The following is a 54,238-nucleotide window of genomic DNA, read 5'->3' on the forward strand; positions in this document are numbered from 1 at the left end:
GCGCCGGGATGCTGCGGGTGGTCGTCGATCATCTCGTCGCCGAGGGGCACCGGGTCGCCGCGGTCACCCGCAACAAGGTGATCGGGGACGAGCTGGCGCGCAAGGTCCGCGAGTACGGCCACGGCGAGGCGTTCCTCGGCGTTGCCGTGCTGGACCTGGACGTCGACGCGATCGCCGACACCGCCGCCTGGAACGGCGCGATGCGGTCCGCTTTGGACGGTCTTGCCGCCAAGGGCGCCACGGCGGTGATCAACGGCTGCTCCGCGGTCGAGGTCGAACAGCCCGCCGGTGCCCCGCTCGTCGTCGACCCCGCGGCCGTCGCGTTGCGGCTGCTCGCCTCATGACCGGGACGGACGTCGATCTGGTGGTGGCCGGCGCGGGCGGCGGGCTCGCCGGTGCGCTGCGGGCCGCGCAGCTCGGCGCGCGGGTGCTCGTCGTCGAGGCGAACGAGCATTTCTTGCGTGGCAACAACACTTCGATGTCCACCGCGATGGTGCCGGGCGCCGGTTCACGGTGGCAGCGGGACGCCGGGATCGACGACTCGCCGGAACGGTTCCTCGCTGACATCGCGGCCAAGACCCACGGCGACTTCGCGACCCCGGTCGCCGAAGCGCTGGCCGGGGTGAGCGCGGAACTCGTCGAGTGGCTGGCCGACCACGCCGGGCTCCCGATCGAGCTGCCCACCGATTTCCACTACCCTGGCCATTCCGCGCAGCGCGTGCACTCCATCCCGGGACGGCACGGCGCGCGGCTGCTGCGTCACCTCGCCGACGCGGTGTCCGCGGAGCCGCTGGTCGACCTGATGGTGCCCGCCCGGATCACGGCTGCTCGCACCGGCGTGGTCACCGTGTCCTATCCGGACGGTGGCGAGGAGGAGATCACCACCCGCGCGTTGTTGCTGGCCACCAACGGTTACGGTGCGAACCGGGAACTGGTCGCCGAGTACCTGCCGGAGATCGCGGACGCGGAGTACCACGGCAGTGAGTACTCCACCGGCGACGCCCTGCGCATCGGTGCGACTTTCGGCGCACAGAAGTCCTATCTGGACGCATACCAGGGTCACGCCGGACTGTCGGCGGAGGCGCGCACGCTGGTCACCTGGACCGTCGTCATGCACGGCGGGTTCGTGACCACAGTGGACGGACGACGGTTCGGCGACGAATCCACCGGCTACTCCGAGTACGCCGCCACGCTCGCCGCACAGCCCGGTTCGACCGGCTGGCTGGTCTACGACGAGCGGATCCACGATGCCAGCCTCGCCTTCGGTGACTACGTCGACGTGGTCGAAAGCGGTGCTCCCCGGCGGGCGGAATCGGTGGCCGACCTGGCTGCCACCATCGGCGTTCCCGCCGACACCCTGCAGGCCGAACTCGACGAAGCCGCCGCCGTGGCCCACGGCGAACTTGCGCGGGATCGCTTCGGCCGCACCGAATTCGAGCGGCCGCTCGCAGCGCCGTTCTACGCCGTGCGGATCCTGCCCGCGCTGTTCCACACCCAGGGCGGCCTGACGGTGGACCGCCATGCCCGCGTGCTCGGCAGCGACGGCGAGCCCATCCCCGGCCTCTACGCCTCGGGCGGCGCCGCGGTCAGCATCTCCGGCCACGGCGCGGCCGGGTACCTCGCCGGCAACGGCCTCCTTCCCGCATTGGGGTTGGCGTACCTCGCGGCCGCGCACACCGCGGCCACTCTTCCGACAGTGAAAGGTAACCGATGAGCAACACCGACCTGATCATCCGCAACGTCCGGGTGGTCCGCCCCGGGGTCGACGAGACCCCGCTCGCCGACATCGCCGTCCGCGCCGGCAAGATCACCGAAGTCGGCCCCGGGCTCGACGCGGCTTCCGCGCGCGAGGTCGTCGACGGTGGCGGCAAGCTGGCCTTCCCCGGCGTGGTCGACGCGCACCAGCACTGGGGGATCTACAACCCGCTCGACGAGGACACCGAGACCGAGAGCCGGGCGTGCGCGCAGGGGGGTGTCACGACTTCGCTGACATACATGCGTACCGGGCAGTACTACCTCAACCGCGGCGGGAACTACTCCGAGGTCTTCCCCGAGGTGCTGGCCGCCGCCAAGGGCAGGTCCTATGTGGACTATGCGTTTCACCTCGCGCCCATGCAGTCCTCGCATATCGCCGAGATCCCGTCGCTCATCGCCGACCACGGCGTGACGTCGTTCAAGATCTTCATGTTCTACGGCAGCCACGGCCTGCACGGCGCGTCCAACGACCAGAACTCGTTCCTGATGATCCCTGAGGGCGAGCGTTACGACATCGCGCATTTCGAGTTCGTGATGCGCGGAGTGCAGGCGGCGCGCGAGCGGTACCCGGAGTACGCCGACTCGATCTCCCTTTCGCTGCACTGCGAGACCGCGGAGATCATGACGGCGTACACGAAGATCGTGCAGCAGGAAGGGAAACTGTCCGGTCTGGAGGCCTACAGCGCTTCTCGGCCGCCGCACTCCGAGGGCCTCGCCGTGACGATCGCCTCGTACCTGGCGCACGAGACCGGGCTGCCGAACATCAACCTGCTGCACCTGTCCTCGGCCAAGGCGCTGGAAGCCGCGGTGCTCATGGCCAAGACGTTCCCGCACGTGAACTTCCGCCGCGAGGTCACCATCGGGCACCTGCTCACCGACATCACCACCGCGGACGGCATCGGCGGCAAGGTCAACCCGCCGCTGCGCCCGCGCGAGGACGTCGAGGCGCTGTGGGGCCACCTGCTCGCCGGTGACATCGACTGGGTGGTGTCGGACCACGCGTGCTGCAAGGAGGCCACCAAGTTCGGCGACGACCCGACGGACGTGTTCGCCGCCAAGTCCGGGTTCGGCGGCACCGAATACCTGCTGCCCGGCCTGGTCGGCGAGGGCCGCAAGCGCGGGCTGTCTATGCGGCAGGTCGCGGAGCTGACCGCGTGGAACCCGGCGCGGCGCTACGGCCTGCACACCAAGGGCGACCTCGCGCCGGGCTTCGACGCGGACATCGCGCTGGTCGACCCGGACCGCTCGTGGGTGATCAAACCGGAGGACTCCGAGTCGACGCAGGAGTACAGCCCGTTCCGCGGGCTGGAGGTCGGCTCCACGGTGACCAACACGTTCTTGCGTGGCACCGAGATCTTCGCCGACGGCAAGGTGAACGGGCAGCCGGGCGGGCAGTACGTGCGGCGGCCTTCGCAGCGCTGAAAAGCTACGCGCCGCGCGGGCGTTCAGCCGGGCAGTAGTCCGGCAGCCCGCGCGGTGCGTGCCAGATGTTCGATCGTGGCCACGGGGTCCTGGCTGCCTTCGTCGATCACGATGAGCGAAGCCAGCCCGGCGCCGGCGAAACCACGCAAGCCGGTGACGCAGTCCTCGTCGTCGCCGCAGATCGTGAACCTGCGGGCGATCTCGTCGGTCACGAGGTCGTCCGCCGGACTGCCCAGCCGTTCCCGGAGGGCGCGCACGGTTTCCGCGGGCGGCCCGGGGACCGTCGTGATCGGCGTTTCCCCGTGCACGCCGAGAAAATGGCCCGTCCGCGCCGCGATGCGAGCCCGCGACGTGCCACGTCCGCGGGCAGCATCACGGTTCGCCACCGGGTTGCGGACGATCGAACGCCTGCTGGGCCGAGCGGTCACCGATGCGGTCGCTTGTGCGGATCTGATTCTCGGGCCGCGCTGGCTGGACCTGACGGATCGCTGACGGGCTCAACACCGGGGTTGGACGTATACGGGAGTGGCTCTTCAGGCGTTGGCCAACCCTGGATTTACTTCGGAATCGCGATCGATCCAACCTTTGCCCTCCGCGGCGATACCCTCCAGAATGCGCAGCGTATGGGTGAAGCCCGCGTTCTCGAGGTTCATGTCGCGGACCGAACGCTGACCAGCTCCCGCGGCGAGTCGCCACGGGAGCTTCGGTGTGTACCGGTCAGTCTTCGCGTGTCCAGGCGAGCGAGATCGCCACCTCGCTGAGCCGCCAGCCCGCCGGGGTCCGCGCCACGGTGGCCGCCAGCCGCAGGCCGCTCGCCACATGGGGTGGTTCGCCGTCGCGGTGGTAGTAGACGAGCGAGTTCGCCGAGGCCGTGGCCTGGTCGCCGTCGACGTCCACCAGCAGGTCGGTGGTGATGTGCTGGGTGTGGACCCCCTCGACGTAGGACTGTCTGGCGAACCCGACGACCTTGTCGATGCCGCGGATGTCGCCCGCGCGCGGTGAGTGCACCGTCACGTCGTCGGTGTAGATCGTGGGCGCGTCCTCGAAGCGCCTCTCGTCGAGGAAGGTCGCGAAGCGGGTGAACAAGTCGGCGATCTCGATGCGGTCGGCGAGCAGGGTTTCGGACATGGCGTACCTTTCGTTAGTCAGACTAATGTTAGTCACGCCAACGATACACAGATTCGTTGGCCGTGCCAACGATGTAGGGTGGTTGCCGTGGACGAGACACCCGTGAGCCTGACCGCGAAGCCGAGTTGGCTGCTCACTCAGCTGGCGGTGTACGCACACCGGCTGGCGACCGACGGCTTCGGCGCCGCGGGCGCGCGCGGGTACCACTACCGGATTCTGGCCGCGCTGAACGAGTTCGGGCCGGCCAGCCAGGCCGAGCTCGGCCGCCGGTCGAGGATGGACCGCAGCGACGTCGTGGCGGCGATCAACGAACTGGCCGAGCGGGATTTCCTCGAGCGGGCCCCGGATCCCGGCGACCGGCGGCGCAACATCGTGACCCTGACCAAGGCGGGCGGGCGTCAGTTGCGGCGGATCGAGCGAGCACTCGAGAAGGTGCAGGACGAGGTGCTGGAACCGCTACCGGCCACCGACCGCGAGACCCTGGTCCGGCTGCTCACCCGGCTGCTCGTGCATCATCAGCGCGGCGCCGCTTCCGCGGACTGACCGTGCTGGGCGCGTTCGCGCGCTGCGAGGATTTCGGGGACGTGGGTTTCCGCCCATTCGCGGACGGCGCGCAAGGGGATCAGCAGGGACCGGCCGAGGTCGGTGAGCCCGTATTCGACGCGGGGTGGCTGTTCCGCGTAGTCGACGCGGGCAAGCAGGCCGTCCTCCTCCATCGTGCGCAGCGTTTCGGTCAGGACTTTCGGGGTGACGCCCTGGATTTTCGCCACCAGGGCGGTGAAGCGCAGCGGGCCGTGCTCCAGCGCGTTGACCACGAACACCGTCCACCGCGCGCCGATGCGGTGCAACACCACCCGGGACGGACAGGTGGCGGACATGACGTTGTAGCCCACGGCGGTTCCTCCGGCTCCGGTTACGTTGAAGTACCTGGTTACTTTTCCATAGCGTACGTCGGCAACGACAACCGACGGAACGGAGAACACCATGGGCAACCAGCTGGCCGGGCAATCAGTACTCGTGCTGGGCGGACGGCACCTGGGTACGGCGATCGCGGCGGCCGCGACCGCCGAGGGCGCGAGGGTACACGTCGCGTCCCATCGGCCCGGCGGACTGCACATCGACCTGCGCGACGAGGCGACCATCGCCGCCGCGGCCGCTGAGCTCGGGGCGGTCGATCACCTGGTCAACACGGCGGCGGCACCCCACGCTGTGCCGGTCGGCGAGCTCGACCGGGACAAGACCGTGGACGCCTTCACGGCCAAGGTGATCGGGCCCTTACTACTCGCGAAGCATTTCACCATCCGGCGCTCACTGCTGCTGTTCTCCGGTCAGGTCGGCTGGCGCCCGGCGCGCGGGAGCGTCGTGACGGGCGTGACCAACGGGGCGGCCGCGTTCGCCGCGCGGCACCTCGCCGCCGAGTTGGCGCCGGTCCGGGTCAACGCCCTGTCGCCGGGGATCATCGATTCCGGCGCCTGGGACGCCAAGGGCGAGGCCAAACCGGAGTTCCTCGCGAAGGCCGCGGAGCGGACCCTCGTCGGCCGCACCGGCACCGTCGCCGATGTGACCGAAGCGGTGTTGTGGTTGCTGCACGCCGAATTCCTCACCGGCGAGACCATCCACCTCGAGGGCGGGCGGCGCTGACCGCGACCTGGTCCCGGCCGGCAGGGAGGCGGAATCACCCAGGCCTGCCCCGGTCCCCGCAGGTCAGGCGTTTGTGCAGGTCAACCAGGGTGGCGTAACTGTGGCGGAACCGGATCGCGGCTATCGTGAGCGGCATGGACGTGTCCTCCCGGCCACGCGCGGAACGTGCCCGGCAAGCAGCAGACGTGCTGCGTCAGCAGATCGTCCGCGGCGCGTTCGCCGACGACGTGCTGCCCGATGAGCGAACCCTCGGCGCCCGGCTCGGTGCCTCCCGCAACGCGGTGCGCGACGCGCTCGCGCTGTTGCGTTCGGAAGGACTGATCGCGCGCCGCCAGGGCGTCGGAACCACCGTGGTGAAGCCGAAATACGGGCACGGGCTGGACCGGCTCGCCGGGCTGGCCGAGACGCTGGACGGGTACGGCACGGTGACCAACGAGGTGCGCGCGGCGTGTGTGGTGCCGCGGCCACCGGAGGCGATCGCGGAGCGGTTGCGGCTCCCGCGCGACGCCGAGGCGGTGTACATCGAGCGGCTGCGGCGACTGGGCGGTGTGCCGCTTTCGCTGGACACGACGTATCTCGCCGCGGACATCGGCAGGCCGCTGCTGGCGCGTGACCTCGCCGGCCGTGACCTGTTCGCGTTGATCGAGGAAACCGCGGGTGAGCCGCTGGGCAGCGCCGAGGTCGACGTGCACGCGATCAACGCGGGCCCGGACACCGCCGCCCTGCTCGGCATTCCCGCCGGGGCGGCGGTTTTCGCGATCGACAGGCTGACCCGGCTGCCCGACGGCCGCCCGGTCGACGCGGAGTCCATCCACATCCGCGCCGACCGGCTGACCTTGCACACGACCGTGCACCGCAGGCCCGTGTCCGCATGACCGGACTGAGCGTGCCGATCCTGGTACTGCTCGGCGTGATCGGGCTCGCCGGCGGGATCGGCATCACCGCCGTCGGGCCGGGTGGCGTGCTGCCCACCATCGGGTTGTTCGCGCTGACCAGCCTGCCGCCCGCGCAGGTCGCGGGCACGGCGATCGTCACCCACATCGCGACCGGTGCGCTGGGCACGGCCGCCTACGCGCGCTCCGGTCAGCTGAGGGCGCCGGAAACCCGCCGTACCGCAACGATCCTGGCCGGTGCCGCCGTCGTCGGCGTACCGGTGGGCGTGCTGACCAACACGCTCGTCTCGAAGCGTGCGTTCGGTGTGGTGCTGGGGATGTTCGTTGCGGGGGCGGCGATTCTCGTGTGGTACCGGGAAACGCGGCCACCCGTGGGCAAGGCCGCGCACCCGCGCGCGGCCGTGGTCGCCTGCCTCGGGTTCGCGATCGCCGTGGTGGCCGGGATCGTCGGCATCGGCGGCCCGATGCTCGCCGTGCCGCTGCTGGTCGCGCTCGGCGTTCCGGTGCTGGACTCGCTGGCCTCCGCGCAGGCGCAGTCGATCGTCATCGCCACGGCCGGCAGCGCGGCGTACCTCGCTGCCGGCAGTGTCGACTGGCCGCTGGCGGCGCTCGTCGGCATCCCGGAACTGGCCGGTGTGCTCGTCGGCTGGCAGATCGCCCGCGCGTTGCCCACCCGCCGCCTGAAGCACATCCTGATCGCGACCTTGCTCGCCGTCGCCCCTTATGTCGCCTGGTCGAGCTCCGCGAAGTAGGCGTTGAGGGCACGCCAACCCTCCCAGGCCCTGGTCACACCGAACTGCGCGTTGAAACGCAGGGCGGCGCGCACGTCCTCACGGGAGGCGCCACCGCGCAGGGCGCGGCCGACGTGTGCGTGGAACGTCTCGTGCAAGGTCTGGTAGTGCACGTCGATGCTCAGGCTCGCGAAGCCCCGTTCCCGCTCGCTGATCGTGCCGGGGCCGTGCCCGCTGCGCAGCCTGGACTGCAGGTCGAAGAACTCCAGGAAGTGCTCGTCCAGCTCCCGTAGCCGGCCGCGGACGCCGGCCGGCAGCGGGCTCGGCGCGGCGCCGGGGCCGGTGGTGAGCACGTCTTCGGTCAGTGGTTCGACCTCGCCGGGGGTGATGCCGTTCTGGGCTTCGAACTCGGCGAGCCGCTCGAAACCCGTGGTGGCCGCGTGATAACCGCAGTCGTAGGAGATGAACCGCAGCAGCGCACGGATGTCCGATGTGGACACTCCGGCCGTCAGGCCGGCGCGGATGTGGGCCTCGAAGGCGAAGCCGAGGCTCGCCTGGCACACGTCGGCTGTCACGCACAGGAAGGTCTTCTCGCGGTCGGTCAGCTCGGGGATCGCGCGGACGTGCCGCGCGGTGGCGCCGACCATCTGCGCGAACACCGGGTCCACCCCGGCCAGCCGCCGCAGGTTGGCCGGGGCCGCTGTCTCCGTCGTGGTGCTCAAGGGAAACTCCTCTGGATGAACAGTGGTAGCGCTACAGCTGTAGTGCGAGTTCACGCTACAGCCGTAGCGCGATACTTGTCCAGCTACACTCGGGAGATCATGGAAAAGAAACGGCGGCCCAACGCGCGCGGGCAGGGTGAGCTGCTGCGCGAGGAGATCATCGTGGCCGCGGCCCGGATGCTCGACGAACTCGCCGACGACGAGGCCCTGTCGCTCCGCGCGGTCGCCCGCGAGGTGTCGATCGCCGCGACGTCGGTCTACCTGCACTTCCCGGACCGGGACGCGCTGGTGCTCGCCGCACTGCAGCGCTGCCACGAACAGCTCGTCGACGGCGGTGACGCGGCCGCCGAAGCCGCGGACAATCCCGCGGCGGCGCTGCGTGCGCGGATCCTGGCGCAGGCCGCGTGGGCGCAGGAACATCCCGGCCTGTACAAGGTGCTGCACGAGAGCAAGGTGCACCGGCGGCTCGGGATGCCGTTCAAGAAGGTGCTGGTCGATCGCACCACGGTGGCCGTGCAGGCGTGCATGGACGCCGGGCTCGCCCCGGCCGACGACGCCGCCACGGTCACCATCGACCTCCGCACCGCCGTCAACGGGATGCTTTCCCAGCGCATCAACGAACCCGACCTGCCGTGGCCGCCGGCCGAGGAACAGCTCGACCGGTTCCTCACCAAGCTCGTCGGGCTCCGTTAGCGCAGTTCGTGTTTGCCGAGCCAGTTCGAGAGGTCGGCGGCGATGAGGCCGGGGTGGTCCTCCGGGGTGTGGTGCCCGGCGACGAGGTCGTGTCCGGCGATCTCGATCCCGGCGATGTGCCCGGCGCACCATGCGGTCAGCTCCGGCCCCATCATCGATCCCGGGCCCGGCTTGAAGGCCAGTAGCAGCTTGGGCACGTCGGCGCTGTTCGCCAGCCAGTCGTCGTAGCGCTCGATCCGCGCCACGACGTCGGCCGGGTCCCCGCCCAATGGCATCGATCGCGCCCACTGCAGCAGCGGCACGCGGCTTTCCCTTGTCGGATAGGGCTTGCGGTAGACATCGTGGTCCCCGGCCGCGATCGGGTTCGCGACGCTGCCGGGGAGGATTTCGAGGAACATGTTCTGCTCCAGCATCATTTCCTCGCCGACGCCCGGGGCCTTGACCGAACGGAACAGCTCCCGGCCGGCTTGCGGAAACTCCTGCCAGGACATGGGTTTCACGATCGTCTCGGTGAAGGCGACGCCCCGCACCCGGCCCGGATGACGGGCGGCCCAGTCGAAGGCGAGCGCGCCTCCCCAGTCGTGTCCGATGAGGACGACGCTGTCCAGGCCGAGCGCGTCGAACCAGGCGTCGAGGTAGCGGGCCTGATCGTCGAAGGTGTAGGCGAGGTCCGGTTTGCCCGAGTCGCCCATTCCGATCAGGTCGGGCGCGAGCCGGCGGCCGGGGTCGCCCACCGCGGGCAGGATGTTCCGCCACAGATACGACGAGGTGGGGTTGCCGTGCAGGAAGACCAGCGGGGCGCCGGTGCCGATCTCCCGGTGGAACATCGTCGAGCCGAGAACTTCGGTGACAGGCATGGGTTTCCTCCGGATCCGAGGCTGGTTGCCGGTACGCGAAAGCTAGCCCCGGCGGGCCAGTGGGTACCTAGGGGAAAGTGGCGTCGGCGTGACCGAGGCCACCTGCCACCCGGTTCATCGTCCGGCCGCGCATGGTTCTGATCGCCGAACCTGGTGTTCCACCGACGGTTCGGGACCGGCCTGGTCGCGCCCGGCGCGGCGCGGCACGCCTGGTGGCTGGCGCTGAAACTCTCCGATGAACGCAAAACCCTCCTCGTCGCCGGGGTGGCGGGCGGGATGGCGGCGACCTTCAACGCACCGCTCGCCTCTATCCTGCTGGCCGTGGAGCTCCTGCTGTTCGAATGGCGGCCGCGTAGCTTCGTGCCGGTGGCCGCCGCGGTCGTGGTCGCGACGGTCCGCCGGGGCTGGTTGCTGGGCGCCGAACCGGTGTTCCCGGGCCCGCTTTCGACGGCCTGGCACGGAATTCCCGGCCTCGCCGGTGGTCTGCTGGCCATCGCGGCCACGGCGCTGGTTTACTTCGCCGAGCACTCTGTTTCGCCAGGCTGCCGCTGCACTGGATGTGGGGGCCCGCACCGGGCGGGCTGATCATCGGCGCCGCCGAGGGCTCGTCCTGCCGGGCGCCGCGCCGGGGTTCTGGGCGATCTGCGGACTGGCGGCTGTCGTCGGTGGTGTGATGCGCTCGCCGCTGACCGGGTTCGTGTTCACGCGCGAACTGACCCACGCCCGGGTCCTCCCTCCTGCCGCTGGTGGTGGCGAAGGTGGTCGATCGCGCAGACCCCGCCACTGTGCTGGGCACCGTCACGCCGGCGCGGCTGCTGCACGCCCGGCGTCGTGACCTGTACGAGGAACACACCGGGAACGCCTCCTGCCCGCCCGGAAATAGAAACGGACTTTAATCACAAAACGGTGCAATACGGTTCAGCTGTTCAGAGCAATTCCGGGTAACCGGCCCGAACGGCCCGCGAATCGGTGGTTTGCTCGTCCTCTCCAGCTCGGGAAGGGGCGGTGGACGATGAGTGACCCGTTGTCGGACGGTGGCGCGGAAGCCATCGCGGGCGTCGACCGGATGGTCGCCGACGCGAAGGCGAAAGCCCAGCGCTACCAGGCGATGCGGGCCGCGCTCGGACAGGTGTCGGTGACCGAGACGGCCAAGGACGGGCTGGTCACCGCCACCGTCGACGCGGCGGGGAACATCACCGATCTGCGCATCACCGACCGGGTGCGCGACATGTCCGGTGCGCAGGTCGCCGCTGCCGTGCTGAACACCGTCCGGCGCGCGCAGGCGAAGCTGCCGGAACGGCTCGGCGAGGTCATGGCCGCCACGATCGGCGATGACGAACAGACCCGGGAAACGATCGTCGGCAATTATCGCGCGAAATTCCCGGAACCGGAACCGGAACCGGAACCGGAACCCGGGACGTCCCAGCCCCCGACGGAGAACGTGCGGCCGATCGGCAGGCTGCCGGAGGAAGGCCCGCCTGCCCCACCGCGGCCGGCGCGCCGACCGCCGGCGGGCGAGGGCGACGATGACGATTTCGGCCAGTCGTTCATGGTGCGGGAATGACCTCCCGGGGGAAATGATGACGGACAACGGTTCCGGCGGATACCAGGTCCGCACCGACGAGCTGACCACGCACGCCAAGGCGGTCGACGGAGTCACCGAAACGCTCGCGCAGGCGCTGTCCGCGGCCGAGCAGGTCACCTTGGGGGTGCAGGCGTACGGCATGATCTGCGGGCCGCTGTTCGTGCCCATCGTGCTCGCGGTGAGCGCGCCGGGCCTGGTGACGCTCGGGCTGGCGAAGGAAACGATGGGCTCGGTGTCCGAATCGGTCACCAAGGCCGCGAACGCCTACGACTCCGTCGAGCAGGCGCATGCGAAGGCGCTGACCGACCTCGGCCGGGAACTGGCATGAGCAACCCGCTGGTGGCGCAGAAACAGGATTCCACGACCTGGCACAGCGGGATCAACGTCGTCGACGACGCGGCCGGTGTGTACGACGGGGTCCAGTCGGGTTCCTGGATCGAGGGCGGGATAGCCGCGCTCGGCACCGGGCTCGATCTGCTGACCATGGCGATGAACCCGGTCGGCACGCTGATCTCCTACGGGCTGAACTGGCTCATCGAGCACGTGAAACCGTTGCAGGACGCGCTGAACCAGCTCGCCGGGGACGCCGATCAGATCGCCGCGTACTCCGGCACGTGGAAGAACATCGCCACCGCGGTCCGGAAAGCGGCGGGCGACCTGGCGAACACCGTCGACAAGGACACCGCGAACTGGACCGGTCAGGCCGCCGACACCTACCGCGCCAACCTGAAGAACAAGATCGACCACCTCAACGCGGCCGGCACCTGCGCCGAGACCATCGGCACCGTGGTGCAGATCGTCGGCGTCATCACCGCCGCCGTCCGCGGCATGGTGCGCGACATGATCACCCAGGCCGTGGGCGACTTCATCCAGGACGCGCTCGAAGAGGTGTGCTCGCTGGGTCTCGGCACGCCCGTCGTGGTGGCGCAGGTGGTCGAGCAGGTTTCCGCGTGGCTGGAGAAGATCGGCGCGCTGCTGAAGAAACTCATCAACTCGGTCGAGGCGCTGCGGCCGTTGATGAGCAAACTGGAGGAGATCTTCGCCGCGATCAAGAAGGTCATGTCGGCGCTGCACGGCCACCCCGGCGAAGCCGAGCCGCACGTGGGCGAGGGCAGTACGCACGCCTCGTCCGCCGAGCATGTGCCGGAGGAAGCCGCGCCCGGCGGTCACGGCACGGACTCCGGCGCGACAACCCCGGCCGGCACGGACGATCCGGGGCTGTACAGCCGGATTCCGGAGGGGGAGAAGCCGAAACCGTGGCCGCCGGAGCGGCGTGACCCGAACCTCGAATACTGGGACCGCCCCGGCGAGAGCGGGGCGCTCAAGGTCACCCCGAACAACCTGAAGGCGATCCAGCAGAAGTACGGGATCGAGATCCAGCCGGGCACGAAGGTCGGTATCAACAAAGGACTTCGCGGGGCCTACGGGGAGACCGTGCCAACCCCGCGCGGGTCGCGGATCGACATCTCGCCGCAGGCCTTCGTGAACGAGGAGCAGCTGGCGCGCACCCTCTACCACGAGAACGTCCATGCGGGCCAGCTCGCCGAAAACGGCGGCCGTTATCCTTCCACGCAGGCAGGCCACGATGCCTGGGAGGATTCGGCGCACGCGGGTGACCAGCAGTGGTGGGAGAATCACCCGCTCAACCAAGGGCAGGCGAACTGATGGCCACGGTCCAGCACGCTTCGTACAACGACTGGCAGCGTGTCTACGGTGACGTCTACGAGGCGCTACCGGCGCCCCCGGCGCACACCTGCCCCAACTGCGGGCACCGGGACACGCTGCGCCTGGAGTTCGTCGCGTCCGAAAGCGACCGGATCGGCTACGGCATGTTCTGGTGCGGCTTCTGCCTTTTCGGCATCCGTATCTCGCGCACCTGGGTGCCCGAAGGTGTTTCGTTCCACCCGTTCGGTACCCCGCAGGAAGAACTGCGCCGGCTCGTCCCGGAATACACCGTGGTCTACCCGCCCGCCGACGAGGACCCGGAAGGCTTCGAGGAAGTCGTCTTCTGACGATCCGGGCCGAGCACGTGGCCTGATCATCACGGTGCTGCTACGGGAACGGTGACAGTCTTGAGCTCGACGTACGTGCCGAGGCCGGTGGCGCCGTATTCGCGGCCGAGCCCGCTGGCCTTGAAGCCGCCGAACGGACCGTCGAATCCGATGGGTGCGCCGTTGACGGTGACGGTGCCGGTGCGCAGCCGGCGCGCGACGTCCAATGCGCGCGTTTCACTCGCCGACCACACGCCGCCGGAAAGCCCGTACTCCGATTCGTTCGCGATGCGGACGGCGTCGTCCTCGCCGTCGTAGGCGATGACGACCAGCACCGGCCCGAAGATCTCCTCCTGGGCGATGCGCATGGAATTCTCGGCGTCGGCGAACAGCGTTGGCGTGACGTAGTACCCCTCTTCCAGCCCGGCCGGGATTTCCGGCCCGCCTGCGACGAGCCGGGCGCCTTCGGCGACGCCGGTGCGGATGTAGTCCAGCACGCGCTGCTGCTGGTCACGGCGGACCATCGGGCCGATGAAGGTGCCTGCGTCGGCCGGGTCGCCCACGCCCAGTGATTCGACCAGTTCTTTAAGCGCCGCAACAACTTCCTCGTAACGGCTGCGTGGCGCGAGAATGCGGGTCTGCGCGATGCACGACTCGCCGTTGTTGAGCAGCGAAGCGAACTTCAGCCCGTGGGTGACGGTGGCCAGGTCTGCGTCAGGCAGGATGATCGCGGCCGATTTCCCGCCCAGCTCCAGGCTGACCCGCTTGAGCTGCTCGCCCGCCAGCGAGGCGATCCGGCGGCCCGCCCTGGTGGAACCGGTGAACGCGACCTTGTCGACGCCCGGGTGCTTGACCAGGTACTCGCTGGTCTCGCGGTCGGCCGGCAGCACGCTGATCACGCCCTCGGGCAGGCCGGTTTCCGCCAGCAGTTGCGCGAGCAGGTTCATGCTCAGCGAGTTCTCGGGCGAGACCTTGAGCACCACGCTGTTCCCGGCGAGCAGCGCGGGGATGATCTTCGCCATCGCCGCCGAGAACGGCGAGTTCCACGGGATGATCGCGGCGACGACCCCGATCGCCTCCCGTCGTACGACCGAACGGAACGGCGCCGCCGGGTCGGACGGCGCCAGCGTCTCCTCCCAGCCGAAGCCCTCCGCCGCCTTGAGATAAGCGTTGGCCTGCCGGGAAAGTCCGGGCTGGCCGGCCTTGGTGAACCACAGCGCGGAACCATTCTCCGCGGAGATGAGTCCGGCGATCTCGCCGGCGCGCTTCTCGCGGAGCGTGGCCAGGTGGCGGATCACCGCGATCCGCTCCGTGGGCGCGGTCCGCGGCCACGGACCTTCGTCGAAAGCCCTCCTGGCGGCGGCCACGGCACGGTCGATGTCCGCGGGCAGGGCCTGCGCGGCGCGGCCAAGGAGCGATTGGTCGTGCGGCGAAACGATGTCCAGCAGGCCGGTGCCGCTCGGTGCGGTCCAGGAGCCGCCGATGTAGAGCTGGTCATTCGTGAGCACTGGGGCCTCCTCAGATCGATCTGTCACACCAATGTAGCACTTAAATGTCACATCAATGAGGCGGTTCTGCTGGTATGTTCGCGGGGTGAGAGCAGATGCCGCACGCAACCTCGAACTCGTGCTGACCACCGGCGCCCGGATGCTGGCCGAAGACCCGTCCACGACCATCGCGGCGATCGCCGTCGAAGCGGGAGTCGATCGCCGCACGGTTTACCGGCGCTTCGCGGGGCGCGAGGAGCTGCTGGCCGCGGTGTATCAGGCGCGTCTGGACGCCATCGAGGCGGCGATCGACGCGGCGCGCTTGCGGGAGGCGCCGGTTCCGGTCGCCTTGCACCGGTATGTCGAGGAGATCATCGGCGTGAACCGGCGCTGGCCGGTGGATCTGAGCCGCCTGACGGCCGACCCCGCGGCGCGGAAACGGCGCAACCACGCGATCGACGAGGTTGAGGTGTTCCTCCAGCGAGCCGTAGACGACGGTTGTCTCCGGGCGGGAATGCCCGCCGGCTGGGCGGGCGCCGTGCTCGGCCAGCTCCTTAACCTGGGCGGCCGCGTACTGCCGGACCTGACCGACGCGCAGGCTGCCGACGTCCTTGTCGACACATTCCTGCGCGGGTGTGGCAGCTGACTTCAGCCGTCTTCCAGCGCGACGGCCGCGTCGAGGCTCACCTCGATGTTGCCGCGGGCCGCCTTCGAGTACGGGCACACCTGGTGCGCGCCTCGGACCAGCTCGTCGGCGGTGGCGTGGTCGATTCCGTGGCCTCCAGGTGCAGCGCGGCGCCCAGCTCGAACTCGCTCGCCTCGGTGTTGTGGTGCCGGGTGACCTCCGCGATCACGGCGAGGCCGGCGAGCTCCACCTTCCGCACGCTCGCGACCCGCTGCACGGCACCGGCGAAGCAGGAAGCCCAGCCCGCGGCGAAAGGCTGCTCCGGGTTCGTCCGCGCCGCCGAGTGCCTTCGGCACGGCGGAATTCCGGCCGCGCCCGGCGACCGTCGGACGACGTCACCGTTGTACGTCGCCGCCGGTCAACCCGGTGCGCTGCTGTCACTTCACCGCCCCGCGCCCAGGTCGCCGTTTTCGAGCCGGAGCCGGCGGCCGATGCCGATCTCGCCGAGGAACCGTTCGTCGTGGCTGACCACCACGAACCCGCCCTGGAACGCGTTCAGCGCGCTTTCCAGCTGCCCGGTGCTGACGAGATCGAGGTTGTTCGTCGGCTCGTCCAGCAGCAAAAGCTGGGGCGCGGGCTCGGCGAACAGGATGCACGCGAGCGTGGCGCGCAACCGCTCGCCGCCGGAGAGCACCGCCACCGGAAGGTGGGCCCGTTGGCCGCGGAAAAGGAAGCGTGCCAACAGGTTCATCCGCTGAGCAGGCGGCATCGTCGGCGCGAAAGCCGCCAGGTTCTCCGCCACCGTGCGCGCGTCGTCGAGCAGATCCAGGCGTTGCGACAGGTACGCGATCCGGCCGTCGGCCCGTTGCACCTCGCCGCCGTCCGGTTCGAGATCGCCGGTGATCATGCGCAGCAGCGTGGACTTCCCGGAACCGTTGGCGCCGGTCAGCGCGATCCGCTCCGGCCCGCGGATGGCGAGGTCGATTCCCTTGGCACCGAACAGTTCCCGCTTGCGCAGGCCCTCGCCGAGGAACAGGGTCCGGCCCGCGGGCACCGCGGTCCGGGGGAGTTCCAGGCTGATCTTCTGGTCCTCGCGCAGCGATCGCTCGGCCTGGTCGAGCCTGGCCTTGGCGGCGCTCACCCGTGCCGCGTGCGTGCCCTCGGCCTTGCCCGCCGACTCCTGCGCGGTGCGTTTCATGGCACCGGCGACGATCTTGGGCAAGCCCGCGCTCGACAGGTTTCGCTGAGCGTTGCTCGCCCGGCGGGCGGCGCGTTCACGTGCCTGCTGCATCTCGCGCTTCTCGCGTTTGACCTCCTGCCCGGCGTTGCGGATGTTCTTCTCCGCCACCTCGCGCGCGGCCTGGACCGCCTGCTCGTACTCGGTGAAATTGCCGCCGTAGAAGCGAAACTCGTCGGCATCGAGCTCGGCGATGCGGTCCATGCGGTCGAGCAGTTCGCGATCGTGACTGACCACGAGCAGACAGCCGTTCCAGTCGTCGAGCACGGCGTAGAGCTTGTGCCGCGCGTCGAGGTCGAGGTTGTTGGTCGGCTCGTCGAGCAACAGCACGTCGGGCCGCTTGAGCAACTGGGCCGCCAGCCCGAGTGAGACGATCTGGCCGCCGCTGAGCGTGCCCAGCCGCCGGTCGAGCGTGAGCTCGCCGAGGCCGAGCCGGTCGAGCTGCGCGCCGGTGCGCTCCTCGATGTCCCAGTCGGTGCCGATCGTGGTGAAGTGCTCCTCGTCCACCTCGCCGGACTCGACGGCGGCCAGCGCGCCCAGGATCCTGTCGATCCCGAGCACCTCGGCCACGGTCGGTTCGCCGGTCAACGGCAGGTCCTGCGGCAGGTAGCCGAGCAGGCCGTCCACGGACACGCTCCCGGCAGCCGGCCGCAGCTCACCGGTGATGAGTTTGAGCAGAGTGGACTTTCCCGCGCCGTTGGGCGCGACCAGTCCGGTGCGGCCGTCCGGGATGGTGCCGGAGAGCCCGTCGAAGACGGGGGTGCCGTCGGGCCAGGAAAAGGACAGACCGGAAACGACGATACGGGAATCGGACACGACGGAAACCTCGAAGAGTGGGTGTGGCAAACGGATGGATGACGACATGGCCCGCGCGGCACTGTTGCCGGGGGCCTGCTACCGCCGGGGCTCACCCGGAGATGTCGTCTTCACCTGCCACGTTCGGATCTCCTTGTCCTCTCGTTCGACCGTATCAGCCGAAAGGCCGGACCTGCCAGCGATTTCGGTGGTATAGTGGACCAGCCAGTACATTTTTCGGGAGGTCCCGTGCTCACCAAGAAGGGTGCCGCCACGCGCCAGAGGATCATCCAGGCCGCGGCGGACGAGATCCGCGAGCGCGGGGTGGCCTCGACGACCCTCGACGACATCTGCCGGCGCAGCAGCACCGGCAAAAGCCAGCTGTTCCACTACTTCCCGAACGGCAAGGAGCAGTTGCTGCTGGCCGTCGCCGGCTGGGAGGCGGGCCAGGTGATCGAGGACCAGCAGCCGCATCTCGGGCAGCTGACGTCGTGGGAGGCGTGGCAGCAGTGGCGTGACGTCGTGGTGGAGCGGTACCGGCGCCAGGGGGTGAACTGCCCGCTCGGCGTGTTGATCACCGAGATCGGCAGGCACACCCCCGCCGCGCAGGCCGTCACCCGGCAGCTGCTCGAACGCTGGCAGCACGAGGTGCAGGCGGGTATCGAGCAGATGCTCGAAAGTGGCCGGATAACCCGGGAAATCGACCCGGCGCGCGTCGCCGGTGCGCTGGTCGCCGCGATCCAGGGTGGGGTGACGATCCTGATGTCCACGGGGTCCGCGGAGCACCTGGAGTCGGCGCTGGACCTCTGCCTGGACTACCTGCGCACCGGCGCCCCGGCGTACCGCTGATCAGGTCCAGTTCCGCACGGCAGGCCGGTAGCCTGCCGGTTTGTCGCCGACCTTGGTGCCGGTGCTGATGATCCACGACTGGTACTCCGGCGTGAACATCACGTACGGTTTGCCCGGCGGCACCGCGCCGGCCGTGTCGAGTTCGGCGCGCAGCCCGGCAGGCAGTTCGAAGTCCAGCGCCGCCATCGACGAGTCGAGCTGCTTCGTGCTGCTCGCCCCGACGATCGCCGAGGCGATACCGGGTTGGGTCGCCACCCAGTTCAGCGCCACCTGCGCCATCGAAACCCCGAGCTTGTCCGCCACGTTTTCCAGTGTCTTCAACAGTTCCCACTGCCGCTCTGTCCACTCGAGACCTACCCCGCCGGGCCCGGTGAGCCGTCCCTCGCCGGCCAGGCCCTGATCGGAGTTGCGGTACTTCCCGGTCAGGAAACCGCCGGCGAGCGGGCTCCACGCCGTGATGCCGAGCCCCAGCGTCTGGCCCGCCGGGACGTGCTCGGCCTCGATCGTCCGCTCGGCGAGGGAGTACGGCAGCTGCAGGCTGACCATCGGCACGAGCGAGTGCGCCTCCGCCAGCGTCTGCGCCCGCGCGGCGTACCAGGCGGGCACGTCGGACAGGCCGGCGTAGCGGATCTTGCCCGCCTTGGTGAGGTCGTCGAACGTGCGCAGAACCTCCTCGACCGGAGTGATCCGGTCCCAGGTGTGCAGCAGGAACAGGTCGAGATAATCGGTCCGCAGCCGGCGAAGTGAGGCCTCGGCGGCGCGGATCATGTGCTTGCGGCCATTGCCGCCCGCGTTCGGGTCGCCGTGGTCGACGCTGTTGGTGAACTTGGAAGTGAGCACCAGCCGCTCACGCTGCCCGGTTTCCGCGATGAGCTTGCCGAGAATCGTCTCGCTTGCGCCCGCGGTGTAGAAGTCCGCCGTGTCAAGGAAGTTCCCGCCCGCCTCCACGTAACGCCGGAAGATCGGCCGGGCCTCGTCCTCGGTTTTGCCGTAGGGGGCGTGGAAACCGTCGGTGCCGAAGTTCATGGTGCCCAGCGACAGGCGGCTGACCCGCAGCCCGGACCGGCCGAGCAGGTAGTACTGATCGAGTGCCATGGTGGCTTACCCCTCTTCCGTGAGCAGGTCTTCGGTGCTCACGAATTCAGCATGCAGACGCAAAAATGGACCCGCAAGTACAAACGTGGCCGCGGGAGCCGGAAAAGGGTTGGCGACGGTGCCGCCGGGACTGATAGCGTTGCCGCACCGTGAAATCACGCCAGGAGGTGAGACCCATGAACGCAGTACCGAAGTGGGTGCTCCCGCTGGATCACGGTTGGGGCGGCTGACGTAGGTGTCGCCGGGAGCGCCTTGCGGAACAGGCACTCCCGAAAGGCGGAAACCTATGTCTTCTTTGAAGTTCACCGCGGAAACATCCTCGGACGGTGTCGTCGAGCGCGATTTCACCGTGGGCGAGATCCCCGGCGTGCTCTGGTCGCCCGCACCCGGCCGCGATCGCGCGCCGCTGGTGCTGATGGGCCACGGTGGTGGCACCCACAAGAAATGGCCGGCGATGCCCGGCCGGGCGCGGCGCATCGTGGCCGAATGCGGGTTCCACGTCGCGGTCATCGACGCGCCGGGCCACGGCGGCCGGCCCCGAACGGAAACCGATGAGCGGGAAATCGCCGTCATGAAGCGGGCTATGGCGGCCGGTGAGCCGGTCGGCCCGATCGTCGTCCCCTACAACCTGGACATCGCCGAACGGGCGGTGCCGGAATGGCGGGCGACGCTCGACGCGCTCCAGGAGCTGCCGGAGATCGGTGCCGGCGGGCCGGTCGGTTACTACGGGCTGAACATGGCCACCGCCATCGGGATTCCGTTGGTGGCGGCCGAACCGAGGATCACGGCAGCGGTGTTCGGACTGTTCTGGCCTCATCCGCTGAGCGAGACGGCGAAGCGGATCACCATTCCGATCGAGTTCGCGCTCCAGTGGGACGACGAGCACATCGACCGCCAGGCGGGGCTCGAGTTGTTCGAGGCGTTCGGGTCGAAGGAAAAGACGTTGCACGCCAACGTCGGCGCGCACAAGGACCTGCCCCGGTTCGAGGCCGACAGCGCCGCCAGGTTCTTCGGCAGGCACCTGGGCCAGGCCGCGTGAGGTCAGCGGTTCCGGCGCCCGGCTACCGGCCGGGCGCCGGAAGGTGCCGTGCATTCGCATGCCGCTTTCCAGCTCGCCATCGCGCTCACGGGCGAGGGGTCGCGATGGTGGACGCGTCGGCAACCCGGCATCGAGCGGCGGCGCTGGTCGTGCGGCCGATGGCGCGGCATCGCATGCTCGCCACGGGTGAACTGCGCACCTACTTCGTCGAGCCGCATTGTGCGTTCGCGGACCGGCTGCGTGCGCGTTGCGACGACGACATCATCGCCGCTCCCGAGCTGTGCGACTTGCGGGAGGAGGACACCGGCGGGCGTCCGTCCGACGAACTCGATCCGCGTCTGCTGGCGCCGCTGAACACGTTGTGGGAGCGGCATGTTCCGATGCCCGCGCTGGCCGCGCTGGTCGGTCTCTCGCCCCAGCGGCTGCGGGCGTTGGCGCGGCAGCAGGTGGGCATGCCGCTGGCGCGCTGGCGGGTGTGGGCGCGGCTGCGCCGGGCGGCGGAGGCGTTGCAGGCCGGCGAATCGCCGGCCGGTGGCGCGGCGGGCTTCGCCGATCAAGCGCATCTCACCCGCGGCATGCGGGAGATGATGGGCCTCACGCCCGCGGCGGTGCTGCCGGCGCTGCGCGGTCATTCTTTACGCGCAACGTAAATCGAGATCGAGCCGGTGACCGTGGGCGGCATCTCGGCCTCGCGCACGTCGCCGAAACCGGCGCCGGAGATCAGTCCCGGCAGGACCCCGTCGGCGTTGGGCCGGGTGCCTTCTTTGCCGTCTGCGAACCGGACCGTCCGGAAGGCCAGGGGCGCATCAGCCGCGTCCGTTGCTGTCCATAGTCGGCGATCACCAGCTTCCCGCCCGGGCGCACCGTCGCGGACATGGCGGCGAGGACAGCCCGTTTCACCGCGAGCGGGCATTGGTGGAGCACGAGGCTGGACACCACAGTGTCGGCCGATTCCGTGCCCAGCAAGTCCGGCAGCTCGTCGCCCATACCGGCCTGCCACCGCACTTCCGCGCCGCCGACCTTGCGTCGCGCTATCGCCAGCACGCCGGGGTCGGGATCGACACCGATGATCCGGGCCCGCGGCTCCACCCGGTTCAGCAACAGCGCCCGCTCGCGCGTCAGTGCGACCACGTGGTCGTAGAACCTGGTCGGCGCGAAACGGCCGAGGGCCGGGGTGAAGGCGTTCTCGCGGCGCGGCTGGTCTTGAACGAACCGCTCGCCTCAATCCGCCTGCGCGGTCGCGGCGTTCAGGTGCATCGTCCTGATGATCGCCAGGTTCACGACGAACAGCACCGGGAGCAGCACACCGAGCACGTGCTGACCGGACGCCCACAGCGCCACCGCGGCGCCGCCGAAGACCAGAATCACGGTGAGCCAGTACAACGCGGGCGTGCCGAACGTCGCGTGCGGCGCCGCGAAGAGCGCCCACAGCACGATCGCCACCGCCGGGGCGCCGATCCCGAGCAGGAGCTTCATGACCGTCGGCTCCGGCATGCGAAAACCCCAGTACCCCAAGGCGACGATCGCGGCCAGTTCCAGTACGAAGGCCAGGCCGAGGTTTCCCCAGCGCCACAACGATTCCATCATGCCCTCCAAGGTTTGAGAGCGATGCTCTCTGTTAAGAGCAGTGTTCACGATGGAGGGCGGTCTGTCAAGAGCACTGCTCTCGGTTATGTCAGTACGCCGGCGAGGTATGCGGCGGCCTCGGCGATGAGCGCGGGCTGGGGCGGGGTGTCGTAGCCCGCGCGGTCGGAGAAGATCGCCAGGACGAGGGGCTCGCCATCGGGCGGCCAGGCGATGCCGACGTCGTTCTCCCGGCGGTAGTCGCCGTGCCCGGTCTTGTTCGCCACGATCCAGCCCGCCGGAACCCCGGCGCGGATGGTGTTGCCGCCGGTGGTGCTGCGGCGCAGCCAGTCCAGCACCGGCGACCGCTTGTCCGGCGGGAGCGCGTCGCCGAGCACGATCCGCTGATAGTCGGCGGCGATCGCCTCGGGTGTGATGGTGTCACGGGGGTCGCCGGGCGCGCCCCGGTTCAGCTCGGGTTCGTAGGAGTCCATCCGGCTGACGGTGTCGCCGAGGCGGCGGAGGTGCGCGGTGAGCTGCGTCGGGCCGCCGATGTCGCGCATCAGCAGGTTGCCAGCGGTCCCGTCGCTGTCGCGGATGGCGGCGTCGCAGAGCTGGCGGATGGTCATGCCCTGCCCGATGCGCTGCCGCGTGTCGGGGGAGATGGAGTTCACGTCGGCCTTCGTGATGGGCACGACGGTGTCCAAGTGCGACAACGGAAATCGGTCCAGTACGGCCGCCGCGGCGAGGGTTTTGAACGTCGAGCAGAAGGCGAACCGCTCACCCGCGCGGTATCCGACGCTCGCGTCGGTCGCCAATGCGTACACGCCGAGCCGTGCGCCATACTTCTGTTCCAGGGTGGCAAAACGCGCGTTCGCTGCCGCGGTGTCGATCCCCGGTGGCGTCGTCGGCTTGACGTCAGTGTGTGCGCAGGCGGCGAGCGGTAAGGCGAGCGCGCCGAACAGGAAGGCCCGGCGGCCGGTGTCGCGGGAGGTCATCGTCGCAGTCTGGCGAGGCCGGTCTCGGCCTGTCCAAGACAGAATCGGCCGGTTCGATGCCGATCCGGCATGGGAAACTTCTGTACTTGCTGGTTCTTTTTTCGCGCCTACCTTCGAGCGCGCCGGTATCCCGAGACGAAAGAAGGTGCCCGATGCACGCGATCTTCGTGCGCGGCCACGGTGGCCCGGAGGTCATGACCTGGACCGAGTTCCCCGATCCCGTACCGGGTCCCGGCGAGGCGGCGGTGCGGCTGCGGGCGGCCGGGGTGAACTTCATGGACACCGGTGTCCGGCGGATGCCCGTGCCCACCTGGTCGGTGCCGACGATCCTAGGCGTCGAGGGGATGGGGGTGGTGACCGCACTCGGCGCTGGAGCGTCCGATCTCGCCGTCGGCGATCGCGTCGCCTGGTACCACCACAAGGGCAGTTACGCCGAGCGGCTCACCATTCCCGCGCGATCGCTCGTGCGCGTGCCGGATGAGATCGACGACGAAACCGCCGCTGCCGTGATGATGCAAGGGCTGACGGCCAACCACTTCACCACCGAGACCTACGCGATCCAGACCGGCGACACTGCCGTCGTGCACGCCGCCGCGGGCGGGGTCGGGCTGACGCTGACGCAGATGATCAAGGCTCGCGGCGGGACGGTGATCGGCCTGGTTTCCCGCGAGGACAAGGTTCCCGTGGCGAAAGCCGCCGGCGCCGAGCACGTCCTCGTGTCCAGCGGCGGGGGTTTCGAGGACCAGGTGCGCGATCTCACCGGTGGCCAAGGCGCGCACGTCGTCTACGACGGCGCGGGGCCGAGCACGTTCCGCTCGTCGCAGCTTTCCCTGCGGCGGCACGGGGTGCACGCGCACTACGGGGTGCTGATCGGCAACCCGAAGTTCAGCCCGATGGACCTGCCCGCCAGCATCCTGCTGTCCTATCCGGCCGTCGCCGACCACGTCCCGACGCGCGAAGCCCTTCTCCACCGGGCGAACGAGGTCTTCGACTTCGTCCGGAAAGGACAGTTGACGCCGCTGATCGGCCAACGATACGCTCGTCGCCGACGCCGCACAGGCACACCGCGACCTCGAATCCCGCCGCACCACGGGGAAACTGCTCCTGCTGCCTTGAGTTCCGGGGTGTCCGGGGCCGGGTGGCCTTCGAAGGCCGTCACGAGCACTATGCCGGGACGCAGCGCGAAGCGGGCCAGATCGAGGCTGCCCAAGCCGGGCATTCGTATGTCGAGGAACACCGCGTCGACCGGCTGATCTTCCGGCGCCTGTCCGAGGTAGCGGGCCGCGTCGGTGGTGTCCGCGGTGCTGCCCGCGATCGAACTCCGGCGCCCCCAACCCCGTCTACGCCCTGATCCCATCCATCAGCAAATCCAGCAACCGCCCCGCGAGCGCGCGCTGATCGGGCTGCCCGGCGATCAGCGTCACCCCGCCCAGCCCCATCAGCACGTCCTCCGGATCGACATCGGCGCGGATCGTGCCGTCGGCGACGCCCGCCTTCATCAGTGTCGCCAACGCATCCGTGAGCAGATCGCGCGTTTTCATCCGCAGTTCCCCGTCTGTGACCAAGACCGCGTGCAGCGCGTCGGCCATTCCGTGCTTTGTCGCCATGTAGTCGACGAAGCGGTCCATCCACGCGCGCAACGCTTCCGCGGCCGGCGCGGTGTCGAGGAGCCCGGGCGCGGCGTCGCACAATCGGGCGGTCTCGTTGCGATAAGTGGCCTCGATCAACCGCTCGCGCGTGGGAAAGCGGCGATACAGGGTGCCGATCCCGACGCCGGCATCCTTGGCGATCGCCTTGAGCGACCCCTCGGCGCCCTCGTGGGCGAACGCTCTCGCGGCAGCCTCCAGCAGCCGGTCCTGGTTCATCCGCGCGTCGGCACGCAATGCTCGCTCTGTCGCCACCGTCACTCCCTGCGCGTCGCCATCCGGAGCCGGGTCCGCTTACGCTGGATTTAGCGGAGTCGGCTCCGCTTACGAGCTTACAGGAGGGGACATGGCCGGACGGTTGAGCGGCACTGTGCGCTGGTGACCGGCGCAAGCAGCGGGATCGGCGCGGCGACCGCGCGGAGCCTCGCCGCGGAGGGCGCGTCGGTCGCAGTGCTCGCCCGGCGTCGCGACAGGCTCGAAGCGCTGGCCGGTGAGATCGACGGCTTGGTACTCGAAGCCGACTTCACCGATCAGCAGCAGGCGACCTCGGCCGTCGAGCGCGCGGTGGCCCAACTCGGCCGCCTGGACATCGTGGTCGACAACGCCGGTGTCATGCTCGCCGACGCGCCCGCCGACGTATGGGAACGCATGCTCGCGATAAACGTGCAGGGCCTGCTGTACGTCACGCGGGCGGCCCTGCCGCACCTGGCCCGCGCCGCCGAGTCCGAGCCGGGGCGCGTCGCGGACCTGGTCAACATCAGTTCCACCGCCGGCCGCGTCGCCCGGCCCGGGAACGCCGTGTACAGCCTGACGAAGTTCGGCGTGAACGCGAGGCTGTCGCCCGCCAGACCGGGGAGATCGAACGACTCCAGCCATCGGACATCGCGGACGCGGACGCCTACATCGTCACCCGCGACCGGCGAGCAGGCCTGGTGAACGCTCAGGGCAACTGCAGGGGAGCGGCCGCACGCAGTCGCGCGGCATCCTGGCCGGGCGGCGCGCCGAACAGGCGGCGGTACTCACGGTTGAACTGTGAAGGGCTGTCATAACCGACGAGATGCCCGACCCCGGCGATGTCGTCCGCGCGCGCGATCAGCAGCGAGCGTGCTTCCTGCAACCGGATCCGTTTCTGGAACTGCAACGGGCTCATGGCCGTGATGGCGCGGAAATGCCGGTGGAACGCGGCCGGGCTCATGCCGGCCGGCCGCGCGAGCCCGGCGACGCGCATCGGTTCGGCGTAGTTGTCGCGGATCCACCGGATGGCCCGGCTCACGTGCGACAGGCTGCTGTCGGCCAGCCCGATCTGTCGGATCATGCCGCCCAGCGGGCCGTTGAGCAGCCGCCACAGGATCTCTTGCTCCAGCAGCGGGGCCAGCACCGGCGCGTCGGCCGGATGATCGAGCAGGCGCAACAGCCGGACGAGCGCATCGAGAAGGTCGGCCCCGGCGTCACAGGTCCCGATCGCGGGCTCGGCGGCGCTGCGGCCTGGCGGGGCCTGGAGCAGGAGGGGCGCGACGACGGCAGGACGCAACACCAACCCCAAACCCAGCGAGACCGGTCCGAAGAAATGGCCGGTGACCGGGAGGCTGGTGGTGACCACGAGGCACTGCCCGGCCCGGTATTCGTACACCTCGTCACCGAGCAGCAAACGTTTGCCACCTTGCGCCATGAGCACCAGCAACGGCTCGGTGAGCGAATGGTCCGGCTCCTTGCTGTCCACTTTGGACAACAGCAGGCCCTCGACCGGCGTCCGCAGATCAGGGCGGGCGTGCCGGTCGATGAGGGCGCGGATCTCGTCCAGGCTTTTACGCGCGGTCACGAGAGGATTGTGCAAGAGAAGGCGTGGATCGGTCTACCGTGAAACAGCCGGTTCGCGCTTCGATGGGAGGACCAAGCCACCAAACCACGGGAGCCCCGGCGATGCTCGATCACTACGTCACCCTCGGCCGTTCGGGACTGCGCGTCAGCCCGTTCGCCCTCGGCGCGATGACCTTCGGCGAGGACCCTGGCGGCGCCGGATGCAGTGTCGAGGAGTCGGAGAAGATCCTCGCCACCTACCTGGACCGCGGCGGGAACTTCATCGACACCGCCAACTTCTACACCAACGGCCACTCGGAAAAGATCCTCGGCGACTGGTTCGCCGCGCATCCCGGACGGCGGCAGCACGTCGTGCTCGCGTCGAAGTTCTTCACCAACCTGTTCCCCGGCGACCCCAACGGCGGCGGCGCGGGCCGCTCGTCGATCATCGCCCAGCTCGACGAGACCCTGCGCCGCATGCGGACCGATTACCTGGACCTGTACTGGTTGCACAATTGGGACCGCAACACCCCGATCGAGGAAACCCTGCGCACCCTGGACGATCTCGTCCGCGCGGGCAAGATCCGGTACCTCGGCTTCTCCAACACCCCCGCGTGGGTCACCGCCCAGGCGCAGACAATGGCGCTGTTGAAGGGCTGGTCCCCGTTGATCGCGCTGCAGGTCGAGTATTCGCTGCTGGCGCGGACTGTCGAGGGCGAACTCGCGCCGCTCGCGCTGGACCAGGGGATGGCGCTGGTGCCGTGGAGCCCGTTGAAGAACGGCTTCCTGTCCGGAAAATACCGCCGCGACAGCGCGGTGACCGACTCCGCCCGCACCGCTTTCGTCGGTGGGCCCAGCGACGACGAGTTCACGGTGATCGACGCCGTCACCGCCATCGCCGACGAACTCGGCACGACCTCCGCGGCGGTGTCGCTGGCCTGGCTCCGCGCCCGCGAAGGCACCGTCGTACCGATCCTCGGCGCACGGCGTGTGGAACATCTCGAAGGCAACCTCGCCGGCCTGGAAGTGGCGCTCGCGCCTGAACACCTGCGCACGCTGGACGAGGTCTCGGCCCCGGTCCTGAACTATCCGGCCCCACTGCACGGTGCGCTGCGGGCGATGCTGCAGTTCGCGGGGACCACTGTGGACGGTGAGCCGTCCGGGGTTTATCCGCCGTTGCTGGAAAGCAGCGTCCGCTACTGATTCCTGATGCCGGTGACGAGCAGTTCGTCGAACGCGGGCCCGAAGTCGGTCGGGTCGACGTCGCCCTCATAGACCAGCGCGATCTGGCCGGGCGGGAGGTCGGGTGAGACGCAATGCATGATCAGGCCCGCGTTCCGGGCGATCTGCATCAGCCTGGTGGACAGCGGCCGCCCGTCTTCCGCCGCGTCCTCGTCCCAGTCCGGGTCGCCGTCGGGGGAGTCGGCCAGCTCGGCGAGCGTGCGCATGGAGCGCGGGGGCAGCGGGCCGAAGGACTCGCCGTCCGCCGCGACGAATCCGGCGTGGACCTCGCGGAGGAACTTGCGCAGCGGCGCCGGAACACTGGACCACAGCCGCGGTTCGGTGGTGTCGGCCGGTGCCCAGCCGGCGAAGGCCAGCTTCCCGTCGGCGCCGTTGTCGAAAACGTAGACCAGCAATGGTTTTTCCCACGCGATGCACGTCCGGACGTCGACGAGCGTGCGCGCCGCGGTTTCGGCGAAACCCGGGACGAGATCAAGGAGATCGCGGTTCCACAGCGCCAGCGCGCGCAGCCGCCGCTCCTCGGCGTCGCCGCTTCGCGCTATCTCGGCCCAGTTCTCCGGGAGGCCTTCGGTGACGAACCGCAGTGGCCATTCCGGCAGCAGCGCCGTGATCTCCCCGGTTTCCATCCTCACCCCTGGCTTTTGAGCAGCTGCTGGATGATGTCGAGCAGCTGACGGCGGATCTGTTGCTGGAGTTCGTCCTGTTGCTGTTGCCATTCCGGGTTGACGTTCCGCATCCCGAGCACGCTGCGGGACTGTTTGGAGCGGTTCGCCTTCCGGGACAACCATTGCATGTTCAGCGGCGCGTTCACGATCCGGTACATGCTGTCGGGGGTCAGCCGCACGAACCCGGGCATGTTCATGATCTCCGCCAGCGGCACGATGTGGTCGGGGGAGACGTCGGGCCCCGGCGGGTCGGTGTCGGTCTGCGGGATGGTCCGGCCGTCATAGGCGGGGTCGTCGTCACCGATCTGCGGGCGCGGCCGGCCTTGCAGCGGAGTGTCGCCGATGTAGCGGCTGTCCGGGCTTTCGCGCAGCGCCAGGTAGAGGTCGCGGGCCGGGTCGTTCGGCGGGACCTGCCAGTTCTTGCCCTGGGGCGGGGCCGGCTGCGGTTTCCAGTCCGGCGGGATCTTTTTCTGCGCGTCGCCGATCTGGTTGAGCTTTTCCGGTGTCGGCGTCTTCGTCGGCTTCGAACCGGGGCGCGAGTCGTCGAGGGTGTTGGTGGCTTGTTCGCAGGACGCGAGATTCGCTTCGGCGGTGGCCTCGGCCGCGTTGAGTTGCGTGGCCTCCGCGTCGTAGGCGGCGAGTTCTCCTTCTTGGCCTGGGATGGTGAACACGTGGGGCGCCGCGTTGTGCGCGTCGATCTGCTGTTGGTTCTGCTCGACCGTCGCTTCCTGCGCACTGCACGCGGCTTCCCCCTCGGCCGCTGTGGCGGGGGCGAGGAAGACTGCTGCCAGCAGTGCCGTGAGGAGGAAACAAAGTACAGCGCGGAATCGTGCCGGTACCCGCATCGCTTCGCCTTCGTCTAGGAGGGTTTGCCCGCCGGGATCTGGTCGGCCGCCGGCGCGCACACCTTCCAGCTGCCGGTCTCCTTGCGTAGATACAGCGTCGAAACGGTCGGCGGCTGCGCCAGGGTCGCCGAGGCGACGTCCCCGAACACCCGCACGTCGGAGATGGTCGGCGGCTGCCAATGCGAAGCGTCGATCTGAACGCGCGGCGCGTCGGGCTCGAAGTCGTCGGCGTCGGTCATCTCCGCGGCCTCGTCCTGGCAGAGGATCTTCAGCATCGCGGGCTGATCCTCCGCGTCGACCGCCGCGGCGAAGGTGACGAGGACGCCCTTGATCTGCTCCTCGTCGGACTGCCCGCCCCGCTTCACCACCAGCACGACCGATACCGCCGCCGCCCCCAGCAGCACGACCGCGAACGCGGAGAGCGCTATCCAGCGGTGTTTCCGGCCGCGTGTGTCCTCGTCCATGAAGCCCCCAGTTCGAGTCCGCGATCATTGTGCCCGTATCGGGTTACGAAACGGCTACACAGTGGCACGAAGCTGCCGTGGTTCACCCGCAGAGGGTGGCCGGGCAGCGCTCGGCAGGGCAGACGATGGGCGCACATTTTCCCGGATCATCCTGGGAGGCATGTGATCATGGTCGCGAGGAACCGAGATTGCACGCCCCTGTCCCGGCCGGACCGCGGCGGGGTGGCGTCCTGAGTACCCAGGACGTGCCGACCGACCACACGCGGGCCCAGCCGGAAACGCCGCCGCCGGATTCGGCCTGCGCACGCGTCCCGCCCACCGGAGCGGCAGGCCGGACCAGACCACCGGCCGCCGCGTGGATCTCGTGGATCGCGCCGGCACTCACGACGACCGGTTCCGTCGCGAGCCTGCGCCCGTCGCCGACCATCGCCGCCTACGGCTTGGCGGCCGTCTTCCTTTACGTGGTCCCGGCGATCGTGTTCCTGCTGCCCACTTCCCTGGTTTCGCGGAAGTCGGTCAACCCGGCGGCGGCTCTGGAGAGCCCGTTGGACAAACCGTCCGAGGCCCACATGCGGGGATAAACCGGGGAAATGATCAAGCCCCGGGTGCCCCGCAAGCCTCTGACCATGCAGTTGTGTGGGCCGGGCGGGGCTCGAACCCGCGGCCAAGGGATTATGAGTCCCCTGCTCTAACCAACTGAGCTACCGGCCCCCGGGCGCCTCCAAGAGCGCCCTGACCCAGGGCACAGGACCCAAGGTCGCAGGTCAACATAGCAGGCAACCCGCCGACGGCCCGTCAAGGGCATACGCACGCCCACCTGCACGTGCATCCGCCGAATAGAGCAACCCTCGCGCATTGAACTTCCGGAGCGGGCAGGACAGGGTTGTAGATCCAGGCCGGGGACGTGGCGAGATGGAGGGTCTGTGGACTTCACCGATCACCTCAGGGAACGGGTTCTGGTCTGTGACGGCGCGATGGGCACGATGCTGCACGCGGCCGGGAACTCCCTCGACCGGGCGCTGCCCGAGCTCAACCTGTCCAACGCGGAGCTCGTCAGCACGGTCCACGAGAGTTACGTCGCCGCCGGGGTGGATCTGCTGCTCACCAACACCTTCGGCGCGAACCGGCTGCGGTTGGCGGAGGTGGGGGGTGCCACGACGGTCCGCGACGTCAACCTGGCGGGGGTGCGGCTGGCGCGGCAGGCCCGGCGTGGGGCGCGGCGGACGGTGTTCGTGGGCGGGTCCGTCTCGCCGGCGACGAAGGCCAGTCAGCGGCAGAACACCAGCCCCGACGAGCGGGCCGACGTGCTCGCCGAGCAGGTCAGGGCGCTGGCCGACGGGGGCGTGGACCTGCTCGTCCTGGAAACGTTCGGATGTCTCGACGAGCTGCTCGAAGCTGTCGACATCGCGGCCGGGATCACCGACGTGCCGCTGATCGCGCAGGCGACGTTCACGCCCGAGGGAATCACCCTCGACGGCAGGACGCCGCAGGAAGTCGCTGCCGCGCTCGCGGGCACGAGGGTCACGGCGATCGGGGCGAACTGCACGATCGGGCCCCAGCACATGCTCGACATCGTCAAGCAGCTCAAGGGCACCCTCCCCATCAGCGCCCAGCCCAACGCCGGGCTCCCGCGGCGCATCGGGCGGCGGTTCGAGTACGGGGTCGACGGGGACTACTTCGCCCGCTACGCCCGCGCCCACGCCGAGCACGGGGCCTCGATCGTCGGCGGCTGTTGCGGGACGACGCCGGCGCACATCCGGGAGGTCGTCGCGCGGCTGGCCGATCTGCGGCCGCCGGAGCAGCGCCGCCGGCAGCACGCGCATCGGCCCAAGGCAAGGAAGGCGCAGGGCAAGCTCGCGCAATGGTTGCGGGACAAGGAATTCGTCGTCGCCGCGCAACCGGTGCGGCCGGGGCCCGTGCCCGGCGTGGACCTGATCTTCGGCGGTGACCTGCGTTCCCCGGACACGGTCGCGACCATCACCGCCTGGGACAAAACCGTCTCGACCCTGCAGGACGAGCTGCTCGCCGCGCACGCGTTCGGGCTGCGCACCGTGGTCTGCGAGACCGGCGCCCCGCCGCCGCTGGGCGACTATCCCAACGCCGACGGCATCCTGGAGGTCGACTCGATCGGCCTCATCGAACTGCTCGCCGCCTTCAACACCGGCCGCGACCGCACCGGGCTGACGCTGGCCACCAGAACCGCCTTCCACATCGGCGCCCGCTTCAACCCGGGCGCGGCCGACCTCGACGCCGAACTCATCCGGACCAAGGCGAAGATCGTCGCGGGCGCCCAGTTCCTTGTCACCACACCGGTTTACGAGACCGAAGCGCTCTCCTGGATGCTCGCGGAACTGTCCGAAGAGGACGTTCCGGTGCTGATGTCCGTGCACCCGCTCGCGGACTACGCCGAGGCCGAGTATCTGGCCAACGAGGTCCCGGACGTGACCATCCCGCCGGACACCCTCAAAGCCCTCCGGACCGGCAAGCTGACCGGCTACGAACTCGCCGGCGAACTGCTCGCCACGGCCCGCAAGCTCACCGACGGGGTCGTCCTGCACATCCGCGACGGCGCCGAGATCCCGGAACTGCTGGCCTGATCAGCCCGGCTTCCGGCCCCACGCCGTGATCATCGGCGAGGTGGCCAGATCGATCCCGCCCACCGCGATGTTCGCCAGGTGCCGCTCGATCTCCTCGCCGGTGGCGAGCCCCGCCGCGATCAGTCCACTTCGGACCTGCCGCACCGTCGCCTCCTCCAGCGCGGCGCAGGCCGGCGAGGTGATCGGGAAGTACGCGTCGGCCCGCACGTCCAGCAGCCCGGCGTCCCGCAGCAGCCGTGGCTGCTTGCGGCCGTAGGCGAGATCCGCGCCGCGTTCGGCGAGCAGTTCCCGGAACCCGCGCCGCAGCTTGTTCGCCAGTTTCTGCGCGGGGCCGTGCTCGTCGGGGCAGATCAACGGCTGCAACGCGGGATCGGCGTCCTCCACCAGCAGCCAGCCGCCCGGCCGCAACGACTGGATCATGGTGCGCAGCGCCTGCTCCCGCTCGGTGACGTGCACCAGCACCAGCCGGGCGTGCACCAGGTCGAATTCGCCGTCGGGAGCCGTGTCCCGCCCCACGTCGTGCCGCCGCACTTCGAACGGCGCGTCCGTCAGCCACGACACATCGAGGTCCGTGGCGAGCACGCGGCCTTCCGTGCCGACCCGCTCGGCCAGCCACGACGGCACCGACCGCCCGCCCGCGCCGACTTCCCAGCAGCACCAGCCCTTTTCGATGCCGAGGTCGTCGATGTGCCGGAAGGTCCACGGGTCGAACAGCGCGGACAGTGCCGTGAACCGGTCGCCGGCCTCGGCCTGCTGGTTGTCGAGCAGATAGTCATTCATGGCACACCTCGTTGCGTATCCGGTACGCCGGTGGGTAGCAAGAGTAAGGAGGTTTCGAGTGAGCAGAGTAGTCGTGATTTCGACCGGCGGGACAATCGCGTCCCGCGCCGGCAGCAACGGCGCGAGCCTCGCCAGTGACGACGCCGGGGCGCTGCTGGCGCGGCTCCCGTTCGACGTCGGCGTGCCGGTCGAGGGCCGGGACGTGCTGTGCGTCGGCAGCTACCTGCTCACCCCGCCCGATATGGCCGGAATCGTGTGGGCGATCCGCGCCGCGCTGGCCGACGAGTCCGTGCTCGGCGTCGTGGTGACACACGGCACGGACACGATGGAGGAAACCGCCTTCCTCGCCGAGCTCACCCACGACGACGACCGGCCCGTGGTGTTCACCGGCGCGCAGCTGCCCGCCGACGCGCCGGATACGGACGGCCCACGCAACCTCGCCGACGCCATCGCCGTCGCGGCTTCGCCTGCCGCGCGTGGCCGAGGCGTGCTGATCGCCTTCGGCGGCAGCGTTTTCGGCGCGCGCGGCACACGCAAGACACACACCGTGGCGGCCAACGCGTTCGCCACGCCGGACGCCGGGCCGCTCGGGTATGTGCGCCAGGGCGAGGTCACCTTCATCGCGAGCCCGGAGCGTTTTCCCGCGCTGGACCTCGAAGATCTCAACGGCGTCCGCGTCGACATCGTCGCGTTCTACCCGGGCGCGGACACCGCCGCGCTTGACGCCGTGATCGCGGCGGGCGCGGCGGGCATCGTGCTCGAAGCAACAGGCGCGGGCAACGGCAACCTGGCGCTGCGCGACGCCGTGGCGAGGCTCACGGCGGCGGGTGTTGTCGTCGCGCTCTCCACCCGCGTGCACGCCGGCCCAGTCGCCGGGCTCTACGGCAACGGCGGGGGAGCGGATCTCGTCGAGGCGGGCGCTATACCGACCGGTGTACTGCGGCCGTCACAGGCACGGATCCTGCTCACCGCGCTGATCGCCCGCTATCACCGTGACCCGGAGCGCGTGGCCGAGGAGCTGGCGAAGCGCTCGTCGACGTCCTCCGCGGTGAGGCCGAAGTCCGCCAGCGTGTAGCGGTGCGACGGGCGCCCGGCGCCGGTCGTGCTCTCCGCGTGCAGCTTCGTCATCGCCGCGCGGGCGTCGTCGCTGAACGGCAGCCCGAAGTGCTCGTACACCGCTTCGACGGTGCCGATCGGGTCGCCGACGAAGTCGGCGTAGTCCACGTCGCAGAACTGCGCGGGGTTGTGGCGCGCGCGTTGCTCCGCAAACGTTTCCGCTCCGCGCGCCCACAGGTCCAGCTGCGTCCGGCCGACGGTCTCGCCGTGGAAGACGGTCGACCAGCCCTTGGTGGCCTGCTCGTTGAGGCTGGCGACGGACGCGATGATCGTGCTCGGCGCGCGGTGCGTCTGGATCACCAGCGCGTCCGGGTAGACGGCCATCAGCGCGTCGAGCGCGAACAGGTGGCTCGGGTTCTTCAGCACCCACCGCCGGTCCTTGTCCGGCAACCCGATCAGCTGCAGGTTGCGCCGGTGCCGGGCGTAGGCGTCGGTCCAGTCCTGGCGGCTGAGCCATTCGGAGTAGGTCGGTAGATAGGCGAGACACTCGTAGGAGATCGACTTCGCCGACTGTCGCAGCAGCTGCCAGCATTCCTCGACCTGCTCGGCGGAGGAATGGTGCAGGCCCAGGAACTCCGGATGCTCCACGTGATGCTGTTCGTAGCCGCTCTGGATCCGCTGGAACACCGGGTTGTCCGCCCACGTCTCACGGGGCGGCCGCGGCTGCGGCACCTCGGTCAGCCACACCTCCAGGCCCTGGTGCGCCGGGTCCGCGGTGAGCAGCCGGTGCAGTGCCGTGGTGCCGGTGCGGGGCAGGCCCGTGACGAAGACCGGCCGCTCGATCGGCACATCGGCGTACTCCGGGTGCTGTTTCCACGCCGCCTCGCTGAGCAACCGCGCGACGAGCGCACCGCGAAGGAACGCGCGCTTGATTTTGTTGCCGAAGGGCGTCAGCTGCGCGTCGCGCGCGTAGGACTCCAGTAGCACTTCGAGGCCTTCGCGGTAACCGGTGTCGCCGAAGTCCTCCAGTCCGGAGAACCTCGTCGCGGAGGCGTGCAGATCCTCGATCGTGCCCACGTCGTCGCGGCCGGTAGCAGGATTCATGAGTGGTACTCCCCGCCGTTGACGTCGAGACACTGCCCGGTGATCGCCCGCGCCAGGTCCGAGGCCAGGAACACCACGGCGTCGGCGATTTCGTCGGGCTCGGGCAGCTTGCGCAGGTCGATGGTCTTCGCGGTTTCGGCGTAGACCTCCTCCGGCGTGATCCCGCGTTTGTCGGCCAGGTAAGCGAAGTAGAATTTCAGGTTGTCCGCCCAGATGTAGCCGGGGGCCACCGAGTTGACCCGGATCCCGCGCGGGCCCAGCTCCGTCGCCAGGCTCTGCGCCAGCGCGAGCAGGCTCGACTTGGTCATTTTGTACGCGCCGAAGGTCCGCCGGGAATGCCGCAGCACCGCGGAGTTGATCATCACCGCCGACCCGTGGGACTCCTCCAGCGCGGGCACGAACAACCGGGTCAGCCGCAAGGCGGAGAACACGTTGGTCTCGTACGCCTGGCGTACCTGGTCGATGTCCACTTTGGTCAGATCGGTCATCGGCGGCATGGCAAAAGCGTTGTTCACCACGGCGTCCACGCGCCCGAAGGCATCCAAAGTGGACTCCACGAGGCGCGCCACACCCGCTTCGTCGTTGATGTCGGTGGGCACCGCGACGGCACGACGGCCGAGATCGGTGACCTCCTTGGCCACCTCAGTCAGCCGCGACTCCGTCCGCGACGCCAGCACCACGTCCGCGCCGGCGCGGGCGCTCTGCACGGCGATCGCCCTGCCCAGCCCGGGACCGATCCCGGAGACCACGACCACCTTGTCCCGTAACAACATCAGCCGAGCATCCTGGTCGCCACGGCGGCCTGGCGGGCCGCGATCCGTGCTGTCCATTCCGCCGGGGTCACCCGCGCCTGGTCGTGGTACGGCAGGCGTTTCGGGAGTTCGTCCACCGGCACGACCTCGACCTCCGGGCCGTCCTGTGCGCCGAGCTCGCGCGAAATCCGCTGCCAGCGGATCTGCACGTATCCGCGGTCGTGCCCGGTGCGCTCCAGCCAGTTCGCCACGCCGGGGTCGCGTTCGCTGATCACGAAACGCATCTTCCCGTCGGAGTCCACCCGCGCCTGGTCGGCCGACAGGCTGGTCTGGTGGTTGATGTAGTCCAGTGAGACGTACCAGAGGCTGCCCAGCTGGATGCCCTGGTACGGCGCGTCGGACTTGGGCACCGTGACGATCATGGCCTCGTCTTCGGTCAGCTCGTAGTGCCCGGCCGAGGAGAACTGCGTGCTCAGTCCGCCGGGCGTCTGCCGTGGCTCGGTCATCGTGTTCACCGGCAGGTTCAGGTAGAACCACTTGGGGAACGCGAGGAAGGTGTTGAGGCGCGAGGTCAGCATCTTGCCCGCCACGTTGTAGCGCTTCTCCAGCGTGCTCCGCTCCAGCGGCGGCGGCGCCTGGCCGGCCATGTCGGCGCGCTGGATGCGGATCGTGCCGCGTTCCTCGGTGGCCCAGTCGCTGTAACACTCGCGGACGATGAGCATCGCCGCGTCCGCGCCGAGGGTGAAGTAGTCGCGGCCCGCCTTGCCCGGCCCGAACCGGATCTCGTAGCTGCCGTCGGGTCCGATCTCGATCTCGCGGTCGTCGAAGGCGGTGAGGCTGTCCGGCACATCGACGGGGGAGTAGTCGCCGTTGAGCACCTGGAAGTTCAGATCCCTTGTGCTGCCGCGTTTTCCGGTGACCACGTACTCCGCGTCCGGGCGCAGGTACGAGTGGTAGTAGAGGGTGTCGGGGTTGTCCAGGCCCATCTTCGTGCCCTGGTTGGTGGAGTTGGCGAAGAACGGGAAGTCGCGTTCGTAGGCCCATGCCATCTGCAGCGAGGCCCGGATGCTCCCGGCGAGGTAGTCGTAGCCCTCGATCAGATCCTGTTCGGTGCGCACGAACGGCGCGTTCTCGATGATCTTCTCGGCCGCTTCGACGGCTTCGGCGAAGGAACGGGTCAGCACTGTTTCTCCTGCCTGGAAAGCGTTTTCAGGGTGGCTCAGGACCGGGCCCACCGGTTCGCGGTGAACTTCAGGCTGGGCAGGTCCTTCAGCGACGCGGTGTACTCGTAGGTGCGGGTGTAGCCGGTGTGCGTGATCCGCCACTGCCCGTCCTCGCAACGGCGGTAGCGGTCCTCGTAGAATGCGGCGCCGGCGATCAGGACCCCGTGTTCGACCGAGATGACCTTGTCCTCGAAGGCCCAGGTCCCGGCGGCGGTGTCGCCGTCGATCTCCAGCTCCGGCTGGCTCGCGAAATGCGTGGTGATCAGCGCGTTCTCCAGGTTCTCGCGGAGGAACCCGACGATGGCCTCGCGGCCGTCGAGCTGCAACGGTTTGCCCTTGGCGGGGGTGCCGTAATCGGCGACGGCCTCCGGCGCGAGGGTGTCGGCCACGTCGTCCCACAGCTTCATGTCCACGCAGCGGAGATAGCGGTACTTCACGCGTTTGATCTCTTCCAGCGCGACGAGGTCCATGCGCAACAGCATCCTCCGGCGGTTGACCTAAGGCAAGAACGTGTTCTAATTTTTTCCGGGTGACCTACGAGTTGTCGCACTCCGGGGCCCTGGAGGCCGAGTCGGTGCACATCGTGCGCGAGGTACTGGCGACGTTCGAGCGGCCGGTGCTGTTGTTCTCCGGCGGCAAGGACTCCGTCGTGCTGCTCCATCTGGCCGCGAAGGCCTGCTGGCCTGCGCCCATACCGTTTCCGGTGTTGCATGTGGACACCGGGGAGAACTTCGACGAGGTGCTCGCCTTCCGGGACGCCATGGTGGCGGAGCTGGGCGTGCGGCTGATCGTCGGCAGCGTGCAGGAGGACATCGACGCCGGCCGCGTGGTCGCCGAGACCGGCCCTCGGGCATCAAGGAACAGGTTGCAGTCCGTCACCCTGTTGCGGACCCTGCGGGAGCACGGCTTCGACGCGGTGTTCGGCGGCGCGCGGCGAGACGAGGAGAAGGCGCGGGCGAAGGAGCGGGTGTTTTCGTTCCGGGACGAGTACGGGCAATGGGATCCGCGCAACCAGCGGCCCGAGCTGTGGCATCTCTACAACGGCAAGCACAGGCGCGGCGAGCACATCCGCGTGTTCCCGCTGTCGAACTGGACCGAACTGGACATCTGGTCCTACATCGCGGCGGAGAAGATCCCGCTGCCGCCGCTGTACTACGCGCACCGGCGGCAGGTGGTGCAGCGCGACGGGATGCTCCTCGCGCGGACGCGGCATCTGACCTTGCTGGAGGGCGAAGAGCCCTACGAGGCGCAGGTGCGGTTCCGCACGGTCGGCGACGCCACCTGCACCGGCTGCGTCGAGTCGACGGCCGCCACCGCCGCGGAGGTCGTCGTGGAAACGGCGGCCACCAGGGTGACCGAACGCGGCGCGACGCGCGCCGACGACCGGATTTCCGAGGCGGGGATGGAAGACCGTAAGAAGGAAGGCTACTTCTGATGGCCCCGTTACTGCGCATCGCGACCGCCGGAAGTGTCGACGACGGCAAGTCCACCCTCATCGGACGACTGCTGTTCGACTCGAAAACCCTGTTCGAGGACCAGCTCGCGGCCATCGAACGCACCAGCCGGGACCGCGGCGAGGACTACCCGAACCTGGCGCTGCTGACCGACGGGCTGCGCGCCGAGCGAGAACAGGGCATCACCATCGACGTGGCGCACCGGTATTTCGCCACGCCACGGCGGTCGTTCATCATCGCCGACACCCCGGGACACATCCAGTACACCCGCAACATGGTGACCGGCGCGTCCACCGCAGACTGCGCGCTGATCCTGGTCGACGCGCGGCACGGCATCCTCGACCAGTCCCGCCGTCACGCGTTCCTGGCGACCCTGCTCGGCATCCCGCACCTGGTGCTGTGCGTCAACAAGATGGACCTCGTCGGCTACTCGCCGGACCGGTTCGACGAGATCCGCGACGAGTTCCGCGCGTTCGCCGCGAAACTCGACATCCACGACCTGAGCTTCATCCCGGTTTCGGCGCTGCACGGGGACAACATCGTGCACCGCTCGGCCACGATGCCCTGGTACGAGGGCAGTCCGCTGCTGCACCACCTCGAAGAGCTGCACATCTCCTCCGACCGCAACCTCATCGACGCGCGGCTGCCGGTGCAGTACGTCATCCGGAACACCGATTTCCGAGGATATGCCGGGACGATCGCCGGGGGCGTGTTCAGCCCCGGCGACGAACTGCTCGTGCTGCCTTCGGGCCACCGGACCCGCGTCCGGAAGGTGTGGGGCCCAGGCGGGCGGCCGCTGGAGCAGGCGTTCGCGCCGCAGGCGGTGACGGTGGAGCTCGAGGACGAGCTCGACATCGCACGCGGGGATCTGTTGTGCCGTCCGGGAAACCGGCCGCACACCGGGCAGGACCTGGACGCGATGCTGTGCTGGTTCGCCGACCAGAGCAGCCTGAGCACCGGTTCGACGTACACGCTGCGGCACACCACCCGCACCACGACGGCCGAGATCGCGGCGCTCGACTACCGGCTCGACGTCAACACTCTGCACCGCGAACAGTCGGGTTCCTTGTCCCTCAACGACATCGGCCGGGTGCGGCTGCGGACGCGGCAGCCGCTGCTGTTCGACCCGTACCGGCGCAACCGGGAGACAGGAAGCTTCATCCTCGTCGACAACGCCACGAACAACACCGTCGCGGCCGGCATGATCACCGGCCCCAGCCTGCCCGCTTCGCGCGTCGTCTGGCATTCCGCGGCGGTCGCCCGTGACGAGCGGGCCACGCAAGGGAAAACGGTGTGGCTGACCGGGCTTTCGGCGTCCGGCAAGTCGACGGTGGCGGTGGAACTGGAGCGGCTGCTGGTCTCGGCCGGGCGCCCGGCGTACCTGCTCGACGGGGACAACCTGCGGCACGGGCTCAACGCCGACCTCGGGTTCAGCGCGACCGACCGGGCGGAGAACGTGCGCCGGGTCGGGGAAGTCGCGAAACTGTTCGCCGACGCCGGGATGATCGCCATCGTCTCGCTGATCAGCCCCTACCGGGTGGACCGGGCCCGCGTCCGCGCGGCGCACCAGGACACCGGACTGTCCTTTGTGGAGGTATTCGTGGACACACCGCTCGAGGTGTGCGAATCCCGTGACCCGAAAGGCATGTACGCCAAGGCGCGCGCCGGGGAGATCCGCGGGTTCACCGGGATCGACGACCCGTACGAGGAACCCGCGTCGCCGGATCTCGTGCTGCGGCCCGGCGACGGCGACCCGACCGCGATGGCGTCGGCCATCCTCGCGCTGCTGGACCGCTGATGGGGACCAACCAGCGGGCGCGGATCCGGATGACCGGCGCCGAGGTGACGGAGTTCGTCGAGCGCGGCCGCACGGCGACGTTCGCGACCTTGGGGCCCGACGGGGGTCCGCACCTGGTCGCGATGTGGTACGCGGTGCTGGACGGGCAGATCTGGTTCGAGACCAAGGCGAAATCGCAGAAGGTGCTGAACCTGCGCCGCGACGACAGGCTCACCTGCCTGATCGAGGACGGCCGGACGTACGACGCGCTGCGCGGGGTGTCGTTCGAGGGGCGCGCGGTGATCAGCGACGACCCGGACGACATCTGGCGCGTGGGCGTCAGCGTGTGGGAGCGCTACAACGGCCCGTACAGCGAAGAGGTCAAGCCGATGGTCGAGGCGATGATGGCGAAACGCCTCGTCGTGCGGCTGGACGTCAAGCGCACCCGTTCCTGGGACCACCACAAGCTCGGGCTGCCCGCGATGCCGGTGGGCGGGACAACGGCACCCTGATCCGGTACCGCGTGCTAAGCGACCAGCTTCGCGCGCAACTCCTCAGCCTCGGCCGCGGTGAAGCCCTGGTCGGTGAGCCAGGTCGCGACACCGCCGTAGCGCCGGTCGACCTGGTCGAGGAACAAGGTCATCGTCTCGCCGCGGGGTGTCTGGTCCGGGGTCGGGCGTTTGCTCAGATCCGCGGCATACGTCGAAGAAGCCTTCAACCGCGCCAGAATGGCGTCGATGCGCTCGCCACTGGCGGCGTAGTCCGCGACCACCTCGTCCCGCGCCACCCCGGCCACCGTCAGCGCCAGCGCGACGATCACCCCGGTGCGGTCCTTGCCCGCCGCGCAGTGCACCAGCGCCGCGCCCGGCGCGTCGCGGATGGCCCGCAGCGCGGCGACCACGTTGTCCGGCCGGTCCTCGAGATAGCCGAGGTACAACGCGGTCATCGGGTTCTCCGGGAAACGCGCCAGCGTGCTCTCGCGGCGGGCGAAGAGCGCCTCCGCGGCGGCGTCCGTGTTCTCGCCGGCTTCGGCGTGCATCGAGAAGTGCATGTGCCGCACCGAATCCACCGCGCGCAGCGGCCCCGGCCCCTCCAGTTCGACCTCGCGGCTGCTGCGCAGGTCCACCACCGTGCTCAGGCCCAGATCGCCGACGAGCAGCTTGATGTCGGCCGGGGTGAGGTCCTGCAGGTTGTCCGAACGGAGCAGTCGCCGCGCCGCCGTCCGCTTGCCGTCGGCGGTGGGCAGGCCACCCACGTCCCGGGCGTTCGCCGCCCCTTCGAGTTCGAGCCAGGAGGTCATACCCCCATATTTCACGGCGCCACCGGGTCGGCCAAGGGAGCTTGCGCGTCGACGGAATCTTCGATCGGCGCCTTCGATCGCCGCGGCAGGCGCAGCGTGCCCACCAGTCCGCGCCGCCGCAACCACGGCTGCCAGCCCAGCATCCCGATGTGCGCGGCGATCGCGTGCCCGGCGACGGTCACGATCGACAGCAGCGAGCCGGGGCTGTCGGTGACATAGATCACCGCGATCGTCAGCTCGATCGCCAGTACCGCCCACAGCCGCAGCCGTCGTTCGAGGATCGGCACCATCGCGCCGGCGGTGGCGAAGAACCCGTAGCTCACCCCGATGTCGAGCCACCGCGAGTCCTCGAACGGAAGCCAGCCATGCGTCAGCGCCCACATCACCGGAAGTTCGGTGGCCAGCGTCGCGAGCACGTGCCCGCTGGCGAACACCGCGAACGTCCAGCCCGCGCCCACCCGGCGCTCCAGCGGCGCCACCGCGAGCGCGAAGATCAGCACGTAGATCAGCCAGCCGGAGTCCTCGATCCACAGCGCACTGCTGATCAGGCTCATGATCGGCCGGTGCCACAGGTTGTGCGCGTCGGTGCTGGCCATCGCCAGCAGTTTCGCCGAGACCGTCTGCCCGACCATCCGCTGCATGACGGTGGTCGCGAGCAGCAGCGTGAGGTACCAGAACGTGAACGGCGTGGCGGACGGGCTGGGCAGCAAGACGGCCGCCCTGGTGGTCCATCGCGGGCGGCCGAGCCGGGTGAGAGCGTCCTGAGGCACCACCCCAGTTTGCCGTCTCAATCTGATAACGGCCTGTGAACTCCCTTGGAAGGGTGGGCGCGGTGCGAAAGTCGCCCACGGTTGCCGCGTGCGGACAAGGCGCCGTGACCGGCTGCTTTAGGATGCCGACCCGTGGATGCCCCGGCGACCGCACCCAAGGTGCCAGCGAACGAGCGGCCAAGCTCACTCCCGCCGTTCGCGCGGCTGCCGGTGTCCGGAATCGCCGGCGCGGCCGCGGCCCTGCTGCTCGGGCTGAGCGCGCGGTTCGGGTACTTCGGTGACGAGCTGTACTTCCTGGTGTCCGGTAAGTACCACTTCGCCTGGGGTTACGCCGACAACCCGTGGCTGGTGCCCGCGCTGGCTCGGTTGATGGACGCGATCGCGCCGGGCTCGGTCGTCGCGCTCCGGGTGCCTGCGCTGCTGCTCACCGCGGGCGGGATCGTGCTCACGGCGTTGATCGCGCGCGAGATGGGCGGCGGCCGGCGCGCGCAAACGGTTGCCGCCGCCGCTTTCGCCACGTCCATCCAGCTGTTGTCTTCCGGCCACCTGCTCGCGACCTACACGGTCGACCCGTTTCTGTGGACGCTGACCTGCTGGTTCGTCGTGCGCTGGCTGCGGACGCGACAGGACCGGCTGCTGCTGTTCGCCGGGCTGGCGACAGCGCTGGCGATGCAGGGCAAGTTCCTCATCGTCTTCTTCTGGCTGGCGCTCGGCGTCGGCGCGTTGATCACCGGGCCGCGTGAACTGCTGCGCCGTCCGCTGCTGTGGGCCGGCGCGGTGATCACCGTAGCCGCGACCCTGCCGACGGTGCTGTGGCAGGCGCGCAACGGCTGGCCCTACTTCGACATGCAGGCCATCGTCGCCGAGCAGGTCAACCGGTTCATGGGCGGGCCGGGGCTGGTCGCCCCGCTGGCCATCGTGTTCGCCGGGCTACCCGCCGGCGCTTTCCTCGTCTGCCACGGCACCTGGCAGCTGTTCCGGTCGCCGCGGTACCGGTTCCTCGGCTGGGCCACGGTGCTGGTGACCGTGATCTTCATCGTGACCGTCGGCCGCTACTACTACATTTCCGGCCTGTACGGCCTGCTGTTCGCCGCGTCGGCCGTGCGCGTCGAGCGGAGCAGGCCCGCGCGCTGGTGGCGGTGGGTGCCGACGTGGCCGACGTTCGCCGTCACCGCGGCGGTCACGATCTTCGTCGGCCTGCCCGTCCAGCCGGTGTCGATGATCACCAACGCCAACTTCGTCGCCAGCGGCAGCTACGGCTGGCCGCAGCTCGTGGACACCGTGGGCAAGGCATACCACGAACTACCGCCGTCGCAGCAGTCGCACGCGGTGCTCATGGGCGACACGTACTGGCAGGCCAGCGCGCTGGATTTCTATGGCCGCCAACAGGGACTGCCCGCCGCGTACGGCCCCGAGCGGGGCTCCTGGTACAACGGCGAACCGCCGGCCGACACCGGCCCGGTGCTCTACACCGGCTCGGATTCCGCTCAGCTGAGCCGTTTCTTCGGCGATGTCCGGCAGGTGGCCACGGTGTCGATCGACACGAAACCGGACAACGTCAACCAGAACATCCCGGTGTGGCTGTGCGAGGCGCCGCGGGCTCCGTGGCCGCGGCTGTGGCAGCAGATGCACCGCGCCTGACCGTCGGTAGGTTCGCCAGAATGGAACTGCTGCCGTTCGACGAGTACGTGCGGTCGCTCGCCCGCGAGCGTATGTCGGCCGGCGTTCTCTTCCGCGACGAGGATGACCGCGTCCTGCTCGTCGAACCTTCGTACAAGGACCACTGGGACATCCCCGGCGGAGCCGTCGACGCGGCCGAAGCGCCGTGGGCGACCGCGCGGCGCGAGGTGCGCGAGGAACTGGGTATCGACCGCGCCTTCGGCCGGCTGCTGGTGATCGATCACGTCGCCGATGACGGCGGGATGCCGGAAGGGATCGCCTTCCTGTTCGATGGTGGCCTGATCACTGCCGCACAGGTCCGGGCACTGGACCTGACCGATCCGGAAATCCTCTCGGCCGGGCTGCACCACCTCGGCGCGGCGCCGAAGCTGAAACCCGCACTCGCGGCCCGGGTCGCCGTCGCGCTCACCGCGGTGCACACGCACTGCCCGATCCTGTGCGACAACGGCAATCCCACCTGACCGCCGGCTGATCGGATGCGCGCGGTCCCGGCGACCGGGCATATTGGCCCGCATGGCGAACCACAGGACCTGGGGCGACGGTGAGTTCGACGTCCCTGACGGATACCTCAACACCCCGAGCATCGGCATCCCGCCCGCGCACGTGGCCGGCGCCGTCGCGGCGGCGGTCGGGCGCTGGCGTGCCGGCATCGACTCCCCGCCCGACTTCGACGAGTCCATCGCCGTCTCGCGGCAAGGCTTCGGGGACCTGATCGGCGTCCCCGCGGACCGGGTCGCGGTCGGGGCCTCGGCGTCCCAGCTGTTCGCCAACGTGGCCGCCGGGCTACCGCCGGGGGCGAAAGTCCTTGCGGTGGAAAGGGAATTCACCAGCGTCACCTTCCCGTTCGCCGCGCACGGCGCGACCGTGCACGAGGTCGGGCTCGCCGAACTTCCCGAGCACGTCGAGGGGCACGACCTGGTCGTGGCCAGCGTCGTCCAGTCGGCCGACGGGGCGATCGCCGACCTCGACGCGCTGCGCGCGGCTGCCGAAGCGGCGGGCGTGCCGGTGGCGCTCGACGTCTCCCAGGCCGCCGGCTGGCTCCCGCTCCAGCTCGACTGGGCCGACTGGGTGGTGGGCGCGGGCTACAAGTGGCTGCTCTCCCCGCGCGGCTCGGCCTGGCTCGCCGTGCACCCCCGCGCGCTCGAGCGCGGGACGCCCGTCGCCGCCGGCTGGTACGCGGGGGAGGACCGGTGGGAGGCGTTGTACGGAATGCCACTGCGCCTCGCCGAAGGCGCCCGCCGGTACGACCTGTCACCGGTCTGGTTCGCTCACCTCGGCGCCGCCGCCGCGCTGCCGTACCTGGCCTCGCTCGACCTCAAAGCCGTCCGGGACCACTGCGCCGGGCTCGCGGATTCCCTGCTCAACGGCCTCGGACTGCCGCCGCGCGGCACCGCGATCGTCTCGTTCGACGCCGACCCGGCCCGCCTCGCCGCGGCCGGGATCCGGGCCGGCGTGCGCGCAGGGAAGGCCCGCGTCGGCTTCCACCTGTACAACACCGAGAGTGATGTAGAACGGGTTCTCCACGCTATGGGGTGAGCTCCGCGGGGCGGCCCGGTACGGTATTTCCTCGTGGTCGGTCCGCACTATCCTCCCCCGGCTCGTGGCGACACCGCGCCACTGGCCCGGATCCCGGCGTCCCCGAAACAAGGGAGGCCGGCCCTGCTCAAGGCGCTGGGCCTGGTGGCCGTGGCGGTGGTCGCCGGCCTGGTCTGGTGGCTGATCCGGCACGACTCGCAGCCGGAGACGCCGGTGGCCCAGCAGCCTCCGGCGAAGGAGTTTTCCTTCACCGCGACGGAAGGACCGGTCGCGTCCACCGACTGCGCGGGCAAATCGACCGACGACGTCAAGAAGTGGTTCAGCGCGCACCCGTGCCAGCAGCTCTCGCGGGCGCTGTACACGACAACGTCGGGCAGTGAGCGCGCGCTGGTTTCGGTCGTGGTCGTCACCATGCCCGCGGCGGATCAGGCGCAGCAGCTCAAGACCGTGGTCGACGGGGACAACACGGGCAACGTGATGGACCTCGTCCGCGACGGCACGGCGAAGATCTCCGGCGCGCCGAAGCTCTACGACGGCAAGTACGCGTCACGGATCGCGGGTAACCAGGTGACAGTCGTGCTGGCCAGTTTCTTCGGCAGCCACAAGGACGACCCGACGATCGCGCGCATCGCGAAGGAAGCGCTGACACTGACCCCGGGCGGCTGAAAACCCGGCACCGCCGCGAATCTCAGGCGGCGGCGCCCGGCAATGCCACCGCCGCAGGCGATTCGCCGGCCGCGACGCGCCAGCGGGTGCCCCGGCGGGCCGAGCCGAGCAGGGCGACGAGCGCCACCTTCCGCAGGTTCTCGTCGTCCGTGCCTTCCAGCACGCCGCGCCACGCCGCGGCCGCGTCAGCTTCCGCGCTCGCCACCACGCTCTTCGCCGACGTCGAGTCCGTCACCGGCTTCGGCGTGATGTACGCGGGCTCCGCTCCGTCGGGCGTCACGCCGGCGGCGTCCAGCATGCGTACGCACGCGTCGCGGCGGTTGCGGTGCTCGTTGGCGCCGTCGCTGACGCTCGCCGTGTAGTTGCTCGTCACGAAGGCGCTCACGAGCGCGTACACCCACACCGCCGCGTGCTCGGCGTCCAGCGCCTTTTGCAGCGGCCCCACCGCTTCGCCCGGGATCGTCGTGGCCGACGCCGTCACCGTCCCCGGGTCGGTGCCCGGCCCGAGCTTGTCGTCGAGCTGCTGCAATCCCGCGCACCCGGCCGCCACCGCGGCGACGAGCCCCGCCCGGTATCGCGGCAAGGAGGGCACCAGCTTCTCGGCCTGCTCGCGCGCCGTGGCGAGCCGCTCCTTCAACCCGGAAACCCCGGAAGCCGCCGGGGTCACCACCTGCGCCGCCGATTTGGGCCGGTTCAGCCTGTCCACTTCGGCCTGCAGCGTCTGCGCGTGCGTGGTCCGGGCGGCGGCCACCTGGCTCGCCAGATCCCCGCCCACCTGGTTCGCCGCTGCCGCGTCGGCGCGGGCCTGTTCGGCAGGGGACGCGAGCGGATCGGGCTCGTCGGAGTAGCCGGTCTGGCAGGCGGCGAGCGGGACGGCGAGTGCCGCCAGCGCGCTCATCCGCAGGACGTCACGACGGGTACGGAAGCTCACGGAACGCCATCCTGCCAGGCGGGGCAGTGACCACGGGCGGTGACGGGGGCAAGCAAGATAAGCTTGTCCACTACTGACCATCGCGGAACAAAACAGGAGAGCGCCAAGGTGCCAGGAGAACTCGCCGGCAAGCTCGAGCCGATCGTGGCCGAGGCCGTCGCCGGCGCGGGTTTCGACCTCGACGCGCTCGACGTCGGCCAGGCCGGGCGGCGCAAGCTGGTGAAGGTCGTCGTGGACGCCGACGACGGGGTCGGCCTCGACGAGATCGCCGAGGCCAGCCGTGCCGTGTCGGCCGCGCTCGACAAGCACGAACACCTCATCGCCGGGGCCTACACGCTGGAGGTCACCTCGCCGGGGGTGGACCGGCCGCTGACCGGCCCGCGGCACTGGCGGCGGGCGAAGTACCGGCTGGTGAAGATCAGCCCGCGCGAGGGCGCGGGGTTCGTCGGCCGCGTCGGGCACGCCGGCGAGGAGTCGGCGCGGGTGCTCGTGGACGGGCAGATCCGCGCGGTCCGCTATCGCGACGTCGCCAGAGCCGTGATCGAAATCGAGTTCAAGCAACCGCCGACGGAGGACCTCAAGCTGCTGGAAGAGGACGCGGCCGGGACGGAGGAGCCGAAGTGAACGTCGACATCGCCGCACTGCGCGCGATCGAGCGTGACAAGGACATTCCCTTCGACACGGTCATCGAGGCCATCGAGTCGGCACTGCTGACCGCCTACAAGCACACCGAGGGCCACCAGCCACACGCCAGGATCGACATCGACCGCAAGACCGGGTATGTGCGCGTGCTCGCGCACACCCTCGGCGAGGACGGCGAGGTCGACGAGGAGTGGGACGACACCCCCGAGGGCTTCGGCCGGATCGCCGCCACCACCGCGCGCCAGGTCATCCTGCAGCGGCTGCGCGACGCCGAGCACGAGAAGACCTACGGCGAGTTCTCCGCCAAGGAGGGCGAAATCGTCGCCGGGGTCATCCAGCGTGACGCGCGCGCCAACGCCCGCGGCATGGTCGTGGTGCAGATCGGCGACATCGAGGGCGTGCTGCCCTCGGCCGAACAGGTGGCCGGCGAGTCCTACACGCACGGCAGCCGGATCAAGGCCTACGTGGTGACGGTGTCCCGCGGCAGCCGCGGCCCGTCGGTCACGCTGTCCCGTTCGCATCCGAACCTCGTGCGCAAGCTGTTCGCGCTCGAGGTACCCGAGATCGCCGACGGCACGGTCGAAATCGCCGCGGTCGCGCGCGAGCCGGGGCACCGGTCCAAGATCGCGGTGCGGTCCACCGTGCCCGGGGTCAACGCCAAGGGCGCCTGCATCGGCCCGGTCGGTGCCCGGGTGCGCAACGTGATGAGCGAACTGGCCGGGGAGAAGATCGACATCATCGACTACTCCGAGGATCCGGCTCGCTTCGTCGGGAATGCGCTGTCCCCGGCCAAGGTTGTTTCCGTACGCGTGGTGGACGAGCGTGCGAAGACCGCCAGGGTCGTGGTGCCGGACTTCCAGCTTTCGCTGGCGATCGGCAAGGAAGGGCAGAACGCCCGCCTCGCCGCCCGGCTCACCGGCTGGCGGATCGACATCCGCAGCGACGCCGCCGAGGAGGACGAGTCGGAGGCCACACCGCGCGCCGCAACAACCGGTTCGGCTGAGTGACAGGCCACGAGCTAAACTCGAACATGGTTCGAAGGTCGTGTCCGGGTGACACGCGCGCCAAGGAACGGCAGGCACCGGTCCGGACGTGCGTCGGATGCCGGAAACGGGCTTCGGTCGGTGAGTTGTTGCGAGTGGTCGCGGAGGACAGGCACGTGGTCGTCGACGAGCGTCGGCGGCTGCCGGGCCGGGGTGCTTGGCTGCATCCCGAGCCGGAGTGCCTGACCAAGGCCGAGCGGCGGCGGGCGTTCCCCCGGGCGTTACGGGTCCCGGGAACACTCGACGCCGGGGCCGTGCGGCGGTTTCTCCAGCCGCGCGCCGAAGGAACTGTGGGCGGGGGAAGCTCCCCCACCCGACCGGAACGAAGGAAGCAGGTCGACCCGTCATGAGTCAGCCGTGAAGCTGAAGCCATGAACGCGCGACGATAGGACGAGGTCAGCGGGTCTTTACCGCCTGGCTGGCCTCCCCAGTTGAGGAGAGCAGTGGCAGGCAAGGCCCGTGTGCACGAGCTCGCGAAAGAGCTCGGTGTCACAAGCAAGGAAGTTCTCGCCAAGCTCAAGGAGCAGGGCGAGTTCGTGAAGTCGGCGTCCTCCACCGTCGAGGCACCTGTTGCCCGGCGGCTGCGGGACGCGTTCACCGCCGGTGGAAAGCCCGGTGGCAAGCAGGGTGGCCGCAAGCCGGTCCCCGGCCCCGCCGCCAACGGCAACGGGGGCGCCCCGGCGGCCCCCAGGTCCCAGGAGTCCACTCAGGACCGCCCGCGCCCCAGCGTGGTGCCCGGTCCGCGGCCGGGGCCGCGTCCGGCTCCGGCACAGCAGCAGGAGCAGCCCCAGCAGGAACAGCCGAAGCCGGCGCAGCAGCCGAAGCCGGAATCCCGGCCCGAGGTGCCCGCCGCGAAGGCCGAGCCCAAGGCGCCGCAGCAGGGGCCGCGCCCCGGCCCCGCCCAGTCCGGCGGCGGTTCGGTGGTTCCCCCCAAGCCGCAGGGTCCCAAGCCCGGTGGCCCCAAGCCCGGTCCGCGCACCCCGCGGGTCGGCAACAACCCGTTCGGTGTCGGCTCGGGCTCGCCCGCGCCGCGTCCGGCGGGGCCGCGTCCCGGCCCCGGTGGTGACCGTGGCCCGCGTCCCGGCGGCGACCGTCCGGGTGGCGAGCGTTCCGGTGGCGACAGGCCGGCTCAGGCCCCGCGTCCCGGTGGCGGCGGCAACAGGCCGAGCCCGGGCAACATGCCCCCGCGGCCGAACCCGGGCATGATGCCCGGCCGCACGCAGCGGCCGGCGCCCGGTGGTGGCCGTGGTGGCCCCGGCGGTGGAGCTCGTGGCGGTCCCGGTGCGGGCCGTGGCGGTCCCGGTGGTGGCGGCGGTCGTCCCGGTGGCGGTGGCGGCGGTGGTTTCCGCGGCGGCCCCGGTGGCGGTGGCGGCGGCGGTGGTTTCCGCGGCGGTCCCGGTGGCGCGCCCGCCGGTGGCGGCGGTTTCCGCGGTGGCGGTGGCCCGCGTGGCGGCGGTGGCCGCGGTGGTACGGCCGGTGCCTTCGGGCGTCCCGGTGGTCCCTCGCGCAAGGGCCGCAAGTCGAAGCGGCAGAAGCGCCAGGAGTACATGGACAACATGCAGGCGCCGAGTGTCGGTGGCGTGCGGTTGCCCAAGGGCAGCGGCGAGACCATCCGGCTCCCGCGCGGCGCCTCGCTGACGGACTTCGCGGAGAAGATCGACGCGAACCCGGCTTCGCTGGTGCAGGTGCTGTTCCACCTCGGTGAGATGGTGACGGCCACCCAGTCGGTGTCCGACGAGATCCTCGAGCTGCTCGGCTCGGAGATGAACTACCAGGTGCAGGTGGTCTCCCCCGAGGAGGAGGACCGCGAGCTGCTGGAGGACTTCGACATCACCTACGGCGAGAACGCCGGTGACGAGGAGGACCTGCAGGTCCGGCCGCCCGTCGTGACCGTCATGGGTCACGTCGACCACGGTAAGACGCGTCTGCTGGACACCATCCGGAAGACGAAGGTGCGCGAGGGCGAGGCCGGCGGCATCACCCAGCACATCGGTGCCTACCAGGTGGAGACCGAGCTCGAGGGCAACCCGCGGCTCATCACCTTCATCGACACCCCGGGTCACGAGTCGTTCACCGCCATGCGTGCGCGTGGTGCGAGCTCCTCGGACATCGCGGTGCTCGTGGTCGCCGCCGACGACGGCGTCATGCCGCAGACCGTGGAGGCCGTGAACCACGCCCAGGCGGCGAAGACGCCGATCGTGGTCGCGGTCAACAAGATCGACAAGGAAGGTGCGAACCCGCAGAAGATCCGCCAGCAGCTCACCGAATACGGGCTGGTGGCCGAGGAGTACGGCGGCGACACGATGTTCGTCGACATCTCCGCGCGGGAGAACATCAACATCTCGGGGCTGCTCGAAGCGATCCTGCTGACCGCCGACGCGGCGCTGGACCTGCGGGCCAACCCCGACATGGAGGCGCAGGGCGTCGCGATCGAAGCGCACCTGGACCGCGGCCGCGGTCCCGTGGCCACCGTGCTGGTCCAGCGCGGCACGCTGCGGGTCGGCGACTCGGTCGTCGCCGGGGACGCCTACGGGCGTGTGCGGCGGATGGTCGACGAGTACAACGAGGATGTCACCGAGGCACTGCCCTCGCGTCCGGTGCAGGTCATCGGGTTCACCTCGGTGCCAGGCGCCGGTGACACGTTCCTCGTCGTCGAGGAGGACCGGGTCGCCCGGCAGATCGCCGAGCGGCGGCAGGCCCGGATCCGCAACGCCATGAACGCGGCGCGGCGGAAGCGGGTCAGCCTGGAGGATCTGGACTCCGCGCTGAAGGAGACCTCGACCCTCAACCTGATCATCAAGGGTGACAACTCGGGTACCGTCGAGGCGCTCGAGGCGGCACTGCTGCAGCTGGACGTCGGCGACGAGGTCGAGCTGAACGTGGTGCACCGCGGCGTCGGTGGCGTCACCGAGTCCGACATCGACCTGGCGACCGCGTCCGACGCGATCGTGCTCGGGTTCAACGTGCGGGCGCAGGGCAAGGCGACCGAGCGGGCCACCCGCGAAGGCGTCGACGTCCGGTACTACACGGTGATCTACCAGGCGATCGAGGAGATCGAGCAGGCTCTGAAGGGCATGCTCAAGCCGGAGTACGAAGAGGTCGAGCTCGGCAAGGCCGATGTCCGCGAGGTCTTCAAGTCCTCGAAGATCGGCACCATCGCCGGCTGTCTGGTCACTTCGGGCGAGATCCGGCGTAACGCCAGGGCCCGGCTGCTTCGCGACAACGTGGTTGTCGCGGAGAACCTGCCGGTGTCCTCGCTGCGGCGGTTCAAGGACGATGTGGTCGAGGTGCGCGACGGCTACGAGTGCGGTCTGACCCTCGGGTCTTACAGCGACATCAAGGTCGGCGACGTCATCGAGACCTACGAGCAGCGCGAAAAGCCGCGTGCGTGACGCGTAGCTGATTCCGGGGCCGGTCCGAAACGGACCGGCCCCGGTCGGCGCCCCCTGGCCCCCCGAGTGGTGGAACCATTGTTCGTAGGCACATGCGAGTTCGACCTGTTGCTGGGTGACGTGCGTTCGCTCAAACAGAAACGTTCGGTGGTCCGGCCGCTGGTCGCCGATCTGCGCAAGCGGTTCGAGGTGTCGGTCGCGGAGGCCGGGCATCGGGAACTGCATCGCCGGACACTGATCGGAGTCGCGGTGGTGGCCGCCGACGGCGACCATGTTCGTGATGTCCTTGACGAGTGCGAACGTCTGGTCGCCGGCAGGCCGGAGATCGAGCTGTTGTCCGCGCGCCGCAGGCTGTTCGGACCGGAAGACTAGAAAGTAGGGATGCGTGATGGCCGATCCGGCTCGCGCACGGAAGCTGTCCAAGCGGATCTCGCAGATCGTGGCCTCGGCCATCGAGCACGAGATCAAGGACCCGCGGTTGGACTACGTGACGATCACCGACACGAAGGTGACCGCGGATCTGCACGATGCCACCGTGTATTACACGGTCCTGGGGGAGAACCTGGATGCCGCCCCGGACTTCGCCGGTGCCGCCGCCGCGCTCGAATCGGCGCGGGGCGTGCTGCGGAGCAAGGTGGGGCAGGGCACGGGCGTCCGGTTCACGCCGACGCTCGCCTTCGTCGCCGACAAGGTGCCGGAGACCGCGCAGCAGATCGAGGAGCTGCTGGCCAAGGCCCGCGAGGCCGACGCCGAAGTGGCGCGCCTCTCGGCCGGCGCCCAGCACGCCGGTGACCCCGACCCGTACCGCGCCCCCCGCGAAGACGAGGACGAGCAGGACGAGGACTAGGGCGAGCAGGACGAGGACTAGGGCGAGCCGCACCCCTCGTTCCCTTACACCGCAACGGAAACCGCCGCCGGGCAACGCGACGGCAACCACCCTCCGGGCCACCCAGCGCCCTCCACGCGCGTCCGTTGCTGTCCAAACGCAACCACCGCCGAGCCACTGAACGCCCGAGCCGTACCGGAAGTCACCAGATCCGGGGCCGCCGCCTCCCCTTGATCGCCCACCCGACGGCGGCATCCTGCTTCCGTGCGAAACCTCCGTGCGACAAGGGATTCCGGTCGTGATCGACCTTCGCCACGCAGAACACCTCGTTCCCCATCGCCGCGGCCAAGGGTGGGTTGGCGTTCGCGATCAGCTCCGCGACCGCGCGGTAGCGTGGCTCGGTCTCCGCCGCGAACCGCAGGCGCTCCACGAGATGATCCCGGGCGCTGCCGCCGGAGAAGTGCGGTGTGTGCGAGCCGAGCACTTCCCGTGCGCTGTGCGTCCGGGTGTCCAACTCGGTCCAGAGCCACGCCCACGTTTCCATTTCTCTGTCCTCCCAACGGGTTCGCTCCATTCATGATCTCCGTGCGGGACGGCCACGGGGCGCGCTGACAGCTTCCGGTCACCGAGGAACGGTCTGGAGACCGGCCCCGGTGTGGGATCATCCGGGGTATGGCAGCCGGCCCGCGACCCGAGGACGCGTCGGCCTGCCACAACGAGTTCTCCGGTTCGGCCGCGGGTTCGGTGGTGCAGGCCGGGAACATCGACGGCGGTGTCCACATTCACGACTGGCCGGTGGCGCGCTCGGCGTACCTGCACCAGGTCCGGCGCATCGCGCCCGCGGAGCTGCGCGACCGCGACCAGGAGCTCGCCGAGCTGGTCGAGTGGTGCCGGCGGCCGGGGCCGGGATACCTGTGGTGGCGCGCGCCGGCGTGGTTCGGCAA

Annotated in this window: 64 protein-coding genes and 1 tRNA gene (2 of these 65 only partly in view); 38 read left to right on the forward strand and 27 right to left on the reverse strand. The window is 69.7% G+C overall.

All coding sequences use genetic code 11. From position 1 onward, the window contains the following. The 3 genes in view from VHD82_RS09555 to VHD82_RS09565 are tightly spaced (each overlapping or abutting the next) and all read left to right on the forward strand, a layout consistent with a single transcriptional unit that may run on beyond the window. A protein-coding gene (locus VHD82_RS09555) for an aspartate/glutamate racemase family protein (RefSeq protein WP_325699763.1) crosses the window boundary here: on the forward strand, nt 1–344 show its 3' portion. It extends 265 nt beyond the left edge of the window; only the last 344 of its 609 coding nucleotides appear in the window; the start codon falls outside the window, past its left edge; the stop codon is at nt 342–344. After that, nucleotides 341–1,714 carry an FAD-dependent oxidoreductase gene (locus VHD82_RS09560; RefSeq protein ID WP_325699766.1) on the forward strand — a complete coding sequence of 458 codons (1,374 nt, stop codon included), beginning with the start codon at nt 341–343 and terminating at the stop codon, nt 1,712–1,714. The genes VHD82_RS09555 and VHD82_RS09560 overlap by 4 nt, the downstream gene beginning before the upstream one ends. Further along, a complete protein-coding gene (locus VHD82_RS09565; RefSeq protein WP_325699769.1) occupies nt 1,711–3,177 on the forward strand; it encodes a dihydroorotase family protein in 1,467 nt (488 codons plus the stop codon). The genes VHD82_RS09560 and VHD82_RS09565 overlap by 4 nt, the downstream gene beginning before the upstream one ends. A gap of 23 nt (nt 3,178–3,200) precedes the next feature. On the opposite strand, the gene VHD82_RS09570 is transcribed toward VHD82_RS09565, so the two are convergent. Both VHD82_RS09570 and VHD82_RS09575 read right to left on the reverse strand, forming a co-directional pair. Then, entirely contained in the window at nt 3,201–3,605 is a 405-nt protein-coding gene (locus tag VHD82_RS09570; protein ID WP_325699772.1) for a hypothetical protein, read from the reverse strand. A gap of 289 nt (nt 3,606–3,894) precedes the next feature. After that, a complete protein-coding gene (locus VHD82_RS09575; RefSeq protein ID WP_325699775.1) occupies nt 3,895–4,305 on the reverse strand; it encodes a nuclear transport factor 2 family protein in 411 nt (136 codons plus the stop codon). An 87-nt stretch (nt 4,306–4,392) separates the two neighbouring features. Here VHD82_RS09575 and VHD82_RS09580 point away from each other — a divergent pair, with 87 nt between their 5' ends. Then, a complete protein-coding gene (locus VHD82_RS09580; RefSeq protein ID WP_325699778.1) occupies nt 4,393–4,848 on the forward strand; it encodes a MarR family winged helix-turn-helix transcriptional regulator in 456 nt (151 codons plus the stop codon). Here VHD82_RS09580 and VHD82_RS09585 read toward each other — a convergent pair. Beyond that, nucleotides 4,821–5,198 carry a winged helix-turn-helix transcriptional regulator gene (locus tag VHD82_RS09585; protein WP_414637480.1) on the reverse strand — a complete coding sequence of 126 codons (378 nt, stop codon included), beginning with the start codon at nt 5,196–5,198 and terminating at the stop codon, nt 4,821–4,823. The genes VHD82_RS09580 and VHD82_RS09585 overlap by 28 nt on opposite strands. Nucleotides 5,199–5,289: 91 nt before the next feature. Between VHD82_RS09585 and VHD82_RS09590 the strand changes: the two genes are divergently transcribed. The 3 genes from VHD82_RS09590 to VHD82_RS09600 all read left to right on the forward strand — a co-directional run bounded on the left by VHD82_RS09590 (nt 5,290) and on the right by VHD82_RS09600 (nt 7,591). Further along, nucleotides 5,290–5,946, forward strand: a complete 657-nt coding sequence (locus VHD82_RS09590) for an SDR family oxidoreductase (RefSeq protein WP_325699781.1) — start codon at nt 5,290–5,292, stop codon at nt 5,944–5,946. 134 nt (nt 5,947–6,080) lie between these two features. Further along, the gene (locus tag VHD82_RS09595; protein WP_325699784.1) at nt 6,081–6,821 is read left to right on the forward strand and encodes a GntR family transcriptional regulator; all 741 of its coding nucleotides are present in this window, start codon (nt 6,081–6,083) and stop codon (nt 6,819–6,821) included. Further along, on the forward strand, nt 6,818–7,591 hold the full coding sequence (locus VHD82_RS09600; protein WP_325699788.1) for a sulfite exporter TauE/SafE family protein: 774 nt from the start codon (nt 6,818–6,820) through the stop codon (nt 7,589–7,591). Before VHD82_RS09595 ends, VHD82_RS09600 begins: the two co-directional genes overlap by 4 nt. On the opposite strand, the gene VHD82_RS09605 is transcribed toward VHD82_RS09600, so the two are convergent. Further along, nucleotides 7,561–8,292 (reverse strand): carboxymuconolactone decarboxylase, encoded by a 732-nt coding sequence (locus VHD82_RS09605; protein ID WP_325699791.1) that lies wholly within the window; start codon nt 8,290–8,292, stop codon nt 7,561–7,563. The genes VHD82_RS09600 and VHD82_RS09605 overlap by 31 nt on opposite strands. Nucleotides 8,293–8,391: 99 nt before the next feature. Here VHD82_RS09605 and VHD82_RS09610 point away from each other — a divergent pair, with 99 nt between their 5' ends. Then, on the forward strand, nt 8,392–8,985 hold the full coding sequence (locus VHD82_RS09610; protein ID WP_325699794.1) for a TetR/AcrR family transcriptional regulator: 594 nt from the start codon (nt 8,392–8,394) through the stop codon (nt 8,983–8,985). Here the strand turns inward: VHD82_RS09610 and VHD82_RS09615 are convergent. Then, entirely contained in the window at nt 8,982–9,842 is an 861-nt protein-coding gene (locus VHD82_RS09615) for a haloalkane dehalogenase (protein WP_325699797.1), read from the reverse strand. The two genes, VHD82_RS09610 and VHD82_RS09615, sit on opposite strands and share 4 nt — an antisense overlap. Before the next feature lie 153 nt (nt 9,843–9,995). Here VHD82_RS09615 and VHD82_RS09620 point away from each other — a divergent pair, with 153 nt between their 5' ends. From VHD82_RS09620 to VHD82_RS09645, 6 genes are all read left to right on the forward strand, one after another. Further along, the gene (locus VHD82_RS09620; RefSeq protein WP_325699800.1) at nt 9,996–10,427 is read left to right on the forward strand and encodes a chloride channel protein; all 432 of its coding nucleotides are present in this window, start codon (nt 9,996–9,998) and stop codon (nt 10,425–10,427) included. Continuing rightward, a complete protein-coding gene (locus tag VHD82_RS09625) occupies nt 10,402–10,677 on the forward strand; it encodes a chloride channel protein (RefSeq protein ID WP_325699803.1) in 276 nt (91 codons plus the stop codon). The genes VHD82_RS09620 and VHD82_RS09625 overlap by 26 nt, the downstream gene beginning before the upstream one ends. 177 nt (nt 10,678–10,854) lie before the next feature. Further along, a complete protein-coding gene (locus VHD82_RS09630) occupies nt 10,855–11,406 on the forward strand; it encodes a YbaB/EbfC family nucleoid-associated protein (protein ID WP_325699806.1) in 552 nt (183 codons plus the stop codon). Between the two features lie 16 nt (nt 11,407–11,422). Next, a complete protein-coding gene (locus tag VHD82_RS09635; RefSeq protein ID WP_325699809.1) occupies nt 11,423–11,755 on the forward strand; it encodes a type VII secretion target in 333 nt (110 codons plus the stop codon). After that, nucleotides 11,752–13,092 (forward strand): hypothetical protein, encoded by a 1,341-nt coding sequence (locus VHD82_RS09640; protein WP_325699812.1) that lies wholly within the window; start codon nt 11,752–11,754, stop codon nt 13,090–13,092. The genes VHD82_RS09635 and VHD82_RS09640 overlap by 4 nt, the downstream gene beginning before the upstream one ends. Then, entirely contained in the window at nt 13,092–13,439 is a 348-nt protein-coding gene (locus tag VHD82_RS09645) for a hypothetical protein (RefSeq protein ID WP_325699815.1), read from the forward strand. The genes VHD82_RS09640 and VHD82_RS09645 overlap by 1 nt, the downstream gene beginning before the upstream one ends. Nucleotides 13,440–13,468: 29 nt before the next feature. Here VHD82_RS09645 and VHD82_RS09650 read toward each other — a convergent pair whose 3' ends face one another. Next, complete coding sequence (locus tag VHD82_RS09650) at nt 13,469–14,926, reverse strand: aldehyde dehydrogenase (RefSeq protein ID WP_325699818.1); 1,458 nt, start codon at nt 14,924–14,926, stop codon at nt 13,469–13,471. Between the two features lie 85 nt (nt 14,927–15,011). Here VHD82_RS09650 and VHD82_RS09655 point away from each other — a divergent pair, with 85 nt between their 5' ends. Then, nucleotides 15,012–15,551, forward strand: coding sequence for a helix-turn-helix domain-containing protein (locus tag VHD82_RS09655; RefSeq protein ID WP_325699821.1), 540 nt, complete (start codon nt 15,012–15,014; stop codon nt 15,549–15,551). Nucleotides 15,552–15,588: 37 nt separating this feature from the next. Here VHD82_RS09655 and VHD82_RS09660 read toward each other — a convergent pair whose 3' ends face one another. Together VHD82_RS09660 and VHD82_RS09665 are read right to left on the reverse strand one after the other, a co-directional pair. Next, entirely contained in the window at nt 15,589–15,807 is a 219-nt protein-coding gene (locus tag VHD82_RS09660) for a hypothetical protein (RefSeq protein ID WP_325699824.1), read from the reverse strand. Between the two features lie 165 nt (nt 15,808–15,972). After that, nucleotides 15,973–17,583, reverse strand: coding sequence for an ABC-F family ATP-binding cassette domain-containing protein (locus tag VHD82_RS09665; protein WP_325699827.1), 1,611 nt, complete (start codon nt 17,581–17,583; stop codon nt 15,973–15,975). Nucleotides 17,584–17,811: 228 nt separating this feature from the next. Between VHD82_RS09665 and VHD82_RS09670 the strand changes: the two genes are divergently transcribed. Next, entirely contained in the window at nt 17,812–18,411 is a 600-nt protein-coding gene (locus tag VHD82_RS09670) for a TetR/AcrR family transcriptional regulator (protein WP_325699830.1), read from the forward strand. On the opposite strand, the gene VHD82_RS09675 is transcribed toward VHD82_RS09670, so the two are convergent. Further along, nucleotides 18,412–19,506 carry an aldo/keto reductase gene (locus tag VHD82_RS09675; protein WP_325699833.1) on the reverse strand — a complete coding sequence of 365 codons (1,095 nt, stop codon included), beginning with the start codon at nt 19,504–19,506 and terminating at the stop codon, nt 18,412–18,414. 286 nt (nt 19,507–19,792) lie between these two features. Here VHD82_RS09675 and VHD82_RS09680 point away from each other — a divergent pair, with 286 nt between their 5' ends. Together VHD82_RS09680 and VHD82_RS09685 are read left to right on the forward strand one after the other, a co-directional pair. After that, nucleotides 19,793–20,545 (forward strand): alpha/beta hydrolase, encoded by a 753-nt coding sequence (locus VHD82_RS09680; protein ID WP_325699836.1) that lies wholly within the window; start codon nt 19,793–19,795, stop codon nt 20,543–20,545. 104 nt (nt 20,546–20,649) lie between these two features. Beyond that, entirely contained in the window at nt 20,650–21,195 is a 546-nt protein-coding gene (locus tag VHD82_RS09685; RefSeq protein WP_325699839.1) for an AraC family transcriptional regulator, read from the forward strand. A gap of 70 nt (nt 21,196–21,265) precedes the next feature. On the opposite strand, the gene VHD82_RS09690 is transcribed toward VHD82_RS09685, so the two are convergent. From VHD82_RS09690 to bla, 3 genes are all read right to left on the reverse strand, one after another. Next, on the reverse strand, nt 21,266–21,676 hold the full coding sequence (locus VHD82_RS09690; protein ID WP_325699842.1) for a class I SAM-dependent methyltransferase: 411 nt from the start codon (nt 21,674–21,676) through the stop codon (nt 21,266–21,268). Between the two features lie 90 nt (nt 21,677–21,766). After that, nucleotides 21,767–22,132 carry a YrdB family protein gene (locus VHD82_RS09695; RefSeq protein WP_325699845.1) on the reverse strand — a complete coding sequence of 122 codons (366 nt, stop codon included), beginning with the start codon at nt 22,130–22,132 and terminating at the stop codon, nt 21,767–21,769. 83 nt (nt 22,133–22,215) lie between these two features. Then, a complete protein-coding gene (bla, locus tag VHD82_RS09700) occupies nt 22,216–23,106 on the reverse strand; it encodes a class A beta-lactamase (protein WP_325699848.1) in 891 nt (296 codons plus the stop codon). 152 nt (nt 23,107–23,258) lie between these two features. Here bla and VHD82_RS09705 point away from each other — a divergent pair, with 152 nt between their 5' ends. Continuing rightward, nucleotides 23,259–24,359: a quinone oxidoreductase gene (locus VHD82_RS09705; RefSeq protein ID WP_325699851.1), complete on the forward strand. Its 1,101-nt coding sequence runs from the start codon at nt 23,259–23,261 to the stop codon at nt 24,357–24,359. An 87-nt stretch (nt 24,360–24,446) separates the two neighbouring features. Here the strand turns inward: VHD82_RS09705 and VHD82_RS09710 are convergent, their stop codons facing one another. Further along, complete coding sequence (locus tag VHD82_RS09710) at nt 24,447–24,989, reverse strand: helix-turn-helix domain-containing protein (protein WP_325699854.1); 543 nt, start codon at nt 24,987–24,989, stop codon at nt 24,447–24,449. Between the two features lie 141 nt (nt 24,990–25,130). On the opposite strand from VHD82_RS09710, the gene VHD82_RS09715 reads away from it, so the two are divergent. Continuing rightward, nucleotides 25,131–25,688: an SDR family NAD(P)-dependent oxidoreductase gene (locus VHD82_RS09715; RefSeq protein WP_325699857.1), complete on the forward strand. Its 558-nt coding sequence runs from the start codon at nt 25,131–25,133 to the stop codon at nt 25,686–25,688. A 4-nt stretch (nt 25,689–25,692) separates the two neighbouring features. Here the strand turns inward: VHD82_RS09715 and VHD82_RS09720 are convergent, their stop codons facing one another. Beyond that, nucleotides 25,693–26,571 (reverse strand): AraC family transcriptional regulator, encoded by an 879-nt coding sequence (locus VHD82_RS09720; RefSeq protein WP_325699860.1) that lies wholly within the window; start codon nt 26,569–26,571, stop codon nt 25,693–25,695. A 101-nt stretch (nt 26,572–26,672) separates the two neighbouring features. Between VHD82_RS09720 and VHD82_RS09725 the strand changes: the two genes are divergently transcribed. Continuing rightward, on the forward strand, nt 26,673–27,752 hold the full coding sequence (locus VHD82_RS09725) for an aldo/keto reductase (protein WP_325699863.1): 1,080 nt from the start codon (nt 26,673–26,675) through the stop codon (nt 27,750–27,752). Here VHD82_RS09725 and VHD82_RS09730 read toward each other — a convergent pair. Genes VHD82_RS09730 through VHD82_RS09740 form a run of 3 tightly spaced genes read right to left on the reverse strand, consistent with a single transcriptional unit; the run spans nt 27,746 to nt 29,765 of the window. Then, entirely contained in the window at nt 27,746–28,417 is a 672-nt protein-coding gene (locus VHD82_RS09730) for a hypothetical protein (protein ID WP_325699866.1), read from the reverse strand. The two genes, VHD82_RS09725 and VHD82_RS09730, sit on opposite strands and share 7 nt — an antisense overlap. A 2-nt stretch (nt 28,418–28,419) precedes the next feature. Next, entirely contained in the window at nt 28,420–29,301 is an 882-nt protein-coding gene (locus VHD82_RS09735) for a hypothetical protein (RefSeq protein ID WP_325699869.1), read from the reverse strand. Nucleotides 29,302–29,315: 14 nt separating this feature from the next. After that, complete coding sequence (locus tag VHD82_RS09740; RefSeq protein WP_325699872.1) at nt 29,316–29,765, reverse strand: hypothetical protein; 450 nt, start codon at nt 29,763–29,765, stop codon at nt 29,316–29,318. Between the two features lie 245 nt (nt 29,766–30,010). On the opposite strand from VHD82_RS09740, the gene VHD82_RS09745 reads away from it, so the two are divergent. Continuing rightward, a complete protein-coding gene (locus VHD82_RS09745) occupies nt 30,011–30,346 on the forward strand; it encodes a hypothetical protein (protein ID WP_325699875.1) in 336 nt (111 codons plus the stop codon). A gap of 56 nt (nt 30,347–30,402) precedes the next feature. On the opposite strand, the gene VHD82_RS09750 is transcribed toward VHD82_RS09745, so the two are convergent. Beyond that, nucleotides 30,403–30,476, reverse strand: a tRNA-Ile gene (locus VHD82_RS09750). A 212-nt stretch (nt 30,477–30,688) separates the two neighbouring features. Here VHD82_RS09750 and VHD82_RS09755 point away from each other — a divergent pair. Beyond that, entirely contained in the window at nt 30,689–32,362 is a 1,674-nt protein-coding gene (locus tag VHD82_RS09755) for a homocysteine S-methyltransferase family protein (RefSeq protein WP_325699878.1), read from the forward strand. On the opposite strand, the gene VHD82_RS09760 is transcribed toward VHD82_RS09755, so the two are convergent. After that, complete coding sequence (locus VHD82_RS09760) at nt 32,363–33,142, reverse strand: methyltransferase domain-containing protein (RefSeq protein WP_325699881.1); 780 nt, start codon at nt 33,140–33,142, stop codon at nt 32,363–32,365. 58 nt (nt 33,143–33,200) lie between these two features. On the opposite strand from VHD82_RS09760, the gene VHD82_RS09765 reads away from it, so the two are divergent. Next, entirely contained in the window at nt 33,201–34,217 is a 1,017-nt protein-coding gene (locus VHD82_RS09765) for an asparaginase (protein WP_325699885.1), read from the forward strand. Here VHD82_RS09765 and VHD82_RS09770 read toward each other — a convergent pair. Genes VHD82_RS09770 through VHD82_RS09785 form a run of 4 tightly spaced genes read right to left on the reverse strand, consistent with a single transcriptional unit; the run spans nt 34,130 to nt 37,747 of the window. Next, the gene (locus VHD82_RS09770; protein WP_325699887.1) at nt 34,130–35,302 is read right to left on the reverse strand and encodes a sulfotransferase; all 1,173 of its coding nucleotides are present in this window, start codon (nt 35,300–35,302) and stop codon (nt 34,130–34,132) included. The genes VHD82_RS09765 and VHD82_RS09770 overlap by 88 nt on opposite strands. Further along, a complete protein-coding gene (locus tag VHD82_RS09775; protein ID WP_325699890.1) occupies nt 35,299–36,075 on the reverse strand; it encodes an SDR family oxidoreductase in 777 nt (258 codons plus the stop codon). The genes VHD82_RS09770 and VHD82_RS09775 overlap by 4 nt, the downstream gene beginning before the upstream one ends. Next, nucleotides 36,075–37,238, reverse strand: coding sequence for a hypothetical protein (locus VHD82_RS09780; RefSeq protein ID WP_325699893.1), 1,164 nt, complete (start codon nt 37,236–37,238; stop codon nt 36,075–36,077). Before VHD82_RS09780 ends, VHD82_RS09775 begins: the two co-directional genes overlap by 1 nt. Before the next feature lie 35 nt (nt 37,239–37,273). Continuing rightward, nucleotides 37,274–37,747: a nuclear transport factor 2 family protein gene (locus VHD82_RS09785; protein WP_325699896.1), complete on the reverse strand. Its 474-nt coding sequence runs from the start codon at nt 37,745–37,747 to the stop codon at nt 37,274–37,276. Between the two features lie 59 nt (nt 37,748–37,806). On the opposite strand from VHD82_RS09785, the gene cysD reads away from it, so the two are divergent. From cysD to VHD82_RS09800, 3 genes are read left to right on the forward strand one after another with little or no spacing between them, the layout of a single operon-like run. Then, nucleotides 37,807–38,712, forward strand: a complete 906-nt coding sequence (gene cysD / locus VHD82_RS09790; protein ID WP_325699899.1) for a sulfate adenylyltransferase subunit CysD — start codon at nt 37,807–37,809, stop codon at nt 38,710–38,712. Next, nucleotides 38,712–40,529: an adenylyl-sulfate kinase gene (gene cysC, locus VHD82_RS09795; RefSeq protein WP_325699902.1), complete on the forward strand. Its 1,818-nt coding sequence runs from the start codon at nt 38,712–38,714 to the stop codon at nt 40,527–40,529. The genes cysD and cysC overlap by 1 nt, the downstream gene beginning before the upstream one ends. Next, complete coding sequence (locus VHD82_RS09800; RefSeq protein WP_325699905.1) at nt 40,529–41,020, forward strand: PPOX class F420-dependent oxidoreductase; 492 nt, start codon at nt 40,529–40,531, stop codon at nt 41,018–41,020. The genes cysC and VHD82_RS09800 overlap by 1 nt, the downstream gene beginning before the upstream one ends. Nucleotides 41,021–41,034: 14 nt before the next feature. On the opposite strand, the gene VHD82_RS09805 is transcribed toward VHD82_RS09800, so the two are convergent. Both VHD82_RS09805 and VHD82_RS09810 read right to left on the reverse strand, forming a co-directional pair. Next, on the reverse strand, nt 41,035–41,808 hold the full coding sequence (locus tag VHD82_RS09805; protein ID WP_325699909.1) for a tyrosine-protein phosphatase: 774 nt from the start codon (nt 41,806–41,808) through the stop codon (nt 41,035–41,037). 11 nt (nt 41,809–41,819) lie between these two features. After that, entirely contained in the window at nt 41,820–42,578 is a 759-nt protein-coding gene (locus VHD82_RS09810) for a rhomboid-like protein (protein ID WP_325699912.1), read from the reverse strand. 132 nt (nt 42,579–42,710) lie between these two features. On the opposite strand from VHD82_RS09810, the gene VHD82_RS09815 reads away from it, so the two are divergent. Genes VHD82_RS09815 through VHD82_RS09830 form a run of 4 tightly spaced genes read left to right on the forward strand, consistent with a single transcriptional unit; the run spans nt 42,711 to nt 46,460 of the window. Further along, the gene (locus VHD82_RS09815) at nt 42,711–44,219 is read left to right on the forward strand and encodes an ArnT family glycosyltransferase (RefSeq protein WP_325699915.1); all 1,509 of its coding nucleotides are present in this window, start codon (nt 42,711–42,713) and stop codon (nt 44,217–44,219) included. Nucleotides 44,220–44,239: 20 nt separating this feature from the next. Then, nucleotides 44,240–44,719, forward strand: a complete 480-nt coding sequence (locus VHD82_RS09820; protein WP_325699918.1) for an NUDIX hydrolase — start codon at nt 44,240–44,242, stop codon at nt 44,717–44,719. Nucleotides 44,720–44,771: 52 nt separating this feature from the next. Next, complete coding sequence (locus tag VHD82_RS09825) at nt 44,772–45,794, forward strand: aminotransferase class V-fold PLP-dependent enzyme (RefSeq protein ID WP_325699921.1); 1,023 nt, start codon at nt 44,772–44,774, stop codon at nt 45,792–45,794. Nucleotides 45,795–45,827: 33 nt separating this feature from the next. After that, nucleotides 45,828–46,460 (forward strand): hypothetical protein, encoded by a 633-nt coding sequence (locus VHD82_RS09830; protein ID WP_325699924.1) that lies wholly within the window; start codon nt 45,828–45,830, stop codon nt 46,458–46,460. A 22-nt stretch (nt 46,461–46,482) separates the two neighbouring features. Here VHD82_RS09830 and VHD82_RS09835 read toward each other — a convergent pair whose 3' ends face one another. Then, on the reverse strand, nt 46,483–47,391 hold the full coding sequence (locus VHD82_RS09835; RefSeq protein WP_325699927.1) for a ferritin-like domain-containing protein: 909 nt from the start codon (nt 47,389–47,391) through the stop codon (nt 46,483–46,485). Between the two features lie 108 nt (nt 47,392–47,499). Here VHD82_RS09835 and rimP point away from each other — a divergent pair, with 108 nt between their 5' ends. The 6 genes from rimP (at nt 47,500) to rbfA (ending at nt 53,315) form a co-directional block, all read left to right on the forward strand. After that, nucleotides 47,500–48,015 carry a ribosome maturation factor RimP gene (rimP, locus tag VHD82_RS09840; RefSeq protein ID WP_325699930.1) on the forward strand — a complete coding sequence of 172 codons (516 nt, stop codon included), beginning with the start codon at nt 47,500–47,502 and terminating at the stop codon, nt 48,013–48,015. Then, nucleotides 48,012–49,040, forward strand: coding sequence for a transcription termination factor NusA (gene nusA, locus VHD82_RS09845; protein WP_325699933.1), 1,029 nt, complete (start codon nt 48,012–48,014; stop codon nt 49,038–49,040). The genes rimP and nusA overlap by 4 nt, the downstream gene beginning before the upstream one ends. 23 nt (nt 49,041–49,063) lie before the next feature. After that, nucleotides 49,064–49,426 (forward strand): YlxR family protein, encoded by a 363-nt coding sequence (locus VHD82_RS09850; protein WP_325699937.1) that lies wholly within the window; start codon nt 49,064–49,066, stop codon nt 49,424–49,426. A 93-nt stretch (nt 49,427–49,519) separates the two neighbouring features. Next, the gene (gene infB, locus VHD82_RS09855) at nt 49,520–52,468 is read left to right on the forward strand and encodes a translation initiation factor IF-2 (RefSeq protein WP_325699940.1); all 2,949 of its coding nucleotides are present in this window, start codon (nt 49,520–49,522) and stop codon (nt 52,466–52,468) included. A 78-nt stretch (nt 52,469–52,546) separates the two neighbouring features. After that, nucleotides 52,547–52,840, forward strand: a complete 294-nt coding sequence (locus VHD82_RS09860; RefSeq protein WP_325699943.1) for a DUF503 domain-containing protein — start codon at nt 52,547–52,549, stop codon at nt 52,838–52,840. A 16-nt stretch (nt 52,841–52,856) separates the two neighbouring features. Then, nucleotides 52,857–53,315: a 30S ribosome-binding factor RbfA gene (rbfA, locus tag VHD82_RS09865; protein WP_325699945.1), complete on the forward strand. Its 459-nt coding sequence runs from the start codon at nt 52,857–52,859 to the stop codon at nt 53,313–53,315. 181 nt (nt 53,316–53,496) lie between these two features. On the opposite strand, the gene VHD82_RS09870 is transcribed toward rbfA, so the two are convergent. Then, the gene (locus tag VHD82_RS09870; RefSeq protein ID WP_325699948.1) at nt 53,497–53,838 is read right to left on the reverse strand and encodes a hypothetical protein; all 342 of its coding nucleotides are present in this window, start codon (nt 53,836–53,838) and stop codon (nt 53,497–53,499) included. A 128-nt stretch (nt 53,839–53,966) separates the two neighbouring features. Between VHD82_RS09870 and VHD82_RS09875 the strand changes: the two genes are divergently transcribed. Then, nucleotides 53,967–54,238: the 5' portion of a hypothetical protein gene (locus VHD82_RS09875; RefSeq protein WP_325699951.1), read on the forward strand. The gene runs 2,881 nt beyond the window's last position; 272 of the gene's 3,153 nt are visible here — the first part of the coding sequence; its start codon is at nt 53,967–53,969; the stop codon falls past the right edge of the window.

This window comes from Amycolatopsis sp., from assembly GCF_035546795.1.
Lineage (GTDB): Bacteria > Actinomycetota > Actinomycetes > Mycobacteriales > Pseudonocardiaceae > Amycolatopsis_E.

Excerpts from the sequence above, each read along its gene's own strand:
- VHD82_RS09560 (WP_325699766.1), top strand. The coding sequence starts at position 341 with ATGACCGGGACGGACGTCGATCTGGTGGTGGCCGGCGCGGGCGGCGGG.
- VHD82_RS09565 (WP_325699769.1), top strand. The coding sequence starts at position 1,711 with ATGAGCAACACCGACCTGATCATCCGCAACGTCCGGGTGGTCCGCCCC.
- VHD82_RS09575 (WP_325699775.1), bottom strand. The coding sequence starts at position 4,305 with ATGTCCGAAACCCTGCTCGCCGACCGCATCGAGATCGCCGACTTGTTC.
- VHD82_RS09590 (WP_325699781.1), top strand. The coding sequence starts at position 5,290 with ATGGGCAACCAGCTGGCCGGGCAATCAGTACTCGTGCTGGGCGGACGG.
- VHD82_RS09595 (WP_325699784.1), top strand. The coding sequence starts at position 6,081 with ATGGACGTGTCCTCCCGGCCACGCGCGGAACGTGCCCGGCAAGCAGCA.
- VHD82_RS09600 (WP_325699788.1), top strand. The coding sequence starts at position 6,818 with ATGACCGGACTGAGCGTGCCGATCCTGGTACTGCTCGGCGTGATCGGG.
- VHD82_RS09610 (WP_325699794.1), top strand. The coding sequence starts at position 8,392 with ATGGAAAAGAAACGGCGGCCCAACGCGCGCGGGCAGGGTGAGCTGCTG.
- VHD82_RS09615 (WP_325699797.1), bottom strand. The coding sequence starts at position 9,842 with ATGCCTGTCACCGAAGTTCTCGGCTCGACGATGTTCCACCGGGAGATC.
- VHD82_RS09630 (WP_325699806.1), top strand. The coding sequence starts at position 10,855 with ATGAGTGACCCGTTGTCGGACGGTGGCGCGGAAGCCATCGCGGGCGTC.
- VHD82_RS09635 (WP_325699809.1), top strand. The coding sequence starts at position 11,423 with ATGACGGACAACGGTTCCGGCGGATACCAGGTCCGCACCGACGAGCTG.
- VHD82_RS09640 (WP_325699812.1), top strand. The coding sequence starts at position 11,752 with ATGAGCAACCCGCTGGTGGCGCAGAAACAGGATTCCACGACCTGGCAC.
- VHD82_RS09645 (WP_325699815.1), top strand. The coding sequence starts at position 13,092 with ATGGCCACGGTCCAGCACGCTTCGTACAACGACTGGCAGCGTGTCTAC.
- VHD82_RS09675 (WP_325699833.1), bottom strand. The coding sequence starts at position 19,506 with ATGGCACTCGATCAGTACTACCTGCTCGGCCGGTCCGGGCTGCGGGTC.
- VHD82_RS09680 (WP_325699836.1), top strand. The coding sequence starts at position 19,793 with ATGTCTTCTTTGAAGTTCACCGCGGAAACATCCTCGGACGGTGTCGTC.
- VHD82_RS09685 (WP_325699839.1), top strand. The coding sequence starts at position 20,650 with ATGGTGGACGCGTCGGCAACCCGGCATCGAGCGGCGGCGCTGGTCGTG.
- VHD82_RS09695 (WP_325699845.1), bottom strand. The coding sequence starts at position 22,132 with ATGATGGAATCGTTGTGGCGCTGGGGAAACCTCGGCCTGGCCTTCGTA.
- bla (WP_325699848.1), bottom strand. The coding sequence starts at position 23,106 with ATGACCTCCCGCGACACCGGCCGCCGGGCCTTCCTGTTCGGCGCGCTC.
- VHD82_RS09705 (WP_325699851.1), top strand. The coding sequence starts at position 23,259 with ATGCACGCGATCTTCGTGCGCGGCCACGGTGGCCCGGAGGTCATGACC.
- VHD82_RS09725 (WP_325699863.1), top strand. The coding sequence starts at position 26,673 with ATGCTCGATCACTACGTCACCCTCGGCCGTTCGGGACTGCGCGTCAGC.
- VHD82_RS09730 (WP_325699866.1), bottom strand. The coding sequence starts at position 28,417 with ATGGAAACCGGGGAGATCACGGCGCTGCTGCCGGAATGGCCACTGCGG.
- VHD82_RS09735 (WP_325699869.1), bottom strand. The coding sequence starts at position 29,301 with ATGCGGGTACCGGCACGATTCCGCGCTGTACTTTGTTTCCTCCTCACG.
- VHD82_RS09740 (WP_325699872.1), bottom strand. The coding sequence starts at position 29,765 with ATGGACGAGGACACACGCGGCCGGAAACACCGCTGGATAGCGCTCTCC.
- VHD82_RS09760 (WP_325699881.1), bottom strand. The coding sequence starts at position 33,142 with ATGAATGACTATCTGCTCGACAACCAGCAGGCCGAGGCCGGCGACCGG.
- VHD82_RS09770 (WP_325699887.1), bottom strand. The coding sequence starts at position 35,302 with ATGAATCCTGCTACCGGCCGCGACGACGTGGGCACGATCGAGGATCTG.
- VHD82_RS09775 (WP_325699890.1), bottom strand. The coding sequence starts at position 36,075 with ATGTTGTTACGGGACAAGGTGGTCGTGGTCTCCGGGATCGGTCCCGGG.
- VHD82_RS09785 (WP_325699896.1), bottom strand. The coding sequence starts at position 37,747 with ATGGACCTCGTCGCGCTGGAAGAGATCAAACGCGTGAAGTACCGCTAT.
- cysC (WP_325699902.1), top strand. The coding sequence starts at position 38,712 with ATGGCCCCGTTACTGCGCATCGCGACCGCCGGAAGTGTCGACGACGGC.
- VHD82_RS09800 (WP_325699905.1), top strand. The coding sequence starts at position 40,529 with ATGGGGACCAACCAGCGGGCGCGGATCCGGATGACCGGCGCCGAGGTG.
- VHD82_RS09805 (WP_325699909.1), bottom strand. The coding sequence starts at position 41,808 with ATGACCTCCTGGCTCGAACTCGAAGGGGCGGCGAACGCCCGGGACGTG.
- VHD82_RS09820 (WP_325699918.1), top strand. The coding sequence starts at position 44,240 with ATGGAACTGCTGCCGTTCGACGAGTACGTGCGGTCGCTCGCCCGCGAG.
- VHD82_RS09825 (WP_325699921.1), top strand. The coding sequence starts at position 44,772 with ATGGCGAACCACAGGACCTGGGGCGACGGTGAGTTCGACGTCCCTGAC.
- VHD82_RS09850 (WP_325699937.1), top strand. The coding sequence starts at position 49,064 with ATGGTTCGAAGGTCGTGTCCGGGTGACACGCGCGCCAAGGAACGGCAG.
- rbfA (WP_325699945.1), top strand. The coding sequence starts at position 52,857 with ATGGCCGATCCGGCTCGCGCACGGAAGCTGTCCAAGCGGATCTCGCAG.
- VHD82_RS09870 (WP_325699948.1), bottom strand. The coding sequence starts at position 53,838 with ATGGAAACGTGGGCGTGGCTCTGGACCGAGTTGGACACCCGGACGCAC.